Source organism: Nocardia sichangensis (assembly GCF_047200615.1).
Classification (GTDB): Bacteria; Actinomycetota; Actinomycetes; order Mycobacteriales; family Mycobacteriaceae; genus Nocardia; species Nocardia sichangensis.
The window spans coordinates 399,465-443,943 of sequence record NZ_JBJZOK010000003.1; the positions used below are offsets into that span (position 1 = coordinate 399,465).

Below are 44,479 nucleotides of genomic sequence, written 5' to 3' on the forward strand. Positions count from 1 at the left end.
AACTCATGGCGCTGGTGCTGCAAGGCGCGCAGCTGGTCCGGCACGGTCATCCCGCCGTCGCCGACGCGTTCTGCGCGACCCGGCTCGGCGACGACTGGGGCATCGCGTTCGGCACGCTGCCCACCGGCGTCGACACCGGCGCGATCATCGAACGGGCATTCGTCTGAGCTTGCCGAGCAACCGGGGACCGGTTCGGGTGAAGCGGTCCCCGGAGGCGAGGTGTCCGAATCGGCCCAGGAGACCCCGCGCCGCAGATCTCAGAGGGCGTCGAGCCAGGTGAACATGTGGTGGAGCAGGGTGGAACGGGCGCCATAGGCGCAGTGCTCCCCGGCGCCATCGACACTATGCAGGGGAACCAACGTTGTGGGGCAGGTCAATTCGCGGTGTAGGCGCTCGGGCTGGCCCGCGAAGAAGTGGTCGTTGTCCGGGGCGAAGATGAGGGTGGGCGCCGTGATGCGATCGGCGAGGCCGTCGAGGGTGTATTCCCTTGTGCGGCGCAGGTATTCGGAAATGGTGGCGGTGCCGAAGGACCACGGGCCGTTGCGCAGCGCCCACCGTGTGCCGGTGTGGTTGGCCATCATCAGATGTGCGACCGGATCCGCGACGTCATCGCGGCCTGCCATGACCCACTCGGCGGCGACGGCCGGGATGCTCGCGAAGTTCACGTCGTAGTAGCTGTAGATGCCGCCGTCGAGAATCAGCCCGGCGACGCGGTGTTCGAAGGCGGCGGCCCGCGGGGTCAGGAAGCCGCCCAGGCTGTAGCCGTACAGGTAGACGTGCTCGGCGTCCACTTCTGCCCGCGTCAACGCGTAGTCCACGACCGGGGTGAGGACCGCTTCCCAGTCGGGGCGGAAGAACAATCGCTGATGCCGCAACGCGGCACCCTGGCCGGGGCCGTCGTAGGCGAGGACGTTGTAGCCGCGCGGCAGTGCCGCGGCCGCGAGGGCGAAGTACGCCTCCTCGGCCGGGGAATCGAAGCCGCTGGTGAGAATGATGGTCGGCCGGGGTGCGCCGGAGTCGTCGGCCAGGAACAGCAGGCCGGGCAGATGGGTGTCCTGGTAAGGGATCTCGACTGCCTCAACGGGCGTGTCCATGAGTTGGGCGGCTTCGGCGAAGGTGTCCTGGGCCCGTGCGAACAGGTCCTTCGCGACGGGATCGTCGAACGGATCGTCGCGGCGGAAGAACTCGGCGGTGCGGTAGTAGTTCGAGGCGCGCAGCAGCGCCTGTCTACCTCCGAGCGCGCGCGCCCGGTCTCCCGCGACGGTCCACTGTGTGCACCATGCCTCCTCGTCACCGTCGGGAACGGCGCGTGCGACAGCCAGCACCTCGCCGAGATCGGCGCCGCCGAACTCGGCGAAGCAGGCGGTCCGCAGCGCCTCGAAGGCAAAGGACTCGTCATCGAACAGGAACTTCACCGGAATCTCCTACGTCTATCCGACTACGTCAACACGATGGCGTATCGACGTTGAAACCGTAGATTACAACTACGTGTAAACGCAACCGTATCGTCGTGGCATGATGGGGGCATGACAGCCGAACGACGCCGTCCCGCCGGGGCCGCCGTAATGCAACCGCAGGTGACGGAGGCCATCACCGAAGCGGTGCTCGCCGAATTGGCGGAGGTCGGCTACGGCCGGCTCTCGATGGAGGCGGTGGCGCGGCGGGCCGGCGTCAGCAAGCCGACGGTCTACCGGCGTTGGCGATCGAAGGAGGAGATGGTGGCCGCTCTCGCCTCGACTCTGGCGGTCGCGGCCGCCGAGACTCCGGACACCGGCACCCTGCGCGGTGATGTCCGGGCCTATCTGGAGTTGGCGGCGGGCATGCTGTCCCATCCGTTGGCGGCCAGGGTCATTCCCGATCTGTTGGCGGAGGCATCGCGCAATCCGACACTGGCGCAGTCGCTTCTGGTCGGTGCGCGGGACACGCGGCGCGAGCGGGCCGCCGATATGCTGCGGCGGGCTATCGCCCGTGGCGAGCTGCCCGTGGATCTGAACCTCGATCTGGCGCTGGACATGCTCGCCGGACCGCTTTATTGGCGGCTGATGATCGTGGGAATTCCGATCGAGCCGGACTATTTGGGCCGGCTCACAGACCTGCTCATCGCGGGTTGGCGAGGCTGAGTCCTGCCTCTCAGGCGGGGCGGGTCAGCACGCGTTCGACCAACGCGGTGTCGCAGTACTCGACCACCTCGCGCAGTTTTCCTTCGGCGACCCGGAAGATGAAGCAGTAGGTCTGGTTGTAGGTCTCTCCGCGCGTGGTCACAGCCTCGGCGCGGGCCTGCACGACGACGCGGTCGTCCTCTGCGACGATCGTCTCTGCCGCGGAGCGGTATTCGGCGAACTGAGCCATCAGCGGACGCAGGAGTCCTTCCAGCACAGCTGATTTCGGCTGCCACGTACCGCTCCAGGACCAGTCGCCGGGGAAGACCCAGCGGAAGTCGTCGGCCATGGCGTCGCTGAGTGCGCGGGTGTTGCCGAGGGACATCTGCTCGAAGATCTCGGTGAGCAGCCTCTTGTTGTCGATCGCGGTCATGCCCACGACGCTAGGGCCGTCCGTGATATGCGACAAGCGACTGTCTCGCATATGTGGTATGAGCGTTGCGCATGGATGAGTTCACCGTCTCCGGTCTCCGCGTGGTGCGGGAAGCCGCCGCCTGCGGGTCCTTCTCGACGGCGGCGGAGAACCTCGGTTACACCCAGTCCGCGGTGTCCAGGCAGATCGCGCTCATGGAGCGGGCGGCGGGCCGCGCGCTGTTCGAGCGACACGCCCGCGGCGTGCAGCCCACCGAGGCGGGGCGGATCGTGCTGCGGCACGCGGACGTGATCCTCGGCGAACTGGAGCAGGCCCGGCACGACATCCGTCATCTCACGGCGCGCCCGGCGGGCCGCCTGCGCGTCGGTGCGTTCTCCACCGCGATGGCCGCCTTGGTGCCCGGGGCGATCTCCGCGACCCGTGACCGGCAGGTGCGGATCTCGCTGCGCGAGGGGCTCAGTCCCAGACTGCTCACCGCCGTCTCGCGCGGACGCCTCGACCTCGCCGTGGTGACCGCGCCGGACCCCTTGCCCTCCGGCGTGGAGATCGAACCCCTGGTGGACGATCCGTTGCTGGTCGCGGTCCCGCCCACGCATCCGCTCGCGGGCGCCACCAGCGCGACCCCCGAGGTATTGCGCGATGAGCGATGGATCGCGGGCAGCCAGGAGCCGTCCGCCACCCTCCTCGGTGCTTGGCGCGACCCGGACTGGGAGCCGGACATCGCGTTCGTCGCGCGTGATTGGTTCGCCAAACTCGGTCTCGTCGCGGCCGGACTCGGTATCACGGTGGTCCCCGGCATCGCCGTCCCCGTGCTGCCGCCGACCGTCGCGCTGCTGCGCATCGACCATCCCGCCGCGGTTCGGCGCACGGTCATCGCGCATCGTGGCGACCGCGGAGCCGCCGATTCGCGCGGCGTGTTCGCCGAAGCGCTGCGCGACCGAGCGGCCGACTTGTCCGCCCAGGTACGCCAGCGCCTTCGCTGATCGCCGCGTTGTTCTCGTGGACCGGAACCACGGGGGCAGCGCCACGAACGGACACGGCGACAAGCCCGCGCCGCATACGCGTCCGCTCCCGCCCTCTTGGAGCGTGATCCGCCCCTTGCCCAGCTGGAGCCGGGCAAGCGCGCGCGGCATCACTCTGTGGACGAGTGTGGATACCTTTGCGAGGCGCGAGCGCCGGTCAGCGGAAGTGGCGATCCGAAGCGGTGGACCGCCGGTAGGGTGGCGGCGGTGGCAGGGCAGTTCGTCGACAGACCGTTGAGCTGGTTGGTCCGGCGGGTGCTGGATCGGGCCGGGCGGGGAAGGTATCTGGTCGGCATCACGGGGCCGCCCGGCGCGGGCAAATCCGCCTTGTCGATCGCGTTGCGCGACGCGATCAATACCGAGGCGGGCGGAGCGGTCGCCGAAATCGCGCCCATGGACGGGTTCCACCTGTCCAACGACGTCCTGCGGGCGGCAGGAAGCTCTGCGCGCAAGGGTGAGCCGGACACTTTCGATGTCGACGGTTACGTTTCGGAGCTGCGCCGCCTGCGCACCACGCCGGTAGGCGAGCCGGTGCCGTGGCCCACCTTCGACCGGTCCATTGATGCCCCGGTTCCCGGTGGCGTGGTGTTCGACCGGCAGTCCATCGTCCTCACCGAGGGCAACTACCTACTGCTCGATGACTTCGGGACGCGGCGGTGGTCCGCGGTTCACCCATTGCTGGACGAGTGCTGGTACCTGGACGCCGCGCGCGACGTGATCGAGAATCGCCTGCTGGACCGGCACATTCGCGGTGGCCGCACCCCCGCGGCGGCACACGACAAAGTGCACCACAGCGACTTGCGCAACGCTGACCTGGTCGCGACCACCCGCGAGCGCGCCGACCTCTTGCTGCGCTGGCATGCGGGAGGCTATGCGGTGGCCGGTCCGCCCCGGGCATCAGCAGTCGATCCGAGCATCTTGTAGCCGACGCATCCCTGGGATCGCAACGCGCATCGTCCGGCGCGTGCGGCGTCTCTTGCGCTCCACCTGGGCCGATGATGGAGGAATGACGGAGAATCGCGCAGTCGGCAGGTTGTCGCGTGCCTTGCACAACCTGCTGGCCGTGGTGTGCGCTCTGCTGTTCTACTACTTCCTGCCGCTGAAGGCTTTGCATCTGGGCCGGTTGTCCGGCGTGTCGGCGCTGCTCGCGTTCGTCGTCGGCGTCGCGGGCTTGATCTGGCTGGCCCGGTGGCGCATCCGGCGGTACATCATGGATCCGCGCGCGACCGTCGGGCGCATCAACGACGTGCTGCTCGTGGTCTGCGTCGTAGTCACGTTCTTCGCCCTGTACTACTACGTGCTGGAATCGCGCGCACCCGGCCAGTTCGAGGGCCTGCACACGCGGACCGACGCGCTCTACTACACGATGGTCACGCTGGGCACGATCGGCTACGGCGACGTGCACGCGGTCGGGACCGCCGCCAAGGTGGCCACCATGGTGCAGGTCGCCTTCGACCTGGGCGTCATCGGCATCCTGATCGCGATATCGACCTCACACATCATCCAGCAGTTGGACGAGGCGCAACGCAACCGTCCCACGGGCGGCGGCAACTAGCGCCGAGCGTCGCACGCGATCAGCGGTTGGCGCGGTACCAGCGAATGAGCGAATCAGTCGACGAGTCGTCCTGCGGTTCGGGCTCTTCCGCCGACGTGAGCAGCGGCGCCAAGGCGAGCGCCTGCTGTTTGCCGAGTTCGACACCCCACTGGTCGAAACTGTCGATGCCCCAGATCGTGCCCTCCACGAACACCTGATGCTCGTAGAGCGCGATCAGCTGACCGACGACCGACGGGGTGAGTCGCGGCGCGAGGATGGTGGTGGAGGGACGGTTGCCCGGCATCACCTTGTGCGGCACGATCGCCGGATCGGTGCCCTCGGCGGCGATCTCCTCCGCGGTCTTCCCGAAGGCGAGCACTTTGGTCTGCGCGAACAGATTGCTCATCAGGATGTCGTGCATGCTGCCGGTGCCGTCGCTGGTCGCCAGATCGTCGGTGGGCTGGGCGAATCCGATGAAATCCGCCGGAATGAGGCGGGTGCCCTGGTGCAGCAATTGGTAGAAGGCGTGCTGGCCGTTGGTGCCCGACTCGCCCCAGAAGATCTCGCCGGTGGAGGTGGAGACCGGGGTGCCGTCGGCGCGGACCGACTTCCCGTTCGACTCCATGGTCAACTGCTGGAGGTAGGCGGGAAAGCGGGCCAGATCGTTCGAGTACGGCAGCACCGCATGCGATTCCGCCCCGAAGAAATTCGAGTACCAGACACCGAGCAGGCCGAGCAGCACCGGAGCGTTCGCCTCCAGCGGCGCCTCGGCGAAGTGCCGATCCACCGCGTGCATACCGGCGAGGAACTCCGCGAAGCGCTCCTTGCCGACGGTCGCCATCACCGACAGGCCGATCGCGGAGTCCACCGAGTAGCGGCCGCCGACCCAGTCCCAGAAACCGAACATGTTCGCGGTGTCGATGCCGAACCTCGCGACCCGCTCGGCATTGGTGGACACCGCGACGAAGTGCTTGGCCACGGCGTCCTCACCGAGCGCGGCGACCAGCCAGCGCCGGGCCGCGGTCGCGTTGGTGAGCGTCTCCAGGGTGGAGAAGGTCTTGGACGCGACGATGAACAGGGTGGTGGCCGGGTCGAGCCCGGCCAGCTTCGCGACCAGGTCGGCGGGATCGACGTTGGAGACGAACCTGGCGCCGATGCCCGCGTCCTCGTAGTGCCGCAGCGCCTGGTGCACCATGACCGGACCCAGATCCGATCCGCCGATGCCGATGTTGACCACCGTCGTGATGCGCTCGCCGGTCGCTCCCCGCCACGCGCCGGAGCGCAGCGCGTCGGTGAACTCGCCCATCCGCCGCAGCACCTCGTGCACCTCGGCGCCCGCGTCGACGCCGTCGATGACCATGGTCTCGCCTTCGGGCAACCGCAGCGCGACGTGGCCGACCGCGCGGTCCTCGGAGGTGTTGATGTGCTCGCCACGGAACATCGCGTCGCGACGATCGGGCACGCCCGCCTCGCGCGCCAATTCCACCAGCAGATGCAGGGTTTCGCGGTTCACGCGGTGCTTGCTGTAGTCGATGCGCAGGTCCGCCACCTGGACGGTCAGCTCGCTGCCCCGGGCCGGGTCGTCGGCGAAGAACTCCCTCAGGTGTCGTCCCGCGACGGTGCCGTGGTGATCGTGCAGTTTCCGCCATGCCGCCGTCGCGGTGATGTCGCTGCTCACGTTCGCCGAGACTACAAGCAGGCACCGCCGCGCGCACGGCTGCGGGCGCGGAGAGTCGGTCGAATCGGCGTCGAAGGTGGACACCCGTTGCCACACCGGACTTACCCCGACCGTGCACACGAGGGCGCAACGCGCGAGCCCATGCGGTGGACGTGGGTCCGATCCGGGGTCCGCGTCCGTTCCAGGATGAGGTCTCGCGGCATAGGCTGGCCGCATGGTGTCCGAACGTGAACTTCTCGAATCCGTGCCGACGCAGTTGTGGATCGGAGGGCGGGCCGTCGACGCCACCGGTGCGGGTACCTTCCCGGTGCACAATCCGGCGACCGGGGAGGTGCTGGCGAACGTCGCGGACGCGACGCCGGAGGACGCGCTGCGCGCACTCGACGCGGCCGTCGCGGTGCAGGACGAGTGGGCGGCCACGCCCGCCAGGGAGCGCGGGGAGGTCCTGCGCGCGGTGTTCGAGCGGATCACCGCCAGCGCGGAGGAGTTCGCCCTGCTGATGACCCTGGAAATGGGCAAGGCGCTGCCGGAGAGCCGCAACGAGGTGCGCTACGGCGCCGAATTCTTCCGCTGGTTCAGCGAGGAGGCCGCCCGCGTGCACGGGCGCTATCTGCACGCGCCTTCGGGCACCGGCCGGATCATGGTGCACAAGCAGCCGGTCGGCCCATGTCTGGCGATCACGCCCTGGAATTTCCCGCTCGCGATGGGGACGCGCAAGATCGGCCCCGCGCTGGCGGCGGGCTGCACGATGATCGTCAAGCCCGCCTCGGCGACGCCGCTGACCATGCTGCTGCTCGGCAAGCTGTGCAGCGAGGCGGGACTGCCCGACGGCGTGCTTTCGGTGCTCACCTCCAGCCACTCCGGCGCGGTGACCCAACCGTTGATCGACGACGCCCGGCTGCGCAAACTCACCTTCACCGGCTCCACCGAGGTGGGCAAGAAGCTGGTGGAGAAATCCGCGAACCGGTTGCTGCGCACCTCGATGGAACTCGGCGGGAACGCGCCGTTCGTGGTGTTCGCCGACGCCGACGTCGATGCCGCGGTGCAGGGCGCGATGTTGGCGAAACTGCGCAACGGCGGCGAGGCGTGCACCGCCGCCAATCGCTTCCACGTGCACAACAGCGTGCTCGAGGAGTTCACCACCAAGCTGGTCGAGGCGATATCCAGCAGTGTGCGGCTCGGGCCGGGCGCCGACCCGGACACGACGCTGGGCCCGCTGATCAACGAGGAGCAACTGCGCACGGTCGGCGAATTGGTCGACGACGCCGTCGCGAAGGGCGCACAGGTGCTGATCGGCGGCAAGGCGCCCGACGGCCCCGGCTGGTACTACCCGGCCACCGTGCTGCGCGACGTCCCGCCGCAAGCCAGGATCCTGCGCGAGGAGGTCTTCGGCCCGGTCGCGCCGATCGTCGGCTTCGACACCGAGGAAGAGGGGCTCGCCGCCGCCAACGACACCGAATTCGGGCTGGTCAGCTACGTCTACACCCGCGACCTCGATCGCGCGCTGCGGATCGCCGAGGGTTTGGAATCCGGCATGGTGGGCGTCAACCGCGGCGTCATCTCCGACCCCGCCGCCCCCTTCGGCGGCGTCAAGGAGTCCGGCTTCGGCCGGGAGGGCGGCACCGAGGGCATCGAGGAATACCTCTCCACCAAATACATCGCGCTCACGTGAGCGAGTGCCGCGGATTCCGCGCCACTGAAGGCGATCGATCGCGCACCTGAGGGTCGAATCCGGCCTGTCGGCGCCGACCGCCCAGCCGCCCATGCTTTCCGGGGGACGACTTCGGCGATCATCGACACTAGCCTCTACCTGGGGTCCGAGGAGGCGAAGGGGCTGATTGTGAGAAGGTGCGGGTGCCGGTGACGCCTGATTGAGCAACGGCATCGTCAGAGCCTTCTTGCGGGCCGTGGACGATCTGAAACGGCTGACCAAGAGGGAAGCCGAGGGCCTCGCGGACATGAAAACAGGCGCGGCCCGCGCTTCCCGGGAAGTCGTCGATGTGCACACGCACGGTGACGCCGACGGTGCGCTCGCGATCCGACGTGCGGCAGGTGGCGATGCCGGTCCCGGGCGGGATCTGTGCCCCCCGCCGCCGGACCGAGCGTCGCTGAGCCGGGCCGGACAGAGACTCGAGGCCGAACTGAATCGACGTTTCGGCGAGAACGGACCGACCGACGAGGACCTGTATGACTTCATAGCCAACCGTCGGCTGTCCCGGCTGGAGCAATACGCCATCATCGACCGGAGAATCGAGGAAACAGCGGCTTCTCTCGGCCGGGACAGCGCCGACCTACGCGAGCAGATGCGGCGTGAACTGAAGGACGCGCTCGACGGGAAACCGCTCGCCATCCGCGTCCGCGACGACAAACTCGTGGCACTCCTCGAGGAAGGGCGAATCAGGGGCAGCCGCAACCCCGTGGGCGTTCGCGCTCATGCCGAAGAAGAGTGGTTCGGCCCGCACGTCCACGACAACCCGCCCGTCTACGGCTACGTTGCCGTGGACGGAGTGCGTCCTTCCCAAGACGGCATGATCGATGGGTTGTCGGAGCTGAACTACGGCGACAATCAGATCTACCTGAAGCCGGAGGTCCGGTCACGAACGACCATCACGTTCGGTGACTCGCTGGTGGAAAGGGAACGGGCGATACCCTCCCCCCTGGACAACCCGTCGGAATATTCCTATGGCGTCGGAGTGCGCGATCTCGCTCCTATCGGCCGCGACTATCTCGGAGCAGATTTTCGCGCCAGCCATTTCATCGAAGCCCAGATGTTCGATCTCACAACCGCGGACATAGATTTCATCGGGTTGCACCAGTCACCCAGTCCGGCGTTGCGACAGGCGCTGGACCAATCCGGAGTGGATTGGCGTGTCCTGACCAATCGCACGATCGCGGCGGAGGGCAGCCCCGCAGAACGAGCGGCCGCGATCGAACGGACGAGTCAAGACCTCGAGCATCTTCGCCATGTGCATCCCGTTATGCGCTCGCATGCCGAACCGCTCGAAGCAGAGCTGAGGGCCGACCTGCGGGCGCTGAACGATTCCACCTCAGGTGATGGACCGGCCGCCGAACCCGGATAGCGTCGGTGGACGCCTTCCACCAAGCCGACGGTCTGAAAACCTTCCGCGCTCCTCTGGGGGCGGACATGAAGTGACCGCCCCGGGTGGCATAGCCCGGGGCGGTCTATTCGAAAGCGACGGTCTCGCGAGCGCCGCGTTGGGGGTCAGATCAGTGGCCGAGACGACCGCGGCCGAGGCGAAGCAGCAGCATGGCGAGGGTGTGGCCCTCTTGGCCGAGCTCGCTGAAGCGCTCCAGCACCTTCATCTCGCGACTGTGCACGAGGCGCGGCCCGCCTGACGCCATGCGCGTCCGGCCGATGATCCGGGAGATCTCCGTCCGGCGCTTGATCGCGGCCAGGATCTCCGCGTCGAGACGGTCGATCTCCTTGCGGAGCTTGTCGATCTCGGCCTCGGTCTGCGGCAGCGCGGATTCGGACCCGGTCGTCGTGGCAGGGGTGCTCATCATTCATCTCCTCGTGTCAGAACATGGATCGGCGGGTGCCGAAGGCTCGTTACCGATCAGTTCTTTCACCGTGAAACAGACCTGGTGGGGCCTTGTATTGTCCCCCCAGAAGGCGTGCTCAGGTACAGGCTCCGCGATCCCGGCGTTCGGCTGGCAGCCGAATCGGATGTCTTGCGAAAGCGCTGAGCATGTCGCCAGTGTGCCACGGGTAGGGGGGTATGCAAAACGTATACGTTTGGCAATGTCGCGAGAAACGCAGGTCGTTTCGCCCGCCCTTCCCACCAGGGGGAGTTCACCCGCCGTTCAGTCGACCGGCGCCGAACCGATACCGATGTCACCCGGGGCTTCATCTCTGTCGGTGCCCGCCGGTAGCGTGGATGGACGATGGACATCACGGTGGCTCCCAAGACGCAGGGCGGTCGGGTCGTGCACCCGGATCCGACATCGAAACCGCAGCTCGCCGGCGGTAACGCGGCGGAGGGGCGGCAGCCTGCCTCCGTTCCCGAGGCGCCGCCAACGGACGCCGAGCGCGAACGGCGGCGCGTCGAGCGGGAACAGCGGCGCGCCGAGGAGGCCGAGCGCCTGCTCGACAGCCTCAATCCACAGCAGCGCGCGGCGGTGGTGCACACCGGATCCCCGCTGCTCATCGTGGCGGGCGCGGGCTCGGGCAAGACGGCCGTGCTCACCCGCCGCATCGCCTACCTGCTGGCCGCCCGCGGTGTCACGCCGGGCCAGGTGCTGGCCATCACATTCACCAACAAAGCCGCCGCGGAGATGCGGGAGCGGGTGACCGGGCTGGTCGGCCCGCGGGCGAACGCCATGTGGGTGTCGACGTTCCACTCCAGTTGCGTCCGCATCCTGCGGACCCAGGCGGCGCTGCTGCCCGGCCTGAACTCGAACTTCTCGATCTACGACGCGGACGATTCCCGGCGCCTGCTCACCATGATCAGCCGCGACCTGGACATCGACGCCAAGAAGTACTCGGCGCGCCTGCTCGCGACGGCGATCTCGAACCTCAAGAACGAACTCATCGACCCCGCCCGCGCCACCGCCGACGCGGAATCGGACGACACGGAGCTGCCCGGCCTGGTGGCCAAGGTCTACGCCGAATATCAGCGCAGGCTGCGCTCGGCGAACGCGCTGGACTTCGACGACCTGATCGGCGAGACCGTGGCGCTGCTGCAGCACCACCCGCAGGTCGCCGAGTACTACCGCCGCCGGTTCCGGCACGTGCTGGTGGACGAGTACCAGGACACCAACCACGCCCAGTACGTCTTGGTCCGCGAGCTGGTCGGCCACCACGTGGAAGGCGGCGACGAGGACCGGGTGCCGCCGAGCGAACTGTGTGTGGTGGGTGACGCCGATCAGTCCATCTACGCCTTCCGCGGCGCGACGATCCGCAATATCGAGGAGTTCGAGCGCGACTTCCCCGACGCCGAAACCATTCTGCTGGAGCAGAACTACCGCTCCACCCAGCACATCCTCTCCGCCGCCAACGCGGTGATCTCGCGCAACGAGAACCGGCGCGAGAAGAAGCTGTGGACCGATTCCGGCGAAGGCGACCTGATCACCGGTTACGTCGCCGACAACGAGCACGACGAGGCGTCCTTCGTCGCCCGCGAGATCGACCGGCTGGTCGACCAGGGCGAGGCCAACTACGGCGACGTCGCGGTGTTCTACCGCACCAACAACAACTCTCGCGCGCTGGAAGAGATCTTCATCCGGATGGGCCTGCCCTACAAGGTGGTCGGCGGTGTCCGCTTCTACGAGCGCAAAGAGGTGCGTGACGTGGTCGCCTACCTGCGCGTGCTGGAGAACCCGGAGGACGCGGTGAGCATGCGCCGCATCCTCAATACGCCCCGCCGCGGCATCGGTGACCGAGCCGAAGCCTGCGTGGCTGTCCATGCCGAACAACGCGGGATCGGTTTCGCCGCCGCCCTGCGCGACGCCGCCGAAGGCAAAGTGGCGCTGCTGAACACGCGCGCTCAGCGCGCCATCGCCGGCTTCCTGGAATTGCTCGACGACATCAGGGCCGCGGGCGAACAAGCGGAGTCCGACTTCCCCGACCTGGGCAACGTCGTCGACGCGGTGCTCGAGCGCACCGGTTATCGCGCCGAGCTGGAGGCGTCCGACGACCCGCAGGACGGCGCCCGGCTGGACAACCTCAACGAGTTGGTCAGCGTCGCGCGCGAGTTCAGCTCCGAGGCGCACAACAACGCGGAGGCCGCCCGGCAGGAGGGGCTGTTGCCCGAGGTGGGCGAAGGCGAGCCGGATCCCGGTTCGCTCGCCGCGTTCCTCGAGCGGGTCTCGCTGGTGGCCGATACCGACCAGATTCCGGACGAGGGCTCCGGGGTGGTCACGATGATGACGCTGCACACCGCCAAGGGGCTGGAATTCCCGGTGGTGTTCGTGACGGGTTGGGAAGACGGGCAGTTCCCGCACATGCGCGCACTCGGTGATCCGACCGAGCTGGCCGAGGAACGCCGCCTCGCCTACGTCGGCATCACCAGGGCCCGGCGGCGGCTGTATCTGACGCGGGCGGTGGTGCGTTCCGGCTGGGGCCAGCCGGTGTCGAACCCGGAATCGCGTTTTCTGCAGGAAATTCCGGGTCATCTCATCGATTGGCGTCGGCTCGAGCCCGCCGGTTCACCCGCGACGAGGGGTCTGCGGCGGCGTGGCGGGGACGACGACGGGCTGGAGCGGGACTGGACCCGCGGCGACGGCTGGGCGGAGCCGCGTCCAGGCTTGCGTGATCGCGGTCCGCGCAGGCCCGCTCCCGGCGGCGCGACCCGCAACAACACGAATTTGGTCCTCGCCGTGGGCGATCGGGTCAGCGACGACAAGTACGGTCTCGGCCGCGTGATCGCGGCGGAGGGCTTCGGCCCACTGGCCACGGTGACCATCGACTTCGGCACCGCGGGCAAGATCCGGTTGATCCCGCAGTACAGCCGGACGTTGGTCAAGCTATGAGCCGCGTAGGCCTTTCGACCCTGCCCTTGCCGGTGTCGCGCCGGTAGCGTCCGCGACGTGGATACGATCGCACAGCATCTCCTGTGGTTCCTGCCCATGCTCTGGCTCGGCATGGTGCTGGCCATCTCGTTCCTGGAGGCGCCGCTGAAATTTCGCGCCCCGGGGGTCACACTGGCGCTGGGGCTCGGCATCGGCCGCCTCGTGTTCCGCGCGCTGAACACCGTGGAGGCCGTGCTCGCGGTGCTTCTGGTGCTCGCCGCAGTGATCGTCGGCCCCGGCGCGGCGACGTGGGCGTGGCTGGGCGTCGCCGCGGCAGTGCTGGGCGTTCAAATCGTGGTGGTGCGCCCGCCGCTCTCACGCCGCTCCGATCGCGTGCTGGCGGGCGAGGAACTGCCGCGCTCCCACGCGCACTATTGGTACATCGGCCTGGAGGTCGTCAAGGTCGTCGCGTTGGTCGCCCTCGCGATCACGGCGGCGCCGTAGGCAACGCCGATCATCGACGGAGCAGGTGCGTCGATTTCCGCCGCCATAGCTCAGCCAGGGACTTCGCTTGTCGTCGCCGTGGTCCGGGCATTCCGTCCATACCGCGCTCCTCGTGGGATGAGCGGAGCGCGCACCAGTCAGCCGAAATTCGCCAGCCCGACAGCTCGGCACGACCCGCCTCGAGATCGTGTCAGCGCGGCTCTCGCGAGGTGTCCGGCTTCATCTGCCCGGCCTCGATGAGCGTCTGCCGGGCCGCTGCCTTACGCGGGCATTGATCGGCTCGGCATGCCCTGTGCCGTTGCATGGTCTGATGCGCTTCCGGAACGCTCAACGGCGTTTCGGGAGCTTCGTGCGGCCAACCGGTAGGCCACAGCCCGGCGTCGGGCCGCTCGGCGCTGATCCGTTCGCGTTCGCGTGCGGCGCGCCACTCGGCGGCTACGCGATCGATGATCGCTTGCGCCGACATGTCGTCTTGCTCGCCGTCTCGCCACCAGTCGAACCCCATCGCGTTCACCCCTGCTGTTCTCGCTCGTCATGTGGACGCACGCCACCCGGCGGGGTGATGGTCACCGCAGAGCCGCTCACAGCTCGCGATGCGTCCGCTCGGAACGGAGGGACGCGCCCGCCGGGTGGGTGCGGCTGCCAGCGTCGCGCGAAAAACTTCGCTCTCGACTGGGAAAACGGCTACAGCGCGTCTACTGATCCGCATACGATCCACGCATGGGGACGGACGGGGGATTTGCTCCTGACATCGGGGAACGTCTGCGAGCAGCCAGGCAGGCGGCGGGGCTCTCACTGGCCGAACTGGCTGCCCGCATACCGTTCTCGCGCAGCTACCTGGGTCATGTGGAGACCGGAACGCGCGCCCCCTCGGCTGATGTGGTCGCCGCCTACCTGCGCGCATGCGGCGAAATGACATGCGACCCTGTCACACTGGTCAGTATGTTGGGCCGAGCGGACGTCGACCGGCGGTCGTTCCTGCGCACATCCGTCTACAGCGCCGCGCTGTCCGCGACCGCGCTGGTGTCACAGTCCGATGTGGCCCGGTTGATGCGCATCGACGAATCCGCGCACGTAGGCATGCCGGAAGTCCGTGCCGTCCAGGGGATCACGGATGCCTTCCTGCGCATGGACGAAGTCAAGGGCGGCGGCATCGGCCGAACCGCCGTCGCCGAGTTCCTGAGCACCGACGTCGCGTCGCTGCTGCGCTCGCGGTTCGCTGATTCGACGGTCCGTTCCGCCGCCTTCAGCGCCGCCGCCGAACTTGCCTACCTGGCCGGTTTCAAAGCGCACGACGCCGGCGAAGACGGTATCGCGCAGCGGTATTTCCTGTCGGCGTTGCGGCTGGCGGAGGAAAGCCAGATGCCCGGCCAAGACGCATGGGTGCTGCGCATCCTCGCCATGCAAGGAACCGATATCGGCCAGCCTCACTTCAGTCCCGCACTCGCCGAAGCGGCCGTAACTCGGGACGGCGGCCAACTCGGACCGGATGCGACGGCGTTGCTCACTATCGCTGTCGCCCGCTGTCACGCCGAAACCGGCGACCACGGCGGAGCACTGGCTGCCCTGCGGACCGCTGAACCACACGTAACTCCTGACCTGACCAGCGAACAACCCCGCTGGGTGTCGATGTGGTGCCCGAACAAGGGCACGGTCGTGGACCAGGTCGCAAAGACGTTCCTTGCTCTGGGTGACCTCGCCAATGCTGAACGTTATTGCGAACTCGCCACCGGCATCTGGGATCGCGAGACTCATGCCCGCGTGTGGGCGCTCAGCGCTGCCGAAACCGGGTTGCTGCACTGGAAACGCGGCAAGCACACCGATGCCGTCGACATGTGGCGCTCCGCCTTACCCGCGTTGCACGCCGTCGATTCCGCGCGTACCACCGCTGCCTTGTGCAAGATTCGCCGCACGGCCCCCGAACTATTCGAGGACACAGCCCCCACCGGCACCCCCGCACTGTGAGCCCGGTGCCGCCGCGCCGACATCGCAAAGGTTATGTGAAAGGTCGCTCCGGAATTGCTCGCCAGCAAGGCAACGTGACAGCGCACAGTACGTTGCTAGCGGCCCGTTGCTCAACGCTCTCCAGCCCAGACCAGTGGCCGTGAACTCCGCCCGGATGGGTTCGGTGCACGTCGGCATGCCGGACTGGGTGCGGCACCCAGAACTGCCGCGCCAGTAAATCGGGTGACGGCTTGCTCGTATGGTCGTAGCCTTCGCGACGTAGCCCGCTTTGTACCGTCGAGGACGCCCGATGATCAGCGAAACGATTCCCATGTGGACCTCCCAGCGCACAATGGTCCCCCTGCGCGATTTGCTCGAGTTGTTCCCGCCGAACAACTGGCGGTGGGTGGTCGAGGAGTTCGACGGGACGTTCGGTCGATTGTCCACCGGAATTACTCGTCCCGCCTGGGCACAGTTCCACGAGATGGTGTCCGCCGGTGCAGTGGCATTCGATTGGGATGGAATCCGACAGTTCGCGGACGGTGTCGATCAGATGATCGATGGCCGGATTGTCGCGACCGCTGAGAACCACACCACTGTGGTTCGGTTGGACGCGTTCGACAGCACTGAATACGAAATCGTCATCGATCCAGGCTGGGGCGGAGCGGCTGCGTTCGTTTCCGCTGTCCGGTCCAAGTGGGCTCCCCGGGGCGCATCGTAGGCGGGCAGTCCGGGGGCTCCGACGCTGCGTAGACGTGAGCGATACGGTCCGTACTTCCCTGGCGTGGACCATCCTGCCGGAGAGGCCGCATGACCGGTCCGTTTCGCGGTGTCAATGCGGCAGCAGGTCTGCCAACGCCTTGTCGAGGGTGGGGTAGCGGAAGGTGAAACCTGCCTTCTTCAGTACCTCCGACGTGGCGTGACGGCCGGTCAGACCGAGGGCCGGATCGGAGCGCAGGAGGAGCGCGCCTAGCTTCAGCACGAATTCCGGGGTCGGCGGCGCGGGCGGCCGGTGCAGGCGCTTGCGGAGGACGCGCATCAGCTCGCGGTTGCGAACCGGTGTATCGGTGGCGGCTACCAGGATTCCGTTCGGCAGTTCGAGCGCCGGATCGAGGCCGAGTGCGGCGCGAACGATCGCGAGCCAGTCCTCGATGTGGATCCAGCTGAACCATTGTTGGCCGGGCCCGACTCGACCGCCGAGCCCGGCTCTGGTGAGTTGAGTGAGACGTTTCAGGGCGGGCGCTTGTGGGTCGAGCACGATCGAGGTGCGCAGAATCGTCCAGTGCGCCGCGCGGGCGGAGTCGAAGGCGCGCTCCCACGGTTCGGCGACGCCGGTCATCTGCGGCAGCCCGATCGGCAGGGGAGTGCTTTCGCTGCAATGGGTTTCGCCCGCATCGGACCAGATCGCGGTAGTGCTCGCCTGCACCCAGTAGTCGATCGGCGCTTCCAGCGTCGCGGCGCCGGCAACCAGAGCGCGGGTGGAATCCACTCGGCTGGCCCGTAATTCGGCGATGTTCTCCGGCGTCGGTCGGCAGTCGACCAGCTTCCCGGCGAGGTTGACGATCGCGGTCCGTCCTGGATTACGGAGTGCCGCAACCCATTCGCCGACCGACTTGCCGTCCCACTCCGCTTGATCGAACGGCAGCTGGGGATCGCGACGGCGGGTGAGTATGACGGCGCGATGCCCACGACAGGTGAGGTCGGCGGCGACATGCCTGCCCAGCCCGCCGGTGCCGCCCGGGATGACCGCCGTGAGCGCGTCGGCGGCGGGCTCGAGTCCGGCTGAGCGGGCCAAGCGGGCGAAACACACCCGCACATCGGTTTCCAGGAAGGCGGCGTCGAGCAGCCGGGCCATACCGGCCGACGCGCCGAGGAAGGTCAACCGCTGGGTGATTTCGGTGCCGCCGTCGCGCGGCGTCAGCGTCCAGGTCAGCCGCATCCGCCCGAGCGGTTCGGGTTGCTCGATCCGCAGCTCCCGTTCCGGCCGGACAGCGGCGACGATGAACGGCAGCACGGCGCGCCCGTGCAAAGCGCGGTGCGCCTGCCCCTGCGGCACATAGCTTCCCGTACTGCCTACTGCGATCGGACTGTCGAGCCGCACCGACGCGATCCCCGGGTTCCATTCCGGCCATCGCGGCGGATCGGCGAGTACCTCCCAGATCCGTTCAGCAGGCAACGCGATGAATTGTGTGTACGTCGTTGTACGTCGTGCCATGGGCTCGACGCTAACCCGATGTCTGCCGCGGGGGAATCGTGTGCATCGTCATGTACCGCGACACACCTCGACTCAACGAGAATGCGCTGGCCAGGCTGCGCGGGCGAAGTCTCGCGCTAGAGGGGGTCGCGCCGGGCCATTACGGATTCGCGACTTGCAATTACCGAGCGGATGAGGCGACCGCGCACGGGCCGAAGTTTCGCACCCGAAGCCGGGCCGCACGCCCGCGTTCATGGTGAGCAGCCCGCTGCGATGGGCGAGCACGGGCTGGCCGGAAGCTATGCGCTGTAACCGGTTTCGCACCCGCATTCATCGTGCGCGAACACAGCGGAGGAGCGTACATCCATCTCTGGCTTGTGCGATCCATGGTCCGCCGGGTTGCGGCCAGCCGACTGGGAAGGCGCGTCAGGCACGCGTCAAGGCGTCGCTCAGTCGCGCTGCGGGCCGAGGCTGATGCCACGGGTGGCCAGCCAGGGCAGCGGGTCGACCTTGTCGGTGCCGTTCAACCAGACCTCGAAGTGGCAATGCGGGCCGGTGGAGAACCCGCGGTTGCCGATCGTGGCGATCTGGTCACCGGCGAGCACACGCTGGCCCGCCGACACCGTGGCGGTGTCGATGTGGCCGTAGATGGTGACGGTGCCGTCGTCGTGCAGCAGGCGGACCCACATGCCGAAGCCCGACGCGGGACCGGCCTCGATCACGGTGGCGTCGGCGACGGCGTAGATCGGGGTGCCGATCGGGCCCGCGATGTCGATGCCGAGGTGTTGCACGCCCCAGCGGGCGCCGAAGCCGGAGGTGAAAGTGCCCGCGGCGAACCTGGTGAACAGCGGCCGAAGCTTCGAGGCCTCCTGGGCGGCGAGGTCCTCGGCGTACTTCTGGCCCTTTTGCAGGATGTCGTTGAACTGATCGAGGTTGGCCGGCGCGGAGACGCTCAGCACCTGCGGTGAGTCCGGCGCCGCCGTCGGGTCGGCAACGTTCATCGACTGCGCGGCGATCTCGTGGATCTGTCCGGCGGCTTCGTAGTCGACCGCCTGCGAGGGCTGGTCGGGCGAGGCGAACGCGGCCTGTCCGGCCGCTACGACAGCGCCAGCGGCGACGGCCGCCACCGCGGCGCGTCCCTTGAGCGCGGCGGGCGGCGCGGCCACCCGGTGCGCGCCACCGCGCTTGTTCGTGGCACGGCGCCCCGGGATGACGGTCGGAAGAGCACGTGCGCCCGGCTCCTCGTCGGACTCGGGTTCGGGCTCGGCGGTCTCGGTCGCCCAGGACTCCTCGGGAGCCCAGCAGCCGGTGTCGGACACCCAGGCTCGCTCGTCGGGCGCCCAGGTCTCCTCTTCGGCCCACGCCTCGCCGGAGTTCCACGCCTGGCCGGAGTTCCACGCCTCGCCGGAGTTCCATGCCGCACCATCGGACCAGGCCTCTTGCTGGGCCCAATCTTGTTGCGGCCAGGCGTTGTTCGTGGCCCAGGAGTTGTCGGAGGCCGCGTTCGCGTGGACCGGCTGGTCGTAGCCCCCGTCGTGGACGGGCGACTCGGTCTCGAAGCCGTATCCGGCGCCGGCGGCCTGCAAGTCGTACTCGCCCTGCGGAGCCTCGTACCCGGCGTAGTGCGGGTCGAACGATGGCTCGGCGTAGCTCGCCGGGGCGAAGGACTCGTCGTCGGGGCGGTAACGATGTCCCGTCCGCGAGCGATCAGTGGGAGCGAAGGTGGAACTGTGGTTCATCGGCGGTGCCACATCGTGAAGCTGGTGGAACTCGAAAGCCGCTTGACCAGCGGCGTCGATCGGTCGAATGCGGAGCGGCTCTCCGTCTGCGGAGCGCTGTGCTGCGTCAAAGCTTGCCGTCCTCCTAGTCGTGACCGTGTTGTGACATCGACCGCATTGACGGTAACGAAACGATTGAGCCGCGACAAGCGGTGCGCCGCTTCCGTAACAAACATGTGAGATTCATCACGCTCGGCCCGCGGAATATCTCACTGCGGTATGGGCACCCCTGAGAGGTCGTTCAACGACAAGTTGTAGTAGATTCCGGCGCGCTCCCGGGTTCCGTCCTCTACCTGGCGCGGTGCCAGCAACCTACTCGCCAGTAGTGTTGGCCAGCGGTTTTGCCGCTCCGAACGACGCCGGGTGACCTGCGCCACTTAGGATGAACGTGGCCGATTGGCCCTCCATGTGACTGGTTAGAGTCCGACCCGACCCGCTTCCGACGTCGGGCCGCCAACAAAGACGTTGTCATCACAACGCAGACGAGACGGTGAGTACATGGATCTCTTCGAATATCAGGCGAAGGAGCTCTTCGTTAAGCACGGAGTGCCTTCGTCCGAGGGCCGCGTCACGGACACGGCCGAGGACGCCCGCGCCATCGCGGAGGAAATCGGCAAGCCGGTGATGATCAAGGCCCAGGTGAAGGCCGGTGGCCGTGGCAAGGCCGGTGGCGTCAAGTACGCCGCGACCCCGGACGACGCGCTCACGCACGCGCAGAACATCATCGGCCTGGACATCAAGGGCCACATCACCAAGAAGATCCTGGTGGCCGAGGCCAAGGACATCGCGGAGGAGTACTACATCTCCTTCCTGCTGGACCGGGCCAACCGGACCTACCTGGCCATGTGCTCGGTCGAGGGCGGCATGGAGATCGAAGAGGTCGCCGCGACCAAGCCGGAGCGGCTGGCGAAGGTTCCGGTCGACGCGGTCAAGGGCGTCGACCTGGCGTTCGCTCGCTCGATCGCCGAGCAGGGCCACCTGCCCGCCGACGTGCTGGACGCCGCGGCCGTGACCATCCAGAAGCTGTGGGAGGTGTTCGTCGCGGAGGACGCCACCCTGGTCGAGGTCAACCCGCTGGTGCGCACCCCGCAGGACGAGATCCTCGCGCTGGACGGCAAGGTCACCCTCGACGAGAACGCCGGATTCCGCCACCCGGAGCACGAGGCGTTCGCGGACAAGGACGCGACCGACCCGCTCGAGCTCAAGGCCAAGGAGAACGACCTCAACTACGTCAAGCTCGACGGCGAGGTCGGCATCATCGGCAACGGCGCAGGCCTGGTCATGTCCACCCTGGACGTCGTCGCCTACGCGGGCGAGGGCCACGGCGGCGTGAAGCCGGCCAACTTCCTGGACATCGGCGGCGGCGCCTCGGCCGAGGTGATGGCAGCGGGTCTGGACGTCATCCTGAACGACAGCCAGGTCAAGAGCGTGTTCGTCAACGTGTTCGGCGGCATCACCGCGTGTGACGCGGTCGCCAACGGCATCGTGAAGGCGCTGGAGATCCTGGGCGACGAGGCCAACAAGCCGCTGGTCGTCCGCCTGGACGGCAACCGCGTCGAAGAGGGCCGCAAGATCCTGGCCGACGCCGACCACCCGCTGGTGACGCTGGCGCAGACAATGGACGAAGGCGCCGACAAGGCCGCCGAACTGGCAGCCGCCCGATAACGACGGCCGAGTAAGGACGAAAAGAAATGTCTATCTTCCTGAACAAGGACTCCAAGGTCATCGTCCAGGGCATCACCGGCGGCGAGGGCACCAAGCACACCGCGCTGATGCTGAAGGCGGGCACCCAGATCGTCGGCGGTGTGAACGCGCGCAAGGCGGGCACCACCGTCGCGCACACCGACAAGGACGGCAACGCGGTCGAGCTGCCGGTGTTCGGCACCGTCGCCGAGGCCATCAAGGAGACCGGCGCCGACGTGTCCATCGCGTTCGTGCCGCCGAAGTTCGCCAAGGACGCCATCATCGAGGCCATCGACGCGGAGATCCCGCTGCTGGTGGTCATCACCGAGGGCATCCCGGTGCAGGACACCGCCTACGCGTGGGCCTACAACGTGGAGAAGGGCGGCAAGACCCGGATCATCGGCCCGAACTGCCCCGGCATCATCACCCCCGGCGAGTCGCTGGTCGGCATCACCCCGGCCAACATCACCGGCAAGGGCCCGATCGGCCTGGTGTCCAAGTCGGGCACGCTGACCTACCAGATGATGTACGAGCTGCGCGACTTCGGCTTCTCGACCTCCATCGGCATCGGCGGCGACCCGGTCATCGGCACCACCCACATCGACGCCATCGAGGCGTTCGAGAAGGACCCGGAGACCAAGCTGATCGTGATGATCGGCGAGATCGGCGGCGACGCCGAGGAGCGGGCCGCGGCATACATCAAGGCCAACGTCACCAAGCCGGTCGTCGGCTACGTGGCAGGCTTCACCGCCCCCGAGGGCAAGACGATGGGCCACGCGGGCGCCATCGTGTCCGGCTCGTCGGGCACCGCCCAGGCGAAGAAGGACGCGCTGGAGGCCGCGGGCGTGAAGGTCGGCAAGACGCCGTCCGAGACCGCCGCGCTGGCTCGCGAGATCCTGGAGAAGGCCAGCATCAGCGCCTGATCTCCGCGCCGTGCACGAAGGCCGCCTCCGAATTCGGGGGGCGGCCTTCGTCATGTGTGGCGGGGGCTCAGGCTTGGGCAGAAGCCGAGCGTCCGGTCCAGCCACTCGCGGTTCTCCTCGCTATCCATCACGAGGCAGCCGGGCGGATGGTTCATCTCGTTGTCACCGGGAATTCCCCGCTATTGAGAATCCGTGTGGTGTGAAAAGCGCCATCGCGGGCAACAGTTTCAAGGAGCGGTAGGTGGTCTCGCTAGGAGCTTCGCGCCGGACACCGCCGCGACCTGCCGTGATGCGGGCGAATCCGCTCGCCGCGGCCGTCGCGGCGGGATGACCTCGGCGAGGGAGTGCAGTAGCGTCAGAAGTAATCCAGCCGTGAAGACCATGTACGACTCGATTTAGGAGACGACGACATGTCCTACCCGACCGGGGGCTCTGGGTACAACACACCCTCGCCCTCAGCGCCATCCAGCCAGAGTTCGGCCGCGGGTGGTGCCACTTCAGGTTCGAGCGCTACCGGTTCCGATGCCAAAGGTCTGCCGTTCTTCCTGGTGGTCGGCGTAGCGGCGCTCGGCGTGATCAACTTCCTGCTCGGCTTCCTGCCGTTCCTGGGCAGGAAACCGATCGATATCGGCGGCCGCACGGTCAGCACGACGGAGACGGCCAACCTCTTCGAGGTCGCGTCCGGCTCGCCGCTGCTCGGCCTGCTGCTGCTCGGCGGTCTGCTCGCCGGACTGTCGCTGCTGCCCAAGCAGAACTGGACCGGTGCGGCCGCGGCGGCTTCGACCGCCGGCTTCGTCGCGTTGCTGTTCCAGTCGTTCAACTTCGGTTCGGGCAGCGAGCTGAAGGTCGGTGCGTTCGTCCTGCTCGTGCTGTCCTTCGTGCAGGCAGCGGTGGCGATCGCCGCGACCCTGTTCGAGGTGGGCATCCTCAAGGCGCCCGCGCCGCGCCCCGCTGCCGCGCCGAGCGGGTTCGGTCAGGGCGGCTACGGCCAGCAGCCGTCGTACGGACCGGGTCAGCAGTCCTACGGGCAGCCGGGTCAGCAGCCCGGCTACGGCGCGAGCCCCTACGGGCAAGCCGGGTACGGCGCGCAGTCCGCGCCGCCGCAGTTCCCGTCCCAGCAGGGGCAGCCGTCGCCTTACGGGCAGAGCCAGCCGAGCTACGGACAGAGCCAGCAGGGCCAGGCGTACGGACAGCCGCAGTCGCCTTACGGGCAGAGCCAGCCGACCACGGCCTACGGCGCGCCCCAGCAGCCGGGTTCGCCGTACGGCGCGCAGCCGCGCCCCGACGAGAGCGTGACTCAGCACTTCGGCGGCCAGCAGCAGTCCGGTCAGCAGTCGCCCTACGGTTCCCCGAGCTACGGCCAGCAGCAGGCTCAGACCAGCCAGCCGAGCCAGCAGAGCGGTCCGTTCGGCGGCGAGCAGAGCGGCGACCCATCCTCGGACGCCACCCAGGCATTCCGTCCTTCGGACGACAAGAACAAGTAGAGAACTCAGCGGCGTCCTCCCCGGTGCGGCGATCGCGTGCCTGCGGCGCGCCTGACCCGTTCGCGCCGGGGAGGATGCCACGCTGAAATGCCATGAGCTCCTCCAGAAACTCCTCGGCCCGCCGGATCGGCGGGCCGCGCTCGTCGCAGCCGCACCCCGACGCGGACGAAGCCGGGTTTCTGTCCCTCACCCCTGAGCGGTCCAGGGTGCTCATCGCCGTAGCGGGCCGCCCGTCCGCCTTCGGGCTGACCACCCTCGTCGTCCTCGTGCTCGCCACGCTCCTGGCGGCGGGCAGCGATCTGGACGGCGCCTCCGGCGCGATCGCCGCCTCCTGGTTGGGCGTGCACCAGGTTCCGCTGGTGATCGGCAAGACCTCGCTCGGCTTGCTTCCGCTGTTGCCCACCGCCCTGCTGGTCTGGCTGGCCGCGCGGGAATGCGCGCGCGCCGTGGAACCGCAATGCACTCGAGCGGATCTCGGGTGGATCGTCGGCGCCGCGGTGGGCGGTCCGCTGCTGGTCACCATCGTCTGCCTCGCGGTCACCGAAGACGCTTCCGGTGTCATCGCACTGCAACCGCCGAACACCCTCGCCGCCTTCGTGTGGGTCGCCGCGTTGTATCTGCTCGCCGCCGCCATCGGCATCGCCGTCCGTCTCCGGCGCGAGCTGTTCGTGCTGCTGCGGCTGCCCGATTGGGCGGTCTCCGGCCTCTACGGCGCGGGCCGGTCCGTCCTGCGCCTGCTGGGTTGCGCGAGCGCTGTGGTGGTGGTTTCGTTCCTCGCCCACGTTTCGCGGTTCGGTGACATGTATCAGTCGGCGGGCAATGTCGGCGGCGTCCTCGGCCTGACGCTGCTCTCGCTGGCGTATCTGCCGAACCTGGTGATCCACACCGTCGGTGTGCTGGTCGGTTCCAGCGCGCAGATCGGCGTCGCCTCGTTCGGGGTGTTCTCCGTCGTCGGCGGACCGATACCGGCGTTTCCGTTGCTCGCGGCGGTGCCGACCGGTCCGGCGGCGGGTTGGTGGCCGGTGGTGCTGCTGATCCCCGCGGCGGTCGGCGTGCTCGGCGGGCTGGACATCGCGCGCACTTCCACCGACCGGATCAGCGCGCCGTGGGCCACGCTCGTCTCCGCCGCGCTCGCCGCGCTCGCGCTGACCGTGGCGGGCGCGGTCGCGGGCGGCGAACTCGGCGAGGTGGGCCGGGTCGGCCTGCACCTGCCGATCTTCGCCTCGGTCACGTTCGCCTGGCTGGCGATCCCCGGCTACGCGGGCCTGGTGTTCGCCCGCTGGTTCCTCGTGCCGGTCGGCGTCCCACCGGCGGACTACACCGATCCGTACGACGATTACCCCGACGACGACTACGACGACTACTACGAGACCGACGACGACTACTACGAGGACGACGACTACTACGACGACTACGACCGGCCCGAGCTGGAGGCCCCGCTGGACGCCGAACTCGTCGACGAGCCGCCCGCGATCGAGACCGTCGGTCGGTCTCACGACCACGCCGCGGGCGACATCGTCGACGCCGAAGTGGTCGAGGCGGACCTGCCGGATAGTGACCGGGTGGACGGTCGTTAGGCTCTAACCCGGCGGTGCCGCATCCGTCCGCTATCCGATCGATCAGGGAGTAGAGCGCTGACGTCCCCGTATGCCTCGTGGAAGCCCGTGACGACGCCGGCCACCGTCGTCGTCCTGGCGTCGGGCACCGGTTCGCTGCTGCACGCCCTGCTGGACGCCGCGGCCGCGCCCGGCTATCCGGCGAAGGTCGTCGCGGTCGGCGTCGACCGGCTGTGCGCGGCCACCACCCATGCGGACGCCGCGGGCGTACCGCATTTCCGGGTGGCGCTGAAGGACTTTCCGGACCGCGCCGCGTGGGATGCCGAGCTCACCGAGGCGGTCGCCGAGCACCAGCCGGATCTGGTGGTGTCGGCGGGCTTCATGAAGTTGCTCGGTCCCACTTTCCTGGACCGGTTCGGCGGACGGATCATCAACACCCACCCCGCCCTGCTGCCCGCGTTCCCCGGCGCGCACGGCGTGCGGGACGCGCTCGCCTACGGTGCGCGGGTCACCGGCTGCACCGTGCACCTGGTCGACGAGGGCGTGGACACCGGGCCGATCCTCGCGCAGGAGGCGGTGCCGGTGCTGCCGGGTGACGACGAGGCCACCCTGCACGAGCGCATCAAGATCGTCGAGCGACGGTTGCTGGCGGAGGTCGTCGCCGCCGTCGCGACGCGAGGCATTGTCTCCGATGGACGAAAGGCAGTTATCCCAGATGAGCGAGTTCTCCGGTGAGTGAACGCAAGCCGATCAGCAGGGCGCTGGTGAGCGTCTACGACAAGACGGGTCTCGTGGAGCTCGCGACCGGTCTGCACGCGGCGGGCATCGAGCTGGTCTCGACCGGGTCCACCGCGGGCAGGATCGCGGACGCGGGCATCCCGGTGACCAAGGTCGAGGACCTGACCGGGTTCCCGGAGACCCTCGACGGCCGGGTCAAAACCCTGCACCCGCGGGTGCACGCGGGCATCCTGGCGGACTCGCGCAAGCAGGAGCACGTCGATCAGCTGGTCGAGCTCGGTGTCGAGGCGTTCCAGCTGGTGGTGGTGAACCTCTACCCGTTCACGCAGACCGTGGCCAGTGGTGCGACGCCGGACGAGTGCGTGGAGCAGATCGATATCGGTGGCCCGTCCATGGTGCGCGCCGCGGCGAAGAACCACCCGTCGGTGGCGGTGGTCGTGGACAGCGGCGACTACGACGACGTGCTGGCCGCGGTGAAGTCCGGCGGCTTCACCTTGGCCGAACGCACAGCTCTGGCGGCCAAGGCTTTCCAGCACACCGCGAGTTATGACGTGGCGGTCGCGAGCTGGATGACCAGCGTGCTGAGCGCGGGCGACACGGCCGAGGACACGGCGGTCCGGTTCCCCGAGTGGCTCGGCGGCACCTGGGAGCGGTCGGCGGTGCTGCGTTACGGCGAGAACCCGCATCAGTCCGCGGCCCTGTACACCAACGGCGACGGCAGCCCTGGGCTGGCGCAGGCGCGGCAGTTGCACGGCAAGGAGATGTCGTACAACAACTACGTCGACGCCGACGCGGCCTGGCGCGCCGCCTACGACCACGAGGCTCCGGCCGTGGCGATCATCAAGCACGCCAACCCGTGCGGCATCGCGCTCGGCGCCGACATCGCGGAGGCGCACCGCAAGGCGCACGCCTGCGATCCGGTGAGCGCGTACGGCGGGGTGATTGCGGCGAACCGCGAGGTCACCGTGGAACTGGCCGAGCAGGTCGCCGAGATCTTCACCGAGGTGATCGTCGCGCCGTCCTACGCCGACGGCGCGGTGGAGGTGTTGCAGCGCAAGAAGAACGTGCGCATCCTCGTGGCCGAGCCGCCGACGCGCGCGGGCGCCGAACTGCGTCCGATCAGCGGCGGCGCCCTGCTGCAACAGCGTGACGTGCTGGACGCGCCGGGCGACGACCCGGCTCATTGGACCTTGGCCGCTGGCGAGGCCGCCGACGCGGAAACGCTCGCCGATCTGGCGTTCGCCTGGCGCGCTTGCCGGGCCGTGAAGTCCAACGCCATTCTGCTCGCGCACGACGGCGCTTCGGTCGGTGTCGGCATGGGCCAGGTCAACCGCGTGGACGCGGTGGGTCTCGCGGTCCAGCGGGCCGGGGACCGGGCCAAGGGGTCGGTGGCGGCCTCCGACGCCTACTTCCCGTTCCCGGACGGTCCGCAGACCTTGATCGCGGCCGGTGTCCGCGCCATCGTGCAGCCCGGCGGTTCGGTGCGCGACCGGGAGACCATCGACGTCGCCCGCGAGGCGGGCGTCACCCTCTATCTCACCGGGGCCCGCCACTTCGCCCACTGAGTTCGATGGTTCCGCGACGCCGCGTCGGATCGAGGATCCGGCGCGGCGTTCTTCGTTCGATTCCCGCCCGTATCGCGCGGTCGGGCAAGGGTTTCGGTGGTCCCCTCCGAGAACTGTGCTCGGGCGCATCAGGAGTCGTGCGAGGCGGCCCGTCGCAAGCCGGCAGCTATTCGGTTACGAGTGAACAGTGCGGGACCAGCCTGTCGTGCGCATCGAGCGCTAGACCGCGCTGAGCACCGTGCGGTTTCCGAGTGGCTCTTTCAGCGGTACCTCCAGGGTGCCGAAGATCGCGATCATCGCGCACATCCGGCCCACCGCCTCGGCGCGGCTGCCGGAGCGCAGTTCGACCGTGACCGTCGACGCGGTCTCGGTGACCGTGGCGTCCACGCCGTAGCACTCCGGCGAACCGGTTTCGAAGTTCACGGCTATCTTGTTGTCTCCCAATCGTGTCCACGATTGGAATGGGATCGGATGCGCGCCGACGATGGACGGGTCGGCGGTGAATTCGTTGCCCTGGTTCCCGCGCGGGTCCTCGGTGGGCGTGCGCGCCGCCGCGCTCGAAGAGGCGCTCGTGCTCGGCGTTTTCCCTTCGTCGTCCGAGCCGCCGCAGCCCGCGGCGGCAAGACAGGCGAGCACTACGGCGACAGCTGTGGCGGCGCGTCCGGCCTGGATCCGATCCATACCGACACCCTAGTCCCGGCGTCGGTTCACCTACCGCACAGCGGGTGCGTCGTGCACTGGGACGAACCCCACAGTGAACGTTCCGCGAACCCTGCGCGTAATAGCTCCCAAAGTCGTTCGGGGGCAGTAAGTTCTGCGGGGATGCGCGCCGGAGCCGTTGCGGCGCTCATCATGTCGGATGCTCTACCAGCTTTTTCCGGAAAGGAAGTATCGTGGTCGACACGCTGCGCGTAGGCGAAGAACTCGGGCGAGGGCAGTCCCTCCAGGGCGGGGCTTACACCCTCACCCTCCAGGACGACGGCAATCTAGTGCTGTCCGAGCCGGGCGGGAATGTCGTGTGGGCCACCCAGACGCACGACCAAGGCGTGGAGCGGGCCGTGCTGCAGCACGACGGCAACTTCGTCCTCTACAAGAGCGACGGCGCGGTCTGGGCGACGGAGACCAACGACCAGGCCGCCGATCGGCTGGTCGTGCAAGCGGATCGCAATGTCGTGCTGTACGGCACCGACGGCAGCGCGCTGTGGGCTTCCGGCACCGACACCGACACTCCGCTGCCCGCCCCGGAGCCGGAAGCGGAACCGGTGCAAGAGCAGGTCGCGACTCCCGCCGCCGAGGAGGTGCCGCCTCCGCCGCCCGCGCCGGAGCCGCGCACCTACACCGTCGAGCCGGGCGACACCCTGTGGGCCATCGCCGAGCGTTTCTACGGCGACGGCAACCGCTACCAGGAGATCGCGGACGCCAGTGGCATCCCGAACCCGGACGCGATCAACCCCGGCCAGGTCCTGACTATCCCGTGACCCGGCCGGTTCGGTAGCGACGACGACAAAGACCCCCGGTGCTCGCGCATCGGGGGTCTTTCCGGTTCGCTCGTGTCGCGGAGTGCGCCTAGCGGCTGGTGAACGGCAGCAGCGCCATCTCACGGGCGTTCTTCACCGCGACGGCGACCTGGCGCTGCTGCTGCGGGGTGAGCCCGGTGACCCGGCGGCTGCGGATCTTGCCGCGATCGGAGATGAACGTACGCAGCAGGTTCACGTCTTTGTAGTCGACCGTCTCGATGCCGGCGGCGATGAGCGGGTTCTTCTTCGGACGGCGGGCCTGCTCTGCGCGAACCTTCTTCGACGGTGCTCGCTTGACTGCCATATGACGAGTTCCTTCTCACGAGATCAGTGGTTGTCTACCAGCTCGATTTGTGCACACCGGGCAACTCGCCCCGGTGGGCCATCTCGCGCACACGCACACGGGAGAGTCCGAACTTCCGGAGGTGACCGCGCGGTCGTCCGTCGGCGGCGTCCCGATTGCGCAATCGTACCGGACTGGCGTCGCGCGGCTGCCGCCGCAGTTCGGCCTGGGCGGCCGTGCGTTCGGCCTCCGGTGTACCCGGCTTCCGGATGAGCTCCTTGAGTTCGGCGCGGCGGCCCGCGTATCGCGCCACGATCGTCCTGCGCTGCTGATCGCGCGCGATCTTCGACTTCTTGGCCATCTCAGCGCTCCTCACGGAAGTCGACGTGCCTGCGCACCACCGGATCGTATTTGCGCAGCACGAGGCGGTCGGGGTCGTTGCGGCGATTCTTGCGGGTCACGTAGGTGTACCCGGTGCCTGCCGTGGACTTCAGCTTGACGATCGGGCGGATGTCGGTCGATTTCGACGCCATGGGTCGCTCCTCAGATCTTGTCGCCACGGGCCCGGAGCCGCGCCACCACGGCCTCGATCCCGTCCCGATCGATGGTCTTGATGCCCTTGGCGGAGACGGTCAGCGTGATGCGCCGGTCTTCGCTGGGCAGGTAGTAGGTCTTGCGCTGGATGTTCGGGTTCCAGCGGCGGCCGGTCCGCTTGTGCGAGTGCGACACGGACTTGCCGAATCCGGGCTTGCGCCCGGTGACCTGGCAGTGGGCCGACATCCGGACTCCCTCCAGTAGATGATAATCATTTTCGACAACGACTGCTCGACAATGTACCGTTGCCGTACAGCAAATGAAAATCGTTACTGAAAGGGGTTCCCGGTGGCTGCGGATTCCACCCTGGTCCCACCCGGCCGCGACCGCAGAACGCCCGTGCTGGTGCTCGCCGGTTTCGCCGGACTCGCCGCGGCGGGCGTGGATCGCGCGGCCGCGGTGCTGGGTGCGGCCGCGGGCACCGTCGTGGTCCGCCACGATCTGACCCAGCTGCGGGAGGGCGTCGTGCGTCGCACGGTGCGCACCGCGACGCAGGAGACCTCGGCCGTGCTCGAGCTCGCGCACGGCTGTGTCTCCTGCACCCTGCGGATGGATCTGCTTCCGCTGCTGTGCACCCTTTCCCAGCGGCAGTCGGTGGATCGCATCGTGCTCGCGCTCGACCCCGCGTTCGAGGCCGAGGCGGTGTGCCGAGCCATCGAGCACGTAGTGGTCACCGGCGTGCACGGTCGCATCGACGGCCCGGCCGGGCGCGACGTCCGGGTGGACGCGGTCCTGACCTGCCTGGACGCCGGGGTCTGGCTCGCCGACGCGACCGGCGACGAGACGCTCGCCGAACGCGGTCTCGCGGCGGCCGAGGACGACCGGACGGTGGCACAGGTCGCGGTCGGGCAGGTGGATTTCGCCGATGCCGTCCTCGTCCTCGGCGCCGCCGCGGACGGAGCGCTGCTCGTCGACGCGGCGGTCGAGCGAGGCAAGCTCGCCGCGGTCCTGGCCAGGCTGGTTCCCGGCGCGCCGATCGCCTGGGTGGACGAGCCGGGTTCCGTCACGCCCGCGCTGGTCGAAACGCTGCTCGCGCGCGTCCCCGCCGATTCGCGCCGGGGGCGGGTCTTCGACGCGCACGCACCGCTTCTGCGTGGCCGACCGCCCTTGACCAGTGACTACGGCGTCGAACTCGTGGAGTTCGCCGCGGCGCGGCCGTTCCATCCCGCCCGCCTGCACGAGGCGCTCGACGTATTGTTCGACGGCGTCGTGACCGCGCGCGGCCGCCTGTGGCTGGCCACCCAGCTCGACGAGGTGGTGTGGCTCGAATCCGCTGGCGGTGGCCTGCGGGTGGGCGGTGCGGGGCGCTGGCTGGCCGCGATGCCGGAAGCGGAACGGGCCGAGGCGGACCCGGAGCGTCTCGCCATGGCCGCCCTGCGCTGGGACGAGCGATTCGGCGACCGGGACGTCTCGCTGTCGATCCTGGTCCACGACGCCGATCCGGCACAGATCCGGGAGGCGCTGCACTGGGCGCTGGTGGACGACGACGAACTGCGCCTGGTCGAGCGCGCGCCGGAGCGCGTCGCCCGGTGGGAGGACCCGTTCGGCGAGTGGCACGCCGATCCGTGCGCGAGTGACGGGGAGGCGCAGCAGCCCGTGCAGGACCTGAAAACCCCTAAAGGAGAGGCGAAATGAAGAAGGGTATCCATCCGGACTACCACCCGGTGGTCTTCGAGGACGTGAGCACCGGCAAGCGGTTTCTCACCCGGTCCACGGCAACCGGTACGCGCACCGTGGAGTGGGCCGACGGCAACACCTATCCGTTGCTGACGGTGGACGTCACCGCCGATTCGCACCCGTTCTGGACCGGTGCGCACCGCGTGCTGGACGCCCAGGGGCGGGTGGAGAAGTTCGAACGCAAATACGGCAAGCGCGTGCGGAACGAGGCCTGAGATGGCGGTACCGAAGCGGAAGATGTCGCGGTCGAACACCCGTAGCCGCCGGTCGAACTGGAAGGCCGCACCGGTGGATCTGGTGGCGGTAACCGTCGGAGGCGTCGTGCGTCGGGTGCCGCGCAGGTTGGTCGCGGCCGTGCGGCGCGGCTTGATCGACGTCGAGAAACTCTGAGCGGTAGGCCCGCACGGAGATCGTAGGAGCTTCCCCGCCCGAGGCCGCGAGCGACGGCCGATTGCTCGACCGATGCCGACTTCGCCTCGAACGGGCCGGATGCTGGTCTACTGTCCGGAAACGGGCACGTCGGTGCCCTTCGGAAAAAAATTTCCGGTCGGTTATCGTCCGTGTAGCTATCTTCTAGCTATCAATGTGGCCCGCATCACGTCGCACTATTGCGCCGGAAGTGATTGCGGCTGGATAGCCATACGTGGAATCCCGGACTATCGGTCGGTTTTCGGCCGAGGAAAAGTTCGCCGAAAATGATGCGCGCGCAGCCCGATACCGGTACCCTCGTCGTCGAGGGCGGGTTCTCTTGGTTTCCGAGAGAACCCGCTCATCGCCAATTTCGGGGCCGTTCAGCCGGTTTCGCTCGCCCCGTCACTCCCGCTCACCGAGCCGCGCGCGTTCGTCGATCGCGCCGGTGTGGGTTCGGTCTTTCGAGGTCAACGCCGTAGGCCCGGCGTCGCCGCCCGGTGCGCGCCGCTCGCCGTCGTGTCCGGGCAGGCCGGGAAAGTCCGGCAGCAGAGCCTCGAGGCGGGCCAGCTGTTCACCGACAAGCGCCGCGGGACCCTCGATCAGCGACAGCGGCCACGGCCAGTGTCGTCCGTTCCAGCGCTCCACCTGCTCGGTCAGCTCGGCCGTCGTCGCCTCCAGTTCGCTGATCTCGGTGCGCAATTCGCCTACTTGCGTTCGCAACTCGACGGATTCGCGCTCCAGCGCGGCTATTCGGGTCAGCGCCGCGGCCAGTCCGTCCACCAGTGTCCGATTCCGGCCGTCCGCGTCGGCGCCCAGCTGCGGCCAGCCGGACAAGTCGGGTCCGCGCAGCTGAATCTGGATGTCGCGCAGCACTGCCTCTTGTTCCGGCGTCACGTCCGGCTCCTCCTGTTCCACGAAATCCCACTGGCCGAAATCGATCGTCTCGGCCTCGTTCACGTCACAGCGCACGCCGCCGACCGTCACCTGGCGGCGCGTCTGATGAATGGCACGCCTGGTCTCCACGTTCGTGCCGGACCAGGCGTCGGTCTGCCACGCCCAGGTCGCGTACCCGGCGTCCAGTGCGCGCCTGACCACCCAATACCCGCCGTAGATACCGACGTTCGCGCGGCCGAGCACAGTCGCGGCACCGTCCAGATAGGCGTTGACGCGCAACTGGTCCTGTTGCGTCGCGTCGAAATCCGCGGAGAAATAGATCGGCCGGTCCACCCGGCCGCCGCAGCGCAGCACCTGGGCGAGGGCCGCACGCGCGTCGACGATGCCCGCGCCGTAGCCGTCCAGCATCCGCGCGGCCGTGGTCTCCCAGTTCGAGACGAGCGAGATACCATGCGCCCGCAGATCGTTCGCTTCGGACGGAGTGAGCAGCTTGCCGGGCAGACTCGGGCCGCCGTCGGACAGATACCGCACCACGAAGTCGTACCCTGCCGCCCGAATCGCCGCGCCCCCTGGACGACCCGCGGCGTAATCGAGACCGAAACGCATGGCTTCCACTGTAAGTGGGCCGGGCGGGTGAATCCGTGGCATCGCCGAATCCAGCCCGCCCACGGGGATCGGTCAGCGGAAAACGGTCGATCCGCCCCGAATCGCGCCGCGAAACCGGATCAGCGGGCTGGCTCCAGCTTCGGCCTGCGCGGCTTCGGTGGTGCGGCCAACTCGCGGCGATCCGGTGCGATCAGCACCGCGGAGATCGGCACGGTCAGCGCGAGCAAGCCGATGACGAACATCGGGAACACGAAGTCGAACAGCTCCACGCCGTCGGGCACCTTCGCCGACCGATTGACGTCGAAATGCAACGCGGCCACCGCCGTGTAGTAGGTGGCGGCCACGCCGACGCCGAACAACAGCACCGTCGCGGCGCGGGCCATCGGGAAGCGCAAGGTCTGGAACAGCCACAACGTCGCCGTCGCGGTGATCACCCCGATCACGGCGGAGACGACGGCCAGCCAGGTCGTCACGCCCACCGAACCCTGGATCTCCAGTGAGCCGATGCCGAGGTAGTGCGTGACGCCGATGCCGAGGCCAAGTACCAAGCCGCCGGGCAGCAGCAGCGCGAGCCGGGGCGTGCGCCCGATGATCAGCAGTGCCGCGAAGACGGCCACGATGGACACCACCAGCGCCGCGACCAGCCTGCCCGGGTCGTAACGCATCGCGCTGCCGGGCACTTTCAGGCCCAGCATGGCCACCGAGGTGGCCAGCCACGCACCGACGCCGCCCAGCGATATCGCCGCCGAAACCAGCCACACCAGCCGGAACTGGACCGAGCGCGCGCCGTGCACGATGCAGGCGAGGCCGACCACCGCGCCGAGGACGGAAATGCCCACCGACAGCCCGACCAGCCAATAGCCGAGCGCGAACTGGTCGACGGACGTGGTGGCGGCACTACCCGCGGCCAGCACCGCGACCTCACGCATGGCGGGCCGTTCCTTCCAGTTCGCTGGCCTTCAGCTGGGCGATCGCGTACTCGGTGACCGCGGCGAGCGCCTGGCGCACCTCGATCGCGTTGCGCGCGTCGATGTCCACGATCGGGACGCCCTCGCGCACCGAGAGCGCCTCGCGCAGTTCCGCGATGGGGAAACGCGGTGCGTCGGGGAAGCGGTTGACCGCGATCAGGAACGGCAGCTTGCGCGCCTCGAAGAAGTCGACCGCGGCGAAGCTGTCCTCCAGCCGCCTGGTGTCGATCAGCACCACGGCGCCGATCGCGCCGCGGATCAGGTCGTCCCACATGAACCAGAACCGCCGCTGGCCCGGCGTGCCGAACAGGTAGAGCACCAGGTTGCCGGGCAGGATGATCCGGCCGAAGTCCATGGCGACCGTGGTGGTCTCCTTCTCCGGCGTCTCGGCGAGATCATCGATGCCGTCGGAGTAGCGGGTCACCATCGCCTCGGTGCGCAGCGGAACGATTTCCGAGACCGCGCCGACGAACGTGGTCTTACCCGCGCCGAAGCCACCCGCGACGACGATCTTCGTCGAGGCGACCCGGTTCTCGAAGCCATCCGGGCCGGGGGCGTTGCCCGATCCGAGATTTCCACTTGGCCCGGGGTGTCCACTGGGCCCCGGATTCCTATAGGGCGCGGAGTCCACGCAATGTCCTTTCCATCAGGGAACGGCGCTCGTCATAGCTCGCCTCTTCGGTCAGGGTCGAATGCACGCGCATGGTGCCGTCGACGACCAGGTCGCCGATCACCACACGGACCATGCCGAGCGGCCGGTCCAGATGTGCCGCGATCTCCGCGACCGACAACCGATGCGTGCCGAGTCGCAGTATCTCGGTACGGATGTCGCCGGTCGGCCAGTCGAGATGTGCAGTGTACGACAAGGTTTCGATGACCGCCTCCAACGGCAGGTCGATCGCGGGTTCGGTGCGCCCCGAGGTCAGGGCGTAAGGCCGGACGCGCGTGGTGGGTCGTGGTCCGGGACCGTATGGGTTGGACATCTCACGCTCAGACAGCGGTGCGCGCGGTGGCGGTGACCACCGAGCCCACCCGATCGACCAGCAGCGCCATCTCGTAGCCGATCCGGCCGATGTCGTGCGTCTTGTTCGCCAGCACGGCCAGATGCGAGCCGTTTCCGACGCTCATCACCAGCAGGTAGCCGCGCTGCATCTCCACGATGGACTGCATCACCTTGCCGCCGTCGAACAGCGACGCCGCGCCCATGGAAAGGCTGGCGAGTCCGGCGGTGACGGCGGAGAGCTGTTCGGCACGGTCGCTGGGCAGGTGCGGACTGGTGGCCTGCAACAAGCCGTCCGCCGATACGAGCACCGCATGGGACACGCCGGGCACATCGCGGGTGAAGCGGGCGACCAGCCAGTTCAGATTCTCGTCCGTGGTGCTGTTTTTCGCGTTGGTCATGCAAGCCCTCCGTCGTTGTACTGCGCATTGGCCCGCCCGCTGCGGACCCCACTGAGATGCCTGGTCAAATTGTTGCGGATTTCTTCCGGATCGCGCGGGCCCGCGTCGTCCGCGGGCGCCAGGCCGCCGGGCACCAACTGGGCGCCCGGCCTGCGAATCGGCAGCCCGCCGACAGTGCGCGCGGTGGTGGTCGGATGGCTGGCATCCTCGGCGGCCAGCCAGCCCGCGTCACCAGGCGAGGACCACGAGCTTTCCGGCGATTGCGAGGTCGAGGGCTCGACCAGCCATTCCGAGACCATGCGTTGATAGATAGGGGTCGGGGAGGCGCCTGCGACCGGCTGCAACCGGGAGGAAGTCACCGTCGCGGGTTCCGGCGCCGCCTCTTGCGGTGGCTCGGCGGGCGCGGCCGGTTTCCGGATGGGCAGACCGGAGCGGGCGGTGGTCTGCGGCGCGGGCGGCTGGCTCGGCACGGTGGGTGTGGGACCGGTCGTCGGCTCGTCGTCCTTGACCTCGGTCCACAGATCGGTGCGGGTGGGCTGCTGCTCGACGGCGTGCTCTGCCGCGGTGGGCGTCACCGCGGCGAACGGACCGGTGGGTGTGCGGTCGTCCGCGCGCGGCGTGAGCACCGGCCACGGCTGGGTGGCGGGCTGATCCGCCGGGTTGACCGCTCGCCCGACCGGCGTGGAGACCGTGGGCTGGTCGGGAGCGTCGGCGACGCGGATGGCCGGACGGCGCTGCGGCAGGCCGGAACTCGTCACGCCGAAACGCGCGGTGTCGCGCTGGGGCAGGCTCGGCACCGGAACCAGGTTGCGCGGCTGCGCGCCGGTGGGCGGCGTGACCAGGGAGGGCAGCTGGTGCTCGGCGGTGATATCGAGCGGCTTGCCCGCCGGATCGGTGACGTCCATCGGCGGCGCGACCAGCGCGCCGGGTAGGTGCACGCTTGCGGTGATGCCCGGCTGCTGCGCCATCGTGGACGTGCGGCGCAGGCTGACCGTGATGGTGTGCCGCTTGGCCAGGCGGCCCACGACGAACAGGCCCATGCGGCGCGCTGTCTCGACGGTGACCTCACCACCGGAGGCGAGCCGGTCGTTGGTCGTCTGCAGGTCTTCCAGGGACATACCGAGTCCGCGGTCGGTGATCTCGATCAGGTAGCCGCCGTCCACCGCGCGCGAAACCATCACGGTGACCGGCGTGGTCGGCGGCGAGTACCGCAGCGCGTTGTCGATCAACTCGGCGAGCAGGTGCTCGATGTCGACGGCCGGCTCGCCCGCGACGATGCCGTCGGGCACCGCGCCGATCTCGACGCGCTGGTAGTCCTCCACCTGGGAAACCGCGCTCCACAGCATGTCCGACAGCGGCACCGGGTGCAGCTGGCCGCGGCGCAAGGCGGTACCGGCGAGCACCAGCAGGTTGTCGCCGTTACGGCGCATGCGGGTGGCCAGGTGGTCGAGGCGGAACAGGCTCTGCAACCGGTCGGTGTCGTCCTCGTCGTGCTCGAGGTCCTCGATCAGCGCCAGCTGCTGCTCGACCAGCGATTGGCTGCGGCGCGAGAGGGTCTCGAACATGTTCCCGATCTGCAGGCGCAGACGGGCCTGGTCGGCGGCGAGGTTGAGCGCCTGCTCGTGGATCTCGTCCACGGCGCGGGCCAGCTGGCCGATCTCGTCGGTGGAGTGCACCGCGACCGGGGTGATCTCGGGCGTGGTGCCGCCCGCGCGCACCACGGCGAGTTCGTCGGGCAGCTTGATGTGCGCGACCTCGAGCGCGTCCCGCCGCAGGCGGCGGACCGGGACGACCAGGGTACGAGCGACCGAGAGCGCCAGGGCGAGACCCGCGAGCAGCATGCCGATGACGATCGTCGTCTCGCGCAGCGCACCGGCTTGCGCTTCGGTGGTGCGCGCGGCCAAGGCGCTGTCGATGGTGTCGATCAGCTGCGCGGTGGTCTTCTCATAGGTGTCCGAGCTGATCAGCAGCGAATCGACGACGGCGGGATTGGTCGCCGGATCGGCGGCGTTCTGGCTGAAGGTGCCGAGACGCGTCTGCACCGCGTCCAGCAGCGGGCGCATGTTGCCCGCGTAGTCCGGCAGGATCTGCGCGTACTGGTAGATCATCGTGATCTCGGCGCCCGCGGCGACCAGCACGCGGGGCCGCACGCTCGGGTTGCGGCCCGCGTCCGGCGAGCCGATCAGCATGCGCTGCTGGGTGAGCACGCGCCGCGCGGTCTGCACCGAAGCCAGCTGCAGGAAGTACCGCTGGATGACCAGGTCGTCCACCGACGGCGAGAGCGCGAGCGCGTTGCCGATGCGGACCATGATCTCGTCGGACTGCTCGCCGACCATGGCGGGCGAGCCGTTGCGCAGGCTGTTGCGCATCGTGGTGCCGGTGGCGATGGCCGAGGCGAGTTCGGAGGTGACCCGGCCGCTGACCTTGGTGGTCTGCAAGGCGGCTTCCAGTTCGGCCAGTGCCTGGTCGAACTTCGTCAGCGCGGCGTCGGTCTGCGGGTCCGCGGCGTTGCCCCAGGTGGCGGTCGCGGTGACGCCGAGTTGCTCGGTGGCCGAACCGAACTTGACGATCGGCCGGATGATGATGGCTTGTTCGGTCGCCGCGTCCAACTGCGACATGGTGCGCAGTTCGTTGTTGATTCGGAGCACGGCGAAGACCGTCGCCAGCAGCACCGGAAGCACCAGCACCACGCCAACCTTGCGGGTGACCGACCAGTTCGACAGGCTGAATTGCCAGGACCGCGGTGCAGCTTCCATCCGCTTCCGTCGCCTCCGCTTCACCAGTGACCTCGGGCGCGCGTGGCTGTTCGGTATTGATTCAACCCGCAAAGAACCAACTAGAGGTCTTCTTTTTACCGCACGGAACATACCGTGCAGAGTGGTCATCGGCAATCCGGGGGAGCCGCTGCGCAAATTACCGAATATGGCTATAGAGAACGAGTTTCGCGGTGGAATGCGTAAGGGACGCGTCAACTTCTCCGCGGGGCCGTGGAAGACCCTGGTCACCCCCGGTTGACGGGGGCGACGCGCCGTGGCGTGTCGTGGCTGCTCACCACGGCGTGTCGGGAGCGCCCTCTCAGTTACCTCTCAGTCGGTGCGGTCAAACTGGTGGCATGCGCATTCTGGTGGTCGATGACGATCGGGCGGTCCGGGAATCGCTGCGCCGGTCGCTCACCTTCAACGGCTACTCCGTCGATCTCGCGGTGGACGGTGTGGACGCGCTGGAGAAGGCAACTGTCCAGCGACCCGACGCGCTCGTCCTGGACGTGATGATGCCCCGGCTGGACGGGCTCGAGGTCTGCCGCCGTCTCCGGAGCACGGGCGATGATTTGCCGATACTGGTTCTCACCGCGCGGGATTCGGTATCGGAGCGGGTCGCCGGGCTCGATGCCGGGGCGGACGACTATTTGCCGAAGCCGTTCGCGCTGGAGGAACTGCTGGCCAGGTTGCGCGCGCTGTTGCGGCGCACGGCCGCGGGCCCGGGGGACGCGTCGGAGGCGATGAAGTTCGCCGACCTGTCGCTGGATCCGGTGACCCGCGAGGTGTCCCGCGGCGCCAGGCAGATCAGTCTCACTCGTACCGAGTTCTCACTGCTGGAAATGCTGATGGCGAACCCGCGCCGCGTGCTCACCCGTAGCCGCATTCTCGAGGAAGTCTGGGGCTACGATTTCCCGACCTCGGGAAACGCGCTCGAGGTCTACATCGGTTATCTGCGCCGCAAAACCGAGGCCGAGGGCGAGCCGCGGCTGATCCACACGGTGCGCGGCGTCGGCTATGTGCTGCGTGAAACGCCGCCGTAGGTCCTCGGTCATGGCACGAACACCTCCCAAGCGTCCCGCCGTCGCCGCACTCGGCCAGCGTCCGTCCGAGTCCGTGGACATGCGGCCGCCCATGCCGTTGACGCGGTCGGTCTCCCTGCGGTGGCGGGTGACGCTGCTGGCCGCCTCCGTAGTGGCGATCGCGGTGGCGGTCACCTCGATCGCGGCCTACGCGCTGGTGGCGCGCGCGTTGTACGCCGACGTGGACGCCCAGTTGCGCAGCCGGTCCACGGCGGTGATCGCCAGCAACCCGTACGGGTTCAACAACCTGAATCTGATGGTCGCCGCCGCCTTCTACGACGACACCGGCATCGCGCTGATCTATCCCGATCTACGGCGCTGGCTGCCGCCGCAGTCCACCGATCCGCCGGTGGGGCCGCAGGAGGTGGCCGTGGCCCGCGGGGAACGCAGTTCGTCGCTGCGCACCGACGGCGATCAGCGCGTGCTCGCGGTCTATACCAACTCCGGTGCGACGCTGGTCATCTCCCAGCGCCTGGACCGCACCAGGGAGGTGCTCGACCGGCTCGCCTGGCTGTTGTTCGTGGTCGGCGGCTGCGGCGTCATACTGGCCGCCGCGGCGGGCACGGCGGTCGGCCGCACGGGCCTGCGGCCCATCGCGCGGCTGACGGCGGCCACCGAGCGCATCGCCCGGACCGACGACCTGACCCCGATCCCGGTGACCGGTGACGACGAACTGGCAAGGCTCACAGAGAGTTTCAACACGATGCTGCGCGCGCTCACAGAGTCGCGCGACCGGCAGCGCAGGCTCGTCGCCGACGCCGGGCACGAGCTGCGCACGCCGCTGACGTCCCTGCGGACCAACATGGAACTGCTCATCGCGTCGAGCCGTCCCGGTGCTCCGCGCATCCCGGACGAGGACATGGCCGGACTGCGCGCCGACGTGATGGCGCAGATCGAGGAGTTGTCCACGCTCGTGGGCGACCTGGTCGATCTCGCGCGGGAGGACGCGCCGGAGACCGTCTACGAGCGCGTGGATCTGGGCGAGGTCGTGGAACGCGCGCTCGAGCGCGCCCGCCGTCGCCGCACCGGCATCGAGTTCATCGCCGACCTACGGCCGTGGTTCGTCTACGGGCACGAGGCGGGCTTGGAGCGTGCGGTGCTGAACGTGCTCGACAACGCGGCCAAGTGGAGCCCGGCGGGCGCGCAGGTGCGCATTCTGATGCGGGAGAGCGGCCCGGGGTTGCTGGAGCTGTCCATCGACGACGCCGGTCCCGGTATTCCGGCGGGGGAACGCGAGCTGGTGTTCGAGCGTTTCTATCGGGTCATGTCGTCGCGATCGATGCCGGGCTCGGGCCTCGGCCTGGCGATCGTCAAACAGGTGGTGACGAAACACGGCGGTACGATCGCCATTGATACCTCGCAACGCGGCGGCGCCGTCGTTCGCATCGTGTTGCCCGGCGAGCCGGGCGCGCCGGTATCCGATTGACGCAATAGCGAGCGGCGGAACTCCATTTCCGACACAATCTCGAGTTCTGTGCGGAATATTCGTCGTCGGTGAGGTATTTCGGACAATGCTCCGATTGGTTTGCGGCAGGATTTGAGACATCAAGTTGCTGGTGATTCTATTTAGCACCGGCTCCTTGGCAGCTCTCGGAAAACTGAAAGCGCGGTCTCAGTCCGCTCTCAGTCCCCGCGGCCAACCTGGACGAGACGTGAGCAGAAACGAGGAGTCCATGACCGAGGATTCGAAGGACCGCCGGGAGCCGGGAGCGCCGGACGCGAGCGCGTTCGGGCCGGGGGAGGCGCACGCCCCCGGTTACGGCCCGCAGACAGCGCAGCATCCCACCGCGCAGTTCCCTCCGCAGCACCATCCGGCCGCGCCGTTCCCCGGGTATCCGGCGTCCTTCGGTCCACCGGCCGACGCCACGCAACCGCACGGCCCCTACGGCGCGCCGCCCGCACCGGCCCGGCGTCCGTTCCGCGCGGGCCTCGCCGCGGGCGCGGTCGCGCTCGCGCTGGTCAGCGGCGGTATCGGCGGTGCGGTCGGTGCGCTGGTCACGCACGGCGACGACGGTCGGGCACCGGTGACCAACGCGCTGGACGCTCCGAAGCCGAACGTGAGCAACGCCGTGAACGCTCCGGCCGGTTCCACCCAGGCGGTCGCGCAGAAGGTGCTGCCCAGCGTCGTGATGATCAAGGTGGCCAGCAGTAAGGCCGAGGGGGAGGGTTCCGGGGTGATCCTGTCCTCCGACGGCCTGATCCTGACCAACAACCACGTCGCCGCGGGCGGCGGGCCCAGCGCCAAGATGGAGGTCGTGTTCTCCGACGGCAGCAGCGCGCCCGCCACGCTGGTCGGCGCCGATCCGGTTTCCGACCTGGCCGTCATCAAGGTATCCGGGAAGACCGGCCTCACTCCCATCGAGCTGGGTGGCTCGGCGAATCTGCAAGTCGGCCAGCCGGTCGTCGCGATCGGGTCGCCGCTCGGCCTTGCGGGCACGGTCACCACGGGCATCGTGTCGGCGCTGAACCGGCCCGTCATGACCACCGGCGACGGAAGCGAGGCGGGCGCCGCGGTCAGCCCGGTGATCGACGCCATCCAGACCGATGCCGCGATCAACCCGGGCAACTCGGGTGGCGCGCTGGTGGACGGCAGCGGCAAGCTGATCGGCATCAACACCGCCATCGCGACGCTCGGGCCCGCCGAGACAGCGGGCGGCCAGACCGGATCGATCGGACTCGGGTTCGCGATCCCCGTCGATCAGGCGCGCCGGGTGGCCGACCAACTGATCAAGACCGGCAAGGCCACCTACGCGCAGATCGGGATCACGGTGTCGCGGCAGCAGGACCCGGCACAGCAGGTTTCCGGCGCGAAGGTTCGCGACGTCACGGCGGACGGCCCCGCCGCGCGCGCGAGCATCCCGCCGGGGGCGGTCGTGACGAAGGTCGACGACCGCCCGATCGATTCCGGGAACGCGCTCGTCGCCGCGGTGCGCTCGCATCAACCGGGAGACAAGGTGAAAGTCACCTACACAGATGATCAAGGCAACAATGCCAAGACCGTCGAGGTGACCCTCTCCGGCGCGCCCGCGGACGGCGGCCGGTGATGCGCGCGGTGCCCGGCGGGCCTGGGCCGATGATCGATGTGGACGCCGACGTTCTCGGTGCGGCCGCCGAGTTGCTGGACGCAGGCGCTACGGTGAGCACCATGGAAATCGATGCTCCTGTGGCGGGGCGTGCTCTGGTGGTGGTCGTGGACGATCGGACGGCGCATGGAGGTGTTGACTCGCTCGGCCCGCTGGTCACCGAGCTGCTCACCGAAGCGGGTTTCCTCGTGGACGCGTCGGTGTCGGTGCAGGCCGACGAGGTCGAGATCCGCAACGCGCTCAACACGGCGGTGATCGGCGGCGTCGATCTGGTGATCTCCGTCGGCGGTACGGGCATGTCCCCGCGCGACGTGACGCCGGAGGCCACCTCGCAGGTGCTCGACCGCGAGTTGCCGGGGATCAGCGAAGCCCTTCGTTCCTCCGGCCGGGTGGCGGGCTCGCTGGACGCGGGCCTCTCCCGCGGTGTGGCCGGGGTGTCCGGAAGCACCTTGGTGGTCAACCTGCCCGGCACCCGTTCCGCCGTTCGCGACGGCATGGCGACGCTCGGCCCGCTCGCCAGCCGGGTGATCGGTGAACTCTCCGGATTGGTCGAGTAATCACCGCCCCCACGCCTTCTGAACACCCTCGCCCGGCGGCTCGCCGGGCGAGGGATGCCGCGCGCTTGGCGAAGGTCTTCGGCGACGCGCTGCCCGACACCACCGCCGACGAGCGCGACGAACGCGACGAACGCGACGACGTCCGGTCCGCTGACGACTGGCTGCGCGCCCAGGTCCCCCCACATCACGGCTGAGTCCGTTATCTACGTAGTAGCTACGTAGTCCTTGTCCCGGCTTCGAAACACGCCAGTGATCATTTCTGACCGGAAGTAATCCGGACGAGATCCTTGCGGTCGTGTCCCGTATCCGTACGCTGGCCCTTCTGTGCCGCCATCTCGGTTTTCTCACCTGAACCGGCTGTAGCGAACCGGTATTTATGCACGTCAAGCCATATTCGGATGTGCGCAAGTGTGATGCGGGTCACCTTGAACTTTACGAAACTTTTCGTTGCGGCGGTCGTTACGAACCGTTTAATCTCCCATCGAGCCATTCACAATGGGACCCGCAGTCGTGGGTGCCGGCACGCGTGAAAGCCCACTCGGCGGAACCCGGCTCGGTTCCGTTGCCTCCCTGCCCGTTGCGCCGAAATAACAACCGGTTACACATCGGCAACAAAGGGGCGACACACTGAGCTGGGCCTGAGAGGACCACTGTCCAGCCTCGATGGTCGAGGTTGACTGTTTGAACCTGATGAGGGGAAGTATGAGCGAGAACCGCACCAAAGGTCTGCGCCGCGGTGCCCGCGTCGCGGGCGTAGGCGCTGCCGCGGCTGTTGCCATGGGCCTGCTTTCGACCGGTGCCGCCAATGCCGATACCTTCGTGCCGTTGCCGGACGGCCAGAAGGTAGGGCCCGGCGTGACGATCACCCGGAACGGAGAGCGGGCCCTGATTTCGCCGTCGCTGGCCGCCAACGGCGCAGGCCGGGTGGTCTGGGTGTCGGGCAACGCCGTCGCCGATGTCGCCGAGACGCCGGAAGGCACCGTCGGCCCCAACAACGGTCCGACGGGCAACCCCGGCACCAACAACTCCTCGACGCATGGTTCG

General features: G+C 68.5%; 44 protein-coding genes and 1 pseudogene (1 of these 45 running past the window's edge). 27 read left to right on the plus strand and 18 right to left on the minus strand.

The features are described 5' to 3' along the window. Positions 1-167: the 3' end of an acyl-CoA dehydrogenase family protein gene (locus tag ACL03I_RS06245; RefSeq protein ID WP_364428727.1), read on the plus strand. 1,453 nt of this gene lie to the left of the window's left edge; the window shows 167 of its 1,620 coding nt (coding positions 1,454-1,620); its start codon lies off the left edge, out of view; its stop codon occupies positions 165-167. A gap of 90 nt (positions 168-257) precedes the next feature. Here ACL03I_RS06245 and ACL03I_RS06250 read toward each other — a convergent pair whose 3' ends face one another. Next, complete coding sequence (locus ACL03I_RS06250) at positions 258-1,415, minus strand: alpha/beta hydrolase family protein (protein WP_355074679.1); 1,158 nt, start codon at positions 1,413-1,415, stop codon at positions 258-260. A gap of 111 nt (positions 1,416-1,526) precedes the next feature. Here ACL03I_RS06250 and ACL03I_RS06255 point away from each other — a divergent pair, with 111 nt between their 5' ends. Next, complete coding sequence (locus tag ACL03I_RS06255; RefSeq protein WP_412805344.1) at positions 1,527-2,120, plus strand: TetR/AcrR family transcriptional regulator; 594 nt, start codon at positions 1,527-1,529, stop codon at positions 2,118-2,120. A 10-nt stretch (positions 2,121-2,130) separates the two neighbouring features. Here ACL03I_RS06255 and ACL03I_RS06260 read toward each other — a convergent pair whose 3' ends face one another. Then, complete coding sequence (locus ACL03I_RS06260; RefSeq protein ID WP_355074675.1) at positions 2,131-2,532, minus strand: nuclear transport factor 2 family protein; 402 nt, start codon at positions 2,530-2,532, stop codon at positions 2,131-2,133. Between the two features lie 71 nt (positions 2,533-2,603). Here ACL03I_RS06260 and ACL03I_RS06265 point away from each other — a divergent pair, with 71 nt between their 5' ends. The 3 genes from ACL03I_RS06265 to ACL03I_RS06275 all read left to right on the plus strand — a co-directional run bounded on the left by ACL03I_RS06265 (position 2,604) and on the right by ACL03I_RS06275 (position 5,109). Beyond that, complete coding sequence (locus tag ACL03I_RS06265) at positions 2,604-3,515, plus strand: LysR family transcriptional regulator (protein WP_412805345.1); 912 nt, start codon at positions 2,604-2,606, stop codon at positions 3,513-3,515. A 246-nt stretch (positions 3,516-3,761) separates the two neighbouring features. Continuing rightward, complete coding sequence (locus ACL03I_RS06270; RefSeq protein ID WP_412805346.1) at positions 3,762-4,478, plus strand: nucleoside/nucleotide kinase family protein; 717 nt, start codon at positions 3,762-3,764, stop codon at positions 4,476-4,478. An 82-nt stretch (positions 4,479-4,560) separates the two neighbouring features. Continuing rightward, on the plus strand, positions 4,561-5,109 hold the full coding sequence (locus tag ACL03I_RS06275; protein ID WP_412805347.1) for a potassium channel family protein: 549 nt from the start codon (positions 4,561-4,563) through the stop codon (positions 5,107-5,109). Between the two features lie 19 nt (positions 5,110-5,128). Here the strand turns inward: ACL03I_RS06275 and pgi are convergent, their stop codons facing one another. Next, positions 5,129-6,766, minus strand: a complete 1,638-nt coding sequence (pgi, locus tag ACL03I_RS06280) for a glucose-6-phosphate isomerase (RefSeq protein ID WP_412805348.1) — start codon at positions 6,764-6,766, stop codon at positions 5,129-5,131. A 214-nt stretch (positions 6,767-6,980) separates the two neighbouring features. Here pgi and ACL03I_RS06285 point away from each other — a divergent pair, with 214 nt between their 5' ends. Both ACL03I_RS06285 and ACL03I_RS06290 read left to right on the plus strand, forming a co-directional pair. Next, on the plus strand, positions 6,981-8,438 hold the full coding sequence (locus tag ACL03I_RS06285; protein ID WP_364428749.1) for an NAD-dependent succinate-semialdehyde dehydrogenase: 1,458 nt from the start codon (positions 6,981-6,983) through the stop codon (positions 8,436-8,438). Between the two features lie 199 nt (positions 8,439-8,637). Then, a complete protein-coding gene (locus ACL03I_RS06290; RefSeq protein WP_412805349.1) occupies positions 8,638-9,846 on the plus strand; it encodes a hypothetical protein in 1,209 nt (402 codons plus the stop codon). A gap of 148 nt (positions 9,847-9,994) precedes the next feature. On the opposite strand, the gene ACL03I_RS06295 is transcribed toward ACL03I_RS06290, so the two are convergent. Further along, the gene (locus tag ACL03I_RS06295; protein ID WP_062977356.1) at positions 9,995-10,288 is read right to left on the minus strand and encodes a chorismate mutase; all 294 of its coding nucleotides are present in this window, start codon (positions 10,286-10,288) and stop codon (positions 9,995-9,997) included. A gap of 384 nt (positions 10,289-10,672) precedes the next feature. On the opposite strand from ACL03I_RS06295, the gene pcrA reads away from it, so the two are divergent. Both pcrA and ACL03I_RS06305 read left to right on the plus strand, forming a co-directional pair. Beyond that, positions 10,673-13,258, plus strand: coding sequence for a DNA helicase PcrA (gene pcrA, locus ACL03I_RS06300; RefSeq protein ID WP_412805350.1), 2,586 nt, complete (start codon positions 10,673-10,675; stop codon positions 13,256-13,258). Between the two features lie 96 nt (positions 13,259-13,354). Beyond that, complete coding sequence (locus tag ACL03I_RS06305; protein ID WP_412805371.1) at positions 13,355-13,741, plus strand: hypothetical protein; 387 nt, start codon at positions 13,355-13,357, stop codon at positions 13,739-13,741. A 190-nt stretch (positions 13,742-13,931) separates the two neighbouring features. Here ACL03I_RS06305 and ACL03I_RS06310 read toward each other — a convergent pair whose 3' ends face one another. After that, the gene (locus tag ACL03I_RS06310) at positions 13,932-14,246 is read right to left on the minus strand and encodes a hypothetical protein (RefSeq protein ID WP_412805351.1); all 315 of its coding nucleotides are present in this window, start codon (positions 14,244-14,246) and stop codon (positions 13,932-13,934) included. 215 nt (positions 14,247-14,461) lie between these two features. Here ACL03I_RS06310 and ACL03I_RS06315 point away from each other — a divergent pair, with 215 nt between their 5' ends. Together ACL03I_RS06315 and ACL03I_RS06320 are read left to right on the plus strand one after the other, a co-directional pair. Further along, a complete protein-coding gene (locus ACL03I_RS06315) occupies positions 14,462-15,706 on the plus strand; it encodes a helix-turn-helix domain-containing protein (RefSeq protein WP_412805352.1) in 1,245 nt (414 codons plus the stop codon). Positions 15,707-16,091: 385 nt separating this feature from the next. Continuing rightward, on the plus strand, positions 16,092-16,406 hold the full coding sequence (locus ACL03I_RS06320) for a hypothetical protein (protein ID WP_412805353.1): 315 nt from the start codon (positions 16,092-16,094) through the stop codon (positions 16,404-16,406). A 111-nt stretch (positions 16,407-16,517) separates the two neighbouring features. On the opposite strand, the gene ACL03I_RS06325 is transcribed toward ACL03I_RS06320, so the two are convergent. Next, positions 16,518-17,900 (minus strand): DUF1731 domain-containing protein, encoded by a 1,383-nt coding sequence (locus ACL03I_RS06325; RefSeq protein WP_412805354.1) that lies wholly within the window; start codon positions 17,898-17,900, stop codon positions 16,518-16,520. Between the two features lie 428 nt (positions 17,901-18,328). Next, positions 18,329-19,618: a M23 family metallopeptidase gene (locus ACL03I_RS06330; protein WP_412805355.1), complete on the minus strand. Its 1,290-nt coding sequence runs from the start codon at positions 19,616-19,618 to the stop codon at positions 18,329-18,331. A 537-nt stretch (positions 19,619-20,155) separates the two neighbouring features. On the opposite strand from ACL03I_RS06330, the gene sucC reads away from it, so the two are divergent. The 6 genes from sucC to purH all read left to right on the plus strand — a co-directional run bounded on the left by sucC (position 20,156) and on the right by purH (position 27,606). Beyond that, positions 20,156-21,322, plus strand: coding sequence for an ADP-forming succinate--CoA ligase subunit beta (gene sucC, locus ACL03I_RS06335; RefSeq protein WP_355074652.1), 1,167 nt, complete (start codon positions 20,156-20,158; stop codon positions 21,320-21,322). 26 nt (positions 21,323-21,348) lie between these two features. Then, on the plus strand, positions 21,349-22,263 hold the full coding sequence (sucD, locus tag ACL03I_RS06340; protein WP_355074650.1) for a succinate--CoA ligase subunit alpha: 915 nt from the start codon (positions 21,349-21,351) through the stop codon (positions 22,261-22,263). Between the two features lie 410 nt (positions 22,264-22,673). After that, positions 22,674-23,747 carry a DUF5336 domain-containing protein gene (locus tag ACL03I_RS06345; protein ID WP_412805356.1) on the plus strand — a complete coding sequence of 358 codons (1,074 nt, stop codon included), beginning with the start codon at positions 22,674-22,676 and terminating at the stop codon, positions 23,745-23,747. Between the two features lie 92 nt (positions 23,748-23,839). Then, positions 23,840-25,324: a cell division protein PerM gene (locus ACL03I_RS06350; RefSeq protein WP_412805357.1), complete on the plus strand. Its 1,485-nt coding sequence runs from the start codon at positions 23,840-23,842 to the stop codon at positions 25,322-25,324. Between the two features lie 87 nt (positions 25,325-25,411). Then, on the plus strand, positions 25,412-26,038 hold the full coding sequence (gene purN, locus ACL03I_RS06355) for a phosphoribosylglycinamide formyltransferase (RefSeq protein WP_355074644.1): 627 nt from the start codon (positions 25,412-25,414) through the stop codon (positions 26,036-26,038). Then, the gene (gene purH / locus ACL03I_RS06360) at positions 26,035-27,606 is read left to right on the plus strand and encodes a bifunctional phosphoribosylaminoimidazolecarboxamide formyltransferase/IMP cyclohydrolase (protein WP_412805358.1); all 1,572 of its coding nucleotides are present in this window, start codon (positions 26,035-26,037) and stop codon (positions 27,604-27,606) included. Before purN ends, purH begins: the two co-directional genes overlap by 4 nt. A gap of 219 nt (positions 27,607-27,825) precedes the next feature. On the opposite strand, the gene ACL03I_RS06365 is transcribed toward purH, so the two are convergent. Further along, entirely contained in the window at positions 27,826-28,287 is a 462-nt protein-coding gene (locus ACL03I_RS06365) for a hypothetical protein (RefSeq protein WP_356963830.1), read from the minus strand. 212 nt (positions 28,288-28,499) lie between these two features. Between ACL03I_RS06365 and ACL03I_RS06370 the strand changes: the two genes are divergently transcribed. Then, the gene (locus tag ACL03I_RS06370; protein ID WP_355074638.1) at positions 28,500-29,084 is read left to right on the plus strand and encodes a LysM peptidoglycan-binding domain-containing protein; all 585 of its coding nucleotides are present in this window, start codon (positions 28,500-28,502) and stop codon (positions 29,082-29,084) included. A gap of 88 nt (positions 29,085-29,172) precedes the next feature. Here ACL03I_RS06370 and rpsR read toward each other — a convergent pair whose 3' ends face one another. Genes rpsR through rpmB form a run of 4 tightly spaced genes read right to left on the minus strand, consistent with a single transcriptional unit; the run spans position 29,173 to position 30,186 of the window. Next, positions 29,173-29,427: a 30S ribosomal protein S18 gene (rpsR, locus tag ACL03I_RS06375; protein WP_011211513.1), complete on the minus strand. Its 255-nt coding sequence runs from the start codon at positions 29,425-29,427 to the stop codon at positions 29,173-29,175. A 34-nt stretch (positions 29,428-29,461) separates the two neighbouring features. Then, entirely contained in the window at positions 29,462-29,767 is a 306-nt protein-coding gene (gene rpsN / locus ACL03I_RS06380) for a 30S ribosomal protein S14 (RefSeq protein WP_355074636.1), read from the minus strand. Between the two features lies 1 nt (position 29,768). Next, complete coding sequence (rpmG, locus tag ACL03I_RS06385) at positions 29,769-29,939, minus strand: 50S ribosomal protein L33 (RefSeq protein WP_327110225.1); 171 nt, start codon at positions 29,937-29,939, stop codon at positions 29,769-29,771. 10 nt (positions 29,940-29,949) lie between these two features. Continuing rightward, positions 29,950-30,186, minus strand: coding sequence for a 50S ribosomal protein L28 (rpmB, locus tag ACL03I_RS06390; protein WP_355074634.1), 237 nt, complete (start codon positions 30,184-30,186; stop codon positions 29,950-29,952). A 102-nt stretch (positions 30,187-30,288) separates the two neighbouring features. Here rpmB and mrf point away from each other — a divergent pair, with 102 nt between their 5' ends. Genes mrf through rpmF form a run of 3 tightly spaced genes read left to right on the plus strand, consistent with a single transcriptional unit; the run spans position 30,289 to position 32,067 of the window. Further along, positions 30,289-31,635: a ribosome hibernation factor-recruiting GTPase MRF gene (mrf, locus tag ACL03I_RS06395; RefSeq protein ID WP_412805359.1), complete on the plus strand. Its 1,347-nt coding sequence runs from the start codon at positions 30,289-30,291 to the stop codon at positions 31,633-31,635. Continuing rightward, positions 31,632-31,892, plus strand: a complete 261-nt coding sequence (locus ACL03I_RS06400; protein ID WP_412805360.1) for a type B 50S ribosomal protein L31 — start codon at positions 31,632-31,634, stop codon at positions 31,890-31,892. Before mrf ends, ACL03I_RS06400 begins: the two co-directional genes overlap by 4 nt. A gap of 1 nt (position 31,893) precedes the next feature. Further along, on the plus strand, positions 31,894-32,067 hold the full coding sequence (gene rpmF / locus ACL03I_RS06405; protein ID WP_355074628.1) for a 50S ribosomal protein L32: 174 nt from the start codon (positions 31,894-31,896) through the stop codon (positions 32,065-32,067). Between the two features lie 423 nt (positions 32,068-32,490). Here rpmF and ACL03I_RS06410 read toward each other — a convergent pair whose 3' ends face one another. The 6 genes from ACL03I_RS06410 to ACL03I_RS06435 form a co-directional block, all read right to left on the minus strand. After that, positions 32,491-33,588: a glycoside hydrolase domain-containing protein gene (locus tag ACL03I_RS06410; protein ID WP_412805361.1), complete on the minus strand. Its 1,098-nt coding sequence runs from the start codon at positions 33,586-33,588 to the stop codon at positions 32,491-32,493. Positions 33,589-33,707: 119 nt separating this feature from the next. After that, on the minus strand, positions 33,708-34,517 hold the full coding sequence (locus ACL03I_RS06415; protein ID WP_355074624.1) for an MHYT domain-containing protein: 810 nt from the start codon (positions 34,515-34,517) through the stop codon (positions 33,708-33,710). Further along, a complete protein-coding gene (locus ACL03I_RS06420; RefSeq protein WP_039801302.1) occupies positions 34,510-35,067 on the minus strand; it encodes a GTP-binding protein in 558 nt (185 codons plus the stop codon). The genes ACL03I_RS06415 and ACL03I_RS06420 overlap by 8 nt, the downstream gene beginning before the upstream one ends. Before the next feature lie 100 nt (positions 35,068-35,167). Beyond that, positions 35,168-35,539, minus strand: a complete 372-nt coding sequence (locus ACL03I_RS06425) for a DUF742 domain-containing protein (RefSeq protein ID WP_040782732.1) — start codon at positions 35,537-35,539, stop codon at positions 35,168-35,170. Between the two features lie 7 nt (positions 35,540-35,546). Next, on the minus strand, positions 35,547-35,957 hold the full coding sequence (locus tag ACL03I_RS06430) for a roadblock/LC7 domain-containing protein (RefSeq protein WP_355074622.1): 411 nt from the start codon (positions 35,955-35,957) through the stop codon (positions 35,547-35,549). Continuing rightward, positions 35,954-38,713 (minus strand): sensor histidine kinase, encoded by a 2,760-nt coding sequence (locus ACL03I_RS06435; protein WP_412805362.1) that lies wholly within the window; start codon positions 38,711-38,713, stop codon positions 35,954-35,956. Before ACL03I_RS06435 ends, ACL03I_RS06430 begins: the two co-directional genes overlap by 4 nt. Positions 38,714-39,069: 356 nt before the next feature. On the opposite strand from ACL03I_RS06435, the gene ACL03I_RS06440 reads away from it, so the two are divergent. The 6 genes and pseudogenes from ACL03I_RS06440 to ACL03I_RS06465 all read left to right on the plus strand — a co-directional run. Next, the gene (locus ACL03I_RS06440; RefSeq protein ID WP_355074618.1) at positions 39,070-39,756 is read left to right on the plus strand and encodes a response regulator transcription factor; all 687 of its coding nucleotides are present in this window, start codon (positions 39,070-39,072) and stop codon (positions 39,754-39,756) included. A 79-nt stretch (positions 39,757-39,835) separates the two neighbouring features. Next, positions 39,836-41,221 (plus strand): HAMP domain-containing sensor histidine kinase, encoded by a 1,386-nt coding sequence (locus ACL03I_RS06445; RefSeq protein ID WP_355075036.1) that lies wholly within the window; start codon positions 39,836-39,838, stop codon positions 41,219-41,221. Between the two features lie 247 nt (positions 41,222-41,468). Next, the gene (locus tag ACL03I_RS06450; protein WP_412805363.1) at positions 41,469-42,839 is read left to right on the plus strand and encodes a trypsin-like peptidase domain-containing protein; all 1,371 of its coding nucleotides are present in this window, start codon (positions 41,469-41,471) and stop codon (positions 42,837-42,839) included. Between the two features lie 29 nt (positions 42,840-42,868). Further along, entirely contained in the window at positions 42,869-43,435 is a 567-nt protein-coding gene (locus ACL03I_RS06455; RefSeq protein WP_355074614.1) for a MogA/MoaB family molybdenum cofactor biosynthesis protein, read from the plus strand. Between the two features lie 65 nt (positions 43,436-43,500). After that, positions 43,501-43,629, plus strand: a complete 129-nt coding sequence (locus ACL03I_RS06460; RefSeq protein ID WP_412805364.1) for a hypothetical protein — start codon at positions 43,501-43,503, stop codon at positions 43,627-43,629. A gap of 508 nt (positions 43,630-44,137) precedes the next feature. Beyond that, positions 44,138-44,479, plus strand: a pseudogene (locus tag ACL03I_RS06465) (MspA family porin); the annotation flags it as partial.

What these genes read in the sequence shown, in the direction of transcription:
- ACL03I_RS06255 (WP_412805344.1), top strand. Translation starts at nt 1,527, where the DNA reads ATGACAGCCGAACGACGCCGTCCCGCCGGGGCCGCCGTAATGCAACCG.
- ACL03I_RS06260 (WP_355074675.1), bottom strand. Translation starts at nt 2,532, where the DNA reads ATGACCGCGATCGACAACAAGAGGCTGCTCACCGAGATCTTCGAGCAG.
- ACL03I_RS06265 (WP_412805345.1), top strand. Translation starts at nt 2,604, where the DNA reads ATGGATGAGTTCACCGTCTCCGGTCTCCGCGTGGTGCGGGAAGCCGCC.
- ACL03I_RS06275 (WP_412805347.1), top strand. Translation starts at nt 4,561, where the DNA reads ATGACGGAGAATCGCGCAGTCGGCAGGTTGTCGCGTGCCTTGCACAAC.
- ACL03I_RS06285 (WP_364428749.1), top strand. Translation starts at nt 6,981, where the DNA reads ATGGTGTCCGAACGTGAACTTCTCGAATCCGTGCCGACGCAGTTGTGG.
- ACL03I_RS06295 (WP_062977356.1), bottom strand. Translation starts at nt 10,288, where the DNA reads ATGAGCACCCCTGCCACGACGACCGGGTCCGAATCCGCGCTGCCGCAG.
- pcrA (WP_412805350.1), top strand. Translation starts at nt 10,673, where the DNA reads ATGGACATCACGGTGGCTCCCAAGACGCAGGGCGGTCGGGTCGTGCAC.
- ACL03I_RS06305 (WP_412805371.1), top strand. Translation starts at nt 13,355, where the DNA reads ATGCTCTGGCTCGGCATGGTGCTGGCCATCTCGTTCCTGGAGGCGCCG.
- ACL03I_RS06310 (WP_412805351.1), bottom strand. Translation starts at nt 14,246, where the DNA reads ATGGGGTTCGACTGGTGGCGAGACGGCGAGCAAGACGACATGTCGGCG.
- ACL03I_RS06315 (WP_412805352.1), top strand. Translation starts at nt 14,462, where the DNA reads ATGGGGACGGACGGGGGATTTGCTCCTGACATCGGGGAACGTCTGCGA.
- ACL03I_RS06325 (WP_412805354.1), bottom strand. Translation starts at nt 17,900, where the DNA reads ATGGCACGACGTACAACGACGTACACACAATTCATCGCGTTGCCTGCT.
- ACL03I_RS06330 (WP_412805355.1), bottom strand. Translation starts at nt 19,618, where the DNA reads ATGAACCACAGTTCCACCTTCGCTCCCACTGATCGCTCGCGGACGGGA.
- sucC (WP_355074652.1), top strand. Translation starts at nt 20,156, where the DNA reads ATGGATCTCTTCGAATATCAGGCGAAGGAGCTCTTCGTTAAGCACGGA.
- sucD (WP_355074650.1), top strand. Translation starts at nt 21,349, where the DNA reads ATGTCTATCTTCCTGAACAAGGACTCCAAGGTCATCGTCCAGGGCATC.
- ACL03I_RS06345 (WP_412805356.1), top strand. Translation starts at nt 22,674, where the DNA reads ATGTCCTACCCGACCGGGGGCTCTGGGTACAACACACCCTCGCCCTCA.
- ACL03I_RS06350 (WP_412805357.1), top strand. Translation starts at nt 23,840, where the DNA reads ATGAGCTCCTCCAGAAACTCCTCGGCCCGCCGGATCGGCGGGCCGCGC.
- ACL03I_RS06365 (WP_356963830.1), bottom strand. Translation starts at nt 28,287, where the DNA reads ATGGATCGGATCCAGGCCGGACGCGCCGCCACAGCTGTCGCCGTAGTG.
- rpsR (WP_011211513.1), bottom strand. Translation starts at nt 29,427, where the DNA reads ATGGCAGTCAAGCGAGCACCGTCGAAGAAGGTTCGCGCAGAGCAGGCC.
- rpsN (WP_355074636.1), bottom strand. Translation starts at nt 29,767, where the DNA reads ATGGCCAAGAAGTCGAAGATCGCGCGCGATCAGCAGCGCAGGACGATC.
- rpmG (WP_327110225.1), bottom strand. Translation starts at nt 29,939, where the DNA reads ATGGCGTCGAAATCGACCGACATCCGCCCGATCGTCAAGCTGAAGTCC.
- rpmB (WP_355074634.1), bottom strand. Translation starts at nt 30,186, where the DNA reads ATGTCGGCCCACTGCCAGGTCACCGGGCGCAAGCCCGGATTCGGCAAG.
- ACL03I_RS06400 (WP_412805360.1), top strand. Translation starts at nt 31,632, where the DNA reads ATGAAGAAGGGTATCCATCCGGACTACCACCCGGTGGTCTTCGAGGAC.
- rpmF (WP_355074628.1), top strand. Translation starts at nt 31,894, where the DNA reads ATGGCGGTACCGAAGCGGAAGATGTCGCGGTCGAACACCCGTAGCCGC.
- ACL03I_RS06410 (WP_412805361.1), bottom strand. Translation starts at nt 33,588, where the DNA reads ATGCGTTTCGGTCTCGATTACGCCGCGGGTCGTCCAGGGGGCGCGGCG.
- ACL03I_RS06415 (WP_355074624.1), bottom strand. Translation starts at nt 34,517, where the DNA reads ATGCGTGAGGTCGCGGTGCTGGCCGCGGGTAGTGCCGCCACCACGTCC.
- ACL03I_RS06425 (WP_040782732.1), bottom strand. Translation starts at nt 35,539, where the DNA reads ATGTCCAACCCATACGGTCCCGGACCACGACCCACCACGCGCGTCCGG.
- ACL03I_RS06430 (WP_355074622.1), bottom strand. Translation starts at nt 35,957, where the DNA reads ATGACCAACGCGAAAAACAGCACCACGGACGAGAATCTGAACTGGCTG.
- ACL03I_RS06435 (WP_412805362.1), bottom strand. Translation starts at nt 38,713, where the DNA reads ATGGAAGCTGCACCGCGGTCCTGGCAATTCAGCCTGTCGAACTGGTCG.
- ACL03I_RS06440 (WP_355074618.1), top strand. Translation starts at nt 39,070, where the DNA reads ATGCGCATTCTGGTGGTCGATGACGATCGGGCGGTCCGGGAATCGCTG.
- ACL03I_RS06445 (WP_355075036.1), top strand. Translation starts at nt 39,836, where the DNA reads ATGCGGCCGCCCATGCCGTTGACGCGGTCGGTCTCCCTGCGGTGGCGG.
- ACL03I_RS06450 (WP_412805363.1), top strand. Translation starts at nt 41,469, where the DNA reads ATGACCGAGGATTCGAAGGACCGCCGGGAGCCGGGAGCGCCGGACGCG.
- ACL03I_RS06455 (WP_355074614.1), top strand. Translation starts at nt 42,869, where the DNA reads ATGATCGATGTGGACGCCGACGTTCTCGGTGCGGCCGCCGAGTTGCTG.